Below are 57,671 nucleotides of genomic sequence, written 5' to 3' on the forward strand. Positions count from 1 at the left end.
TCAACCGTTGCCAAGTTGATTAGCAGCGTTAATGTTACTTTTATTTCAACCCTTGTTGCAGCTATTCCTTGGGTGGTTGCAGGTTTTGCAACTTATTATATTCCTCGTTATGCGGCGAAGCGATTTGCTGAAGCGCATTATGCCGCCTTGGTATTAACAATTGCAGGGATTGGGGTTATTGGTTCTGCGGTGTTGAGTGCTTCTCCGGTTGCCTCTATCTTTTGTTTGTCTTTGGCAGCTTCCGGCTTTATTGCGGTTCAGCCGATGTTTTGGACGATGCCAAGCGCGATACTTTCCGGTAGTGCTTTAGCAGCAGGGATCGGTTTTGTGAACATGTTCGGTGCCTTTGGTGGCGCTTTGGGGGCTCCGGTTCGCGAATTTGCGGAACCAATATTTGGCAACCCGATGGCCCCTCAGATAGTGATGGGAGTGACAGCGATATTGGGCGCAATTTTGATTTACAGTTTACGTCCGCAACAAGCAGGCTCACAGCAGCCTATAGCCGAAGAGGTGATCGCTAAATAATGAACATGTAAATAAGGCGGCTTTAAAGCCGCCTTATTTTAGTTGGGATATGACAGCTCCGAGTCGCTACAGTACCCACTTCCAAATGATGAATAAGGCTAAGAAGCCGAAAAGATAAATCAGGCCAAGGTAACTGACGACCCGTAATCCGAGTCCACCTTTCAGCTCCGTTTTAATGGCCGCTGTGTTGACTAACTTGTGGTTGAGCCAAGCAAACATGGGGGTGGTCATAAAGGCGAGTGTCATGGCAAAGCCTAACATCGCTAATAAAGCAGATTTAAAAAATAATATAATCCCAAAGCTCACCACCGATACCACCAGCAACCAGCGCACAAATTGGCTATTGGAAGCCTCTGGTTGGCCTTTCAATAAAGAAAAACCTTCGGCGAGGGCTCGCGAATAGCCATCGTATACGGTGATCGACGAGCCAAAAATACACAAGAAAGCAATCACTGCGATGAGGTAGCGTGACCACTCGCCAATGGTACTGGCATACAAGCTCACTAATTGGTGAGAAAAACCAATGCCTCCAGCAGCTAAGGTTTCACCGCTGCCATTGAGAACTAATGCACCTAAGGCTAAAAATACTAAGGCCAATAACATTGTCGTCATATAACCGAGATTAAAGTCAAATAAGGCTGACTTGGCGGTGACTTTTTCATTTTGACACTGCTGCTTTAACCACAGTGAGGTAATGCCTGAAATTTCGATGGGGGCGGGCATCCAACCCATAGTGACCACTAAAAATCCAATGGTGGCCATATTCCAAGGCGAGGGCGCCTGATAATCTGCCGGAGCGACCGGCCCTTGATACCAGGCCATGGCGGTTGCACTCAGCGTTGCCACCACCAATGCCGCCATGATTATTTTGGCAACGTTGTTCAGCGCCGAAAAGTGACCCGCAATTAAGATGACTAAGCTTGCGGCTAAAATGATGGCACATAACACCGGCATGGGTAAGGCTACCGGCACAAAATAACCTAATAGACTAGCGGCAAACATGAGTAAGGCTGCCGAGTTCACCACGGCGGCGATACAATTGAGTAAAAAGGCTGTCAGCAGGTAGCCTTTGCCCATGCTCATATAACCCTGTTGCAGGGTTTGCTGAGTACTGATGGTATAACTGACACTCGCTCGGAAGAAAGGGTATTTAAATACGTTCACCAGAAAGATTAACAAGGCCAACTGCCAGCCAAATTTGGCGCCCGCCTGGGTGGAGGCAACTAAATGGCTGCCGCCAATGGCGGCGGTAGCCATTAAGATCCCGGGTCCAAGTAGCTGAATGATTTTTTGTAAAGATTGCACGGGGGAAGTTGTTGTGTTGGGAATACTCTGTTCCACTGGGGCGTCCTGTTGCTAAGTGTTGTGTTTATGTTTGGGTGTTTAATAATTATTCGAACATTGTAAAGCAAATATTCCATTTACAAAAAGCTTAGTTTTTAGCAAATGTTAACTGCCTCCCGCTGGGTGGTGGCCTTCGAGATATATCATCGATAAAAATGCAGTACGAAAAAATAAAAAACCAGCTTCATGAGAAGCTGGTTTTTAATTCAAGCAGACGCTTTAAACGCGGTCGTTTATTGACAAGTATCTGGCGCTAATTTAATGATTTCAGCTGCGCTGAGAGCGTCGTTGGCAACATAAGGGCTTAAACCTCCTTTACCAGCGGTCGCATAAACATAGTCGGCCAGGTCTTGGCTAGTTGCCATCATGTTTACGTTAATGGTGCTTTGACTCGCGGCATCATATCTGGCAAGCATATCAGGGACGTTACCGATTAATACGGATGAGCCATCGAGGCTGCTACCAGAACCCTGGGCCTGACAATTTGCGTTTGATTCGTAAACCTTGGTGCCACTGACCTTAAGACTAGAACCATCGTCGTAGACTAGTTTTGTGCCGATGATACTTTTGATCCAATAGTCAATATCATCTTTTTTCGCGTTATTGGTGTTGTTTAAGAACATATTATTTTCAAATAAGATGCTACCTGCTTTACGAACACTCAATACATCTTTTCGATAACCATAAAACACGTTGTTAAACATGTGTGACTGACCCCAGCGTAACAGCGGTACTCGACGTCCGGTGTTAAACTCCGAAGCAGCGTAAGAAGCATCATCGGTTACAAATAAGTTATTGTGAATTGTGGTTCGAATATTGGCATTCACCGGACGGCTATCACTTGAACCATGTAAAGCCGCGCGTTTCACGTTTTTCAATTTGTTAAATGAAACGGTGATGTTATAAGCACCTTGCTTCACATCGAAGGCGGAATCGCCAGTGTGGTCAAAGGTGTTTTGATGCAGCCAAATATCGTGCGATTGACCAGTTGAACGGATCATATCCGGATCGGCTTCATGGTCTTCGGTGTGGCCACCGCCAACAAAATGCACGTTGCTAATGATTACGTTTTCGGACGGGGTATCGTCGCCATTACCAATTTCAAAACCGCTGTATTTAAAGTTGGCGTTCGCGCCACGTCCATCGATGGTAGTATTAGAGTGGATCATTGGAACTGCCAGCGCACTCTTCACATTGCTGTTATCAACGTTTAGTTTGATGTTGAAGAAGGTATTATCACAGTCGCTGCTGGAAACATCGTGATTGGTACACCATAATTCAGCGTCTAAACATTCGGCTTTGCTCGCATTGTCCAGAGCGCTGAGCACTGCAGGCTCCTCACAGGCTAAACGGTACATCGCAATGTTGGTATCGGCTTTAAAATCATCCTTATCAAATACAATCCAGTTGTAGGCATCGCTGCTAATTGCATTGAGTATTTGTTTTTCAACCAGCGAGCCATCTGTCGGCTTTTTGATGACAACCAAGTTACTATTACCACCTACATCATAACCGCCCACGGCTTTGCTACCGTAACCCACCGGCTTACCCAAGCTAGAGGATAAACACTCAACCTTCTCTTGTTCGCTTAATGAAGATTCGTCCCAATTCACATCAGCGTTTGTCACCAAGTCATGACAAGCGTTAATCGTGCTTGAATCTATGGTGGCGTGATACGCGGCACTGAGGTGCTCAGTCCCTGCCTTATCAGTGACACCTAACCAGTAGTAGTAGCTGCCGTCGGCGAGATTTTTATCGCTGTAACTGACGTTATCGATGTTGGATTGAATAGCGTTGCTACCCTCGAAGGTGGCGTCGGTATCACGGTAAACTTTCTGATTTGTAACCTCAATACTTCGAGCCGTCCAGTTTAAAGTGACTGAGGGACCAGCCGTTTTACCACTGAAAGTGAGAGTTGGTTCGGAGGAGGGCGTCGAGCCACTGCTGGAAACTTTGAAATCTGCAACCGTTGCAACTCCTGTCGAGCTGAGAATTTCGAAGGTGAGGCTATTGGTCTTGATGGTACTGATGTTGATGGTGCCCGCACCAGAACCCGACATGATCACCGAATCACTGCTTGCCTTGGCATTCACACCCACCGTAGTGTTTGAGCTATCTTGATTGATTAATTGCCACGCGCCGATGTGACCTTGATAATTAGCGGCTTCAGTGATGGTGACTGAGCTAATGTTTTGTTGCGCTGGCCAGGTAATAGAAACAGAACCAGTTGCGCCAGCTGGAGCCCAATAGCTGCTAAGGTCATTGTCAATAACGTTGTCGTAGCTGGTGCCATTGGCGAGGCTGCTACCAGTGGCGGTTGCACTTGGCGTGCTGTTTGGTGTGCCACCGTCAGAGGAACCCCCGCAGGAGGTGACAGCTAACAATAACAAGTAGCCCAGTGGCTTCATTGTTAGTGTTTTACCCTTGCTTATCATGATACTAGTCCTTATTTATCAAAACACTTTATCTGCGAGAACGATTACTTATTGTGAATAACCGTACTGTTTTTGGTTGATATTTTACTGAGGTTTAAAGAACCACATAATGTTCGATCTAAATTTATGTATAACTAAATAGTTAAATTTATCAAAAATAAAATAACGAGCGAATTTAAAAGAAACATCGGTTCAAAAAAATTAGCGTGTGATCATTATAACGACAAAGCCTTAAATATAGCCATGATGAAAATATTCAATATTTGCGGTAAGTCACTAAATTACTCGCGAAATTTTAATGATTGAGTCTTTGGGGTGCAGAATTGAATTTTTGAGGAGCGGTTATCAACTTGATATTTTTAATTATTTGTTTCGTCAATAAATTCATTCAAAATATGATCGATTTTTAGTGGCAGTGGGTGGATGAGACTCGCTTTATTAAGCGATAAGCCTCGGTGAAATGATAACTGCTAGCTCTTTGAATGGGTTGTCGCGATAGCTTCAGATGGTTATCGGAGAAAGAACTAGTATGAAAGATAAAAAGCCAGCCTCGCTAGAAGCTGGCAGTATTTAGTTTATTGAAGCATTATTGGCAAGAAGAGGGGGCCTGCGCAATCACTTGTTGGGTGGATAAAGCCGCAGGGGATAAATAGGGTGTTAAACCGCCTTTACCTGCTGTGGCAAAACTGTATTGCGCCAAATCGTCACCAGCACTGAAGCGATTACTATTAATTACGCTTTTACTGCTGCTGTCGTAGCTGGAAAACATATCTGGGGTCGTTCCATAAGACGCACTTAAATCGCCAGGATTGCCTTGAAGCTGGCAATTGGCATTGGCGTACCAAACATAGCTTCCACTGATCTCTAAGCCGCCTTCGCGATAGTCACGTAATAAAGTTTCAAGCCAGTAATCCATGTCATCACCCTTGCTGTTGTTGATATTATTCAGGAACATATTATCTTCAAAAGCAATTCGACCACCCACGCGTACACTCAGCAGGTCTTTACGATAGCCATAGAATACGTTGTTAAACATATGTGATTGGCCTCGACGCATTAGTGGCACTCGACGCAGGCCATTGTAGGCACTGTCACCAAAATGCTCATCGGTGGTAATGAACAAATTATTATGAATGGTGGTGGTGATTTGGTCGTTCACGGTTCGGCTATCGCTAGAACCATGTAAGGCAGCACGTTTTACATTGATCAATTTGTTAAAGGATACGCTAATATCGTAAGCGCCCACTTTCACATCAAAGGCTGAGTCACCCGTATGCTCGAAGGTATTTTGGTGGATCCAAATATTATGCGACTCTCCTGTAGAGCGCAGCATGTCGGGATCAAGATTGTGGTCTTCGGTGTGGCCAACACCAATGAATCGGTTGTTGGTGACAATTACATTTTCGGTGACATAGGTGCTACTACCACTGCTGTCTGCACCCATTTTGAAACCACTAAATTCAAAAGTAACTTTGCTGGTGCGTCCATCAAGGGTGGTATTGGAGTCGATCATCGGAATTTTGAGTGCATTTAGACTCTTATCGTTGAGCTTATCGTTAAAGAAGGTATCGTCACACTCATCACTTGCTACACCATGGTTCGAACACCAAAGTTGTGGGTTTAAACATTCCGCTTCGCTGGCACCATCTAAGGCATCGAGTACATCGCCATTGCTACAACCGAGGCGGTACATGGCAACGGTTGTGTCTGTGGCGAAGTCGTCTTTATCGAAGACTATCCAGTTATAGGCAGGAGAACTAATCGCGTTGAGGATTTGTTGTTCAACAGAAGTACTACTGTTTTTAGTAATCACAACAAGGTGACTGCCGCCATCAGGGTTGTAGCCCCCGGTGGTTTGACTACCGAAGCCGACAGGCTTACCTAACGATGTAGCTAGACACTCGACGATTTGTTGTTCTGTTTGTAAGGATGATTCCCACCAGTTGATTGAAGGGTCGTTGACTAGTTGATTACAATCGGCATCAAGATCTACATTGCCGGAGTCATCCGATACATTGACGGTCGCTGCAGTGGCGTCAGTATTGTAATTATTTCCTTCACTGTCGGTGAATTTAATCCAGTAGTAGTAAGTCCCATTTGCTAGGCCGCTATCGGTATAGGTGTTTGCGGTTATTCCCGAGGCTATTCTCACTCGTCCAGACGGATCGGCGTCGGTATCGCGATAAATTTGCTGACTCGCAAGATCAATGCCGCTGACACTCCAATTGAGTAATACGGAGTCGTTGCTGACCGAACTTGATAATGATGATTCAAAAGAGGGTTGTTCCGGTGTTGTGCTACCGCTACTACTATAGGTTTCAAATTCAGCCACGGTGGCTAAACCGGAAGCGCTGAGGATTTCGAAGTTAAGCTTTTTGGTGCTTATCGCGTTGAAATTTATGGTTCCAGCTCCAGAACCAGTGGCCAGTACCGTGCCGTCATCATTATTGACGAGCTGCCATGAACCGATATTTCCCTGATAGCTTGTGGCTTCAACAATGGCGACAGAGGCAACACTAACTTCGCTACTCCATTTGATTGAAATTCTGCCACTACTGCCGTTGGGTGCCCAATAACTGCTTAGATCACCGTCTCGAACATTTCCATAGCTGGTGCCACTGGCCTTGCTACTACCATCGGATCCGGCTCCGATACTTAGATTATCTGCGGCTAGCAATGCATTTGAGTTGAGTGTTAGCACCGATAACAGTAAGTATCCCAAGGGCTTGAGAGTGCCTACGTTGGTTTTACTAATCATTGATTTAGTCCTTTATCATGTAGTTTTAGTCAATTGATTCGTTCAATTTTTGTATAGGGTATTTTTGTTATATTTATTTATGATGGTTCGATGATGCCTCCGATCTGTATTTTCTAAATGATTACGTTTTTTTGATAATATTTTAGTAATAGCCATTTATTATCAAAATACTGGTTTATTAAAAGTAAATATTTGTTTCTTTTGTGAGCAGTTATTACATTTAGATAAGATGACAAAAATAGCAATAAGGTTTTTGACAAAAACATTAAATAGGTGTTGTGGATCACTTTCTATTGTTTAGTTGTGTGGACTTAGTCGCAGTATATTGAAGGGAGAAATATGCTTTTATAAAGAATAAAGTCAGCAATTTGATATGCTGACTTTAAGTGATTGATGGTTAGTTGGGTTGGCTTAGCTTGCCGATTTGGCAATCAGCAGGTCGCCATGTAAGGCGACAAATTTATCGTACAACTGCTCTTCGCTTTCGACATAAGCTGGGTTAACGCTGATGCAGTCGATAGGACAAACTGCGATGCAAGTTGGCTGTTCATAGTGGCCTTTGCATTCGGTACAACGCGCAGGATCAATGACTGTCATCCTGCCATCGTAGGAGATGGCCTGATTCGGGCATTCTGGCTCACACATGTCACAGTTGATGCATTTTTTGCTAATTTGTAGCGCCATGCTTAACCTTTGGCGCTTGCTGTTTGATGAGGGTTACGGGTATTTTGCCCTGATTGTAGATTGCGCATCAACAATGCATGCGCTAAGTCTACATTTTCGGGAACTGGCAAAAACACGGTATGTCCGCTGCCTTTTGCATCATCGATGAGCTCACCTTTTTTATTTTCAAGATGCTCCAGTTTGAAGCTCAGGTTCCCTTGAGGGGTCATCAACTCGAGCGTATCACCTAAGATGAATTTATTTTTTACGGTGACTTCGGCCAAGCCATTCGGATTGCGTCCGGCCACTTCGCCAACAAATTGTTGGCTATCACTGATTGAATAACCGTAGTCGTAATTTTGATACTCGTCGTGAGTATGACGACGCAAGAAGCCTTCGGTGTAACCACGATGGGCTAAGTTTTCTAAGGTGCCCATTAAATTTGGGTCGAATGGCTTACCAGCCACCGCATCATTGATCGCCTGACGATAGACTTGAGCGGTGCGAGCACAGTAGTAGAAAGATTTGGTTCGGCCTTCAATTTTAAGTGAGTGCACCCCCATTTTTGTTAAACGTTCGACGTGTTGAATCGCCCGTAAATCTTTCGAGTTCATAATGTAAGTGCCATGCTCGTCTTCAAAGGCGGGCATATACTCGTTGGGGCGCCCTTGCTCTTGGAGTAAGAAGACTTGGTCGCTGGGTGCGCCTGCACCTAAGGTCGGCTCTACGATTTGCGGCTGAGCGGCGATAATGTCACCCACTTCGTTTTCTTTGGCTTCGTGAGCGTTATATTTCCAACGGCAGGAGTTGGTGCACGTTCCTTGGTTGGGGTCGCGTTTGTTAATGTAGCCTGATAACAAGCAGCGGCCAGAGTAGGCCATGCAGAGGGCACCATGGACAAAAACTTCTAATTCCATCTCTGGAACTTTCATCCGAATTTCTTCGATTTCGTCTAAGGATAGCTCGCGGGACAAAATTACTCGTTCAACCCCTTGCTGTTGCCAGAACTTCACCGTTGCCCAGTTGATCGCATTCGCCTGAACTGAGAGATGGATGGTTTGTTCAGGAAAAGCTTCTCGCACCATCATGATCATACCAGGATCCGACATAATGAGAGCATCGGGTTGCATCGCGATGACGGGTTCAATGTCACGTAAATAGGTTTTTAGTTTGGCGTTATGCGGCGCGATGTTACTTACCACATAGAGCTTTTTAGCTTGCTGGTGTGCTTCGTTAATCGCCAGTTCAAGGTTCTCATGATTAAATTCGTTATTACGTACGCGTAATGAGTAACGAGGTTGGCCTGCATAAACAGCATCAGCGCCGTAGGCAAAAGCGTAACGCATATTTTTTAGGGTGCCAGCAGGTGACAGTAATTCTGGTTTGAACATCAAAGCTCCGGGTCTGAGTCGAATCATTGAGAATGGCTGCGAGCAGCACAATAAGGGCGCGCATTTTACGCTTTGCTAAAGGGGCTTGCAATGGCTTTGTATGAAAAATCACCAACCATTAAGTAACTACTTGAAAGTATGTTAATGGTTGGTGAAATAGGTAAGTTTAAATGAGGACTTAGCTGGTTAATTCGCCGCCTAGGGCTGCAATGAGATCAGGGATCATTTTACTGAGTTCGCCGCTGGTCAGGGCAAAGTCGGCATCGAAGCGTGCCGCTACATCGCTTTTGTCGATGTCTTCATTTTGTTCGGTGATGGTATCGGTGAACTTCACACCTTTGATACTCATATCTTCACTGAGGATAAAACGTATTGATTCAGCCCAAGTTAGTTCTAGTTTAGTTACAAATTTATCGGCATCTAAATGCACTTTAATTTCGTCACTGAATAAGTCTTGTTCTTTACAGCGAATAATACCACCACCTTCTAGGGCGCTACGTAACTCGGCTTCTTCGCCCAATTCAAAATTAGCCGGAACCAGCTTTTCGTTTAACCAGTCGGTCATGGTGACATCGGCTTGGTTTGCTAACTTAATTGGTGTCACAGGTAAGCTGCCTAAGGATTTTCGCAACAGCGAGACGACTTCTTCGGCTTTCTTTACGCTACCCGCATCAACCGCAATTAAGTCGTTTTCTGGACTAATCCAAGCGTAAGTTAAATTGGTTCTGGAAAAGGCTCGAGGTAATAAGCTCAGTATAATTTCTTCTTTCAACGCATCTTTTTCGGCTTTTTTAAGCGGGCGTTGTTGCTCTTGTTCAATAAGTTCAATTTTATCTTGTAAGGTATCGCGGATCACCGAAGCAGGGAGCATTTTCTCTTCTTTCTTGGCGCATACCAAGTATTCGTTCCCGACAACATGAATCAAACTTTGACCGAATTTACCCATGGGGGCTACCCAACCAAACTTGCTTAGGTCTTGGCTTCCGCAAGGGCTAAAGCTTAGCTCGTCTAAGGTAGCGTCTAGCTTTTCTGGTTCGAGTTCCAGTTCTTTGGTGATTCGAAACAACATTAGATTTTTAAACCACATAACGGATTGGCTCTTTGTCAAATAAGGGGCGCTATTCTAACAAAACTACCGTACTTGTCAGTGGCCATTTTCGTTTTTTTAGTTTGAGCTTTGACTTGCAAGACGCAATGATTGATTTTGTTGTCGTCGCGGATCCAGATTTGAACAGTTTGTTAATGATTTGTGATCTGAATCGAAATCTCGCACATGAAATAGGAGCTGACTCACATCGGCATGGCGCACGATTATCCATACTCAAAATCCACTTATTCAGTTGATGAATGCCTAAATGACATTTTCCAAGTTTGCTTCGACTTTAAGCTTACGCCAAGCCAAAACCTCCGACAGCGATGAAATTAGTGATATTTGGCTGGCGGCAAGTTTACGAGCGCATGACTTTTTGCCGAGTAGATATTGGTGGGAGCGGCAAGAGGCCTTACAACGTTTGTATCAATACGAATCGGAAGTGTGGGTGGCCGAAGTGTCTCAGCAGGTGTGTGGTTTTTTAGTTTTGGTACAGCATCAGTTGATTGCTTTGTTTGTCAGCCCATATTGGCAGGGCAAAGGAATTGGCTCTCAGTTACTGGCGTTGGCAAAACGTCTTCGTTCGCATCTTCAGTTACATTTGTTTGTCGACAACGTAGCGGCTTATCAGTTCTATTTACGGCATCGTTTTCAAGTATTGCGTTACCGGTCCGAGCGTTATACTGGCTATCCCTTGGTACATATGGGATTTGGAGCTTACCCTAAAATGAGCGCCAGGGCTTAAGTCCTGGCGCTTGATCGCATTTTGCCGAATTTACTTGCCGTAAAGATTTTCAAAGCAGTAGTTGGTTGCGTCAACGAAACCTTCGACACTGCCGCAATCAAAGCGTTTACCTTTAAATTTATAAGCCATGACACAGCCGTTTTGGGCTTGAGTTAACAGTGCGTCGGTTAACTGAATTTCGCCATTTTTACCGGCGGGAGTATCGCGTAATAAATGAAATATGTCTGGGGTGAGAATATAGCGACCGATCACCGCTAAATTGGATGGCTCCTCGCCCAATGGTGGTTTTTCGACCATCGACGTCACTCGAAATAAATCATCTCGTAAGGCTTCGCCTTCGATCACGCCATATTTATGGGCCTCTTCTTTTGGTACTTCCATAACGGCGATAATCGAACAGCGGAATTGTTGATATAGTTTTGCCATTTGCGCAAGAACACCACCGTCATCACCAAAACATAAATCATCGGCTAACACTACGGCGAAGGGTTCTTGACCAATTAAAGTCTCACCACATAACACGGCATGTCCCAGGCCCATCATTTTTTTCTGGCGGGTATAGGTACAATTAACATTGTCGACTAGGTGACGAATTTCTTTGAGGTAGGCTTCTTTACTGGTGCCGGCGATTTCATTTTCGAGCTCGTAACTGATGTCGAAATGATCGGCGATGGCACGCTTGCCTCGGCCTGTGATAAATGCCATATCACTCATACCCGCAGCAACGGCTTCTTCGACGCCATATTGAACCAGGGGTTTGTTAACGATGGGAAGCATTTCTTTAGGCATTGATTTAGTGGCCGGTAAAAAGCGGGTTCCATAGCCTGCTACCGGAAATAGACATTTCTTTATCATGGACATAGCAACTCCTTGTATCCTTTCAACGAGGCTCGTTTCAAGCCTAAGCTTAGTGTTATTGAATATCTAAGGTAAACGCAGCAAGAGCGATGCCAGTGTCGTTGCGCATGGTCGTTAAGCGTTTGTTTTAGAATTGTTTTATATGAATTCACTTGGTTTGGCCAGAGGCTTCCAACGATTCAATTGCACTGCTTTAGTGCATATTTATCGGCTGAACCAAAATAATGCATTAAAACGGGACAAAGGGCACTAAGTAAAGATAATTATTTTTTATGTTAATAGTCGTTGGTTGTTTATTGATTGTTTTTTATATATGAAACAACGTATTACATCGGTTTTAGTTAACCGGGATTGATTATTTACGATTGGCACGTTACTTGGAGAGTTATATTCCAATACGTACAATGTTGATCACTGAGGGCTGTCTATGCAAAAACTCGAACACCTATTACAGCAAATTTTTGGTGATTCTGTACCTGAGTCGCTGGGCCATGACATTGGCTTAAAGATAGAAGCGGCTAAATCCACCTTTCCTCGTTATCAATCATGGTCGGAACAAGATCTGATTTTGATCAGTTATGGGGACAGTGTGTTGACTGAAGGCCTATTACCCTTGTCAAGTTTGCATCGGTTTTTAGGTGATTATTTAGAAGGACTGATTAGCGCCGTTCATATATTGCCTTTCTTTCCGTTTAGCTCCGACGATGGATTTTCGGTGATTGATTATTATCAAGTCAACTATAGCCTGGGGGATTGGCAAGATGTTGCGGCGCTCAATCAGGACTTTGAGTTGATGTTTGATTTGGTGATGAATCACTGTTCCAGACAGAGCCTTTGGTTTAATGATTTTGTAAATGGTTCGGGGGAAGGGAAAGATTACTTTATCGAGTCTGATCCCTCGCTGGATTATAGTGAAGTGACTCGGCCGCGCACTAATCCTTTAATTGTTGATGTTTATACTAGAAAAGGCTTAAAGCATGTTTGGGCCACCTTTAGTGATGATCAAATTGATTTAGATTTTTCAAATCCAAAGGTGCTATTAGCTTTTATCGATATTTTTATTTACTACTTAAATAAAGGTGGGCGGTTTATCCGTTTGGATGCGGTGGCTTTTGTTTGGAAACTACTCGGTACTAATTGCATTCACCTCCCGCAGACCCACGCGATTGTTAAGTTGCTACGTTGGGTGATGCAACAACTCGATCCAAACTTAGTCTTAATCACCGAAACTAACGTCCCTCACCAAGAGAATATTAGTTATTTTGGTGCTGGAGATGAGGCTCATCTGGTCTATCAATTTGCTTTACCCCCTTTACTGTTACACGCTTTAAATCGTGGTAACGGACACTATTTAACGGCGTGGGCTCGTGATTTAGCGGCATTGCCAGAAGGCTGTAGTTATTTTAATTTTGTCGCCTCTCATGACGGTATCGGTGTTCGGGCGGTGGAACAGATTATTCCGAAACATGAAATTTCCGATTTGGCGGAGTCGGTGCACAACTTTGGTGGTTTTGTCAGCATGAAATCTAATGGTGATGGCACTCAAAATCCCTATGAACTAAATATTTCTTTATTTGATGCCTTGCAGGGAACACGAACGGGCTCCGATCAGTGGCAGGTTGAGCGGTTTTTATGTAGTCAGATGGTGCTGTTAAGTTTACAAGGGATCCCGGGGATTTATATTCATAGCTTAACGGCGACCGCTAACGATCATTTACTGGTGGAGCAGACTGGGCGCACTCGTTCGATTAATCGTCATCGTTGGCAGCGTCAAGAGTTTGAAGATTTATTAGCTCAAGGGCATAGTGCGCAAGCTCAGGTGTTTCATCGTTATCGCGATCTGTTGGCTTTGCGTAAGTCGATCGCAGCCTTTAACCCGCAAGCGGCTCAGCGCGTTTATGATTGTGGCGATGCTGTATTTGTGCTGCAACGAGGTTTAGCGCCAAATGGAGGTGTATCTTTGTCACACGAAGCGCTATTAGCAGTCTTTAACCTCACAAAATATCCGCAGCATCTTGATCACTGTGCTCAGTTGCCACAGGCCTACTTAGGGGAATGTGAAGACTTACTTAGTGAAGAGCGGCTTAACTTAGTGGACTATAAACTGAAGCCTTATCAAGTATTGTGGTTATGCCCAGTGACAGATTAAGTATATTGGTTTACGCCTTATAAAAAACTCGGCCTTGATGCCGAGTTTTTTTATTTCAGAATTGGATATTCGGCTTAGCAGTTGTCTGCTTCAACCGCTTCATAGAGGCGTTCTAAAAAGTCAGGCGCTGCGCTTTGTACACGGTTCCAACTTGGGATGAATGGTGTCGCAGAGGGATTATCGAGGAAGGTTTCTCCTGCTGCCATAATTGCCTTGGCAAACAGTTCTACAGCGTCTTCTTCAGCATGGCGGTCAAGGGTTAAACCGTTAATCAGTGCATCGCTGTGGTAATTTTCGATAAAGTCTAAGGCCATTCGATAATAAGTCGCTTTTAAAGTGCGTAGCTTACCAGGACTAAAAGTGTGCCCTTGGGTGGCGAGCTTTCTAATCACCGCTTTACTGATATCGGTGGCCATCTTAGCAAGACCCGTATCTAGGTTGTCGATGCTGAGTTCTTGGTGCTTATGGTCATAAACATCGGCAATATCCACCTGACAAATGCGATTGGTTGAATGATTACGGAAGACTTCCGATAATACGCCAATTTCTAAACCCCAGTCGGAGGGAATGCGAATGTCATTAATTACATCTGATTGCATGGAGAACTCTCCAGCCAGAGAGTAACGGAAGCTATCAAGATATTCTAAGTAGTCATCATAACCTTCTATTTTTTTGAGCGCTTTCAATAAAGGCGTGACCAATAAACGCGCAACGCGACCATTTAATTTTCCATCGGCATGACGCGCATAAAAACCTTTACAGAATTCGTAGTTAAATAGCGGGTTGGCAACCGGATACATGAGTCGTGCGAGCATGCTTCGATCGTAGGTAATAATGTCACAGTCGTGCAAACCAATCGCTTTACTCTTACCCGACGCTAGGGCGTAGCCAAAGCAATACCATACATTCCGTCCCTTTCCGGCCTCTTTTGGAGCTAAGTTGAGTTCGGCTAGTTGCGAGTCGAGGGCTCGCAGGCGCGGGCCGTCGTTCCAAAGGATACGTACATGTTGCGGCAGCTCAGCAAAGTAGTTCTTGGCAAAGGCAAATTGCTCTTCGGTGGCGCAGTCTAAGCCAATGATTATCTCGCTGAGGTAGGGTACTTTCGCTAGCTCTGCCACAATCGTGGCGAGGGCTGGTCGCTCTAATTCAGAAAACAAAGAGGGGAGTACCAGACTCATTGGCCGAACCTTGGAAAAAGCCATCAACTCTTGTTCTAGCTCTTCTAGTGGGCGGTCAGTTAAGTTGTGTAAGGTCGTTACAATACCGTTTTGATAAAAATCAGCCATGGTTATGCTCCAGTTAAAAAAGAATGTAAAACTTGTTGTATCATTTTGTGCCAACCATAGGGCCCTGGGTGTGGGGCTAAACTGCAGTTAGGATGCTCTATATAAAGGGCGGGGGCGTGTTTGCGTGGAATTATCACAGCCAAGTCGGCTTGTTCTAACATACTGCGATCGTTTTCGCTGTCACCGAGCGCGAGATTAAAGAAACGATGTTGGTAGTACTGTTGGTAATGTTGATTTAACCAGCGCATCGCGTCGGCTTTGTCTAGGCGAGCCTTGATATGTAAAAAGCGTCCTCCTTTGATCACCGCTAAATTGTGTGCTTCCAATTTTTTTATAAATAATTCAAGTTGCTCTGGGCTGTCATTCCATAATACCGGTTCAGAGGCCATGCGTTGCTTGGCCAGTTGCGCCTCGTATTTATTGAGACCAGTGTGTAGTTGTACCTCTTCTGCATTCATATCATTAAAGCCCTGAAAGCGAAATTGGCAACGTTGGCGAAGTACGCTTAAGTATTGGCAAATGTCGGGGTAGCTAGGGCCAAATATTTTAATATTCCATTGTTGCTTGCCTACATTGAGGGGACTTAAGTCATCAATTTGTAAAGGGCTGTGCGAAGGGATACAAATGGCAGAGCCATTTTCGACCACGAAGGGCTGTTCAATTCCCAGTTTCTTTTGAAGTTCTAAGGCTTCCATTAAGGTTTTACTGGTATTAAAAATCACTGGAATGTTCAGTAGCTTTAGTTGTTTCAAGCTGGGCTGCGCGGGTTCGAAGCTATAAGAATCGTGGTCGAGTAAGGTGCCATCTAAATCGGTAAACACGAGCAGGTTGCTTGCATTGATTTGCAACTCTGCTGGAGATAGTTGTTTGGCTAAATACGGCATATGGCCTCAATATCGATGAATGATACATTTATTTATTAGAAGCAGGAGCAATGCCACAGTCGCTAAGTGCTACCTTAGTCAATAGATAAAACCTCTAATTATCATAAATTTACCATGATTTATTATGCCCTTTAGTCACTGAAGCTTGAGATTTGTTTTGCATTATTTTGGTGCAAAGCTTTGCTAATATTTAGGTGAAGCCCTTTATTGGTGCGAATATATATTTGTTGGGTGGTTTGACTTACACTGACTGCTGTCATAAATCTGTCATTAATACGTCGCATAATTGCCACAGTTTCTTAGATCGAGATAAAAGTAATGCCAAGGAAGATACTTGTTGTAGAAGATGAAGCTCCAATTCGTGAAATGCTGTGTTTTGTATTAGAGCAACACGGTTATGAGCCTATTGAAGCTGCGGACTATGAGCAAGCGATAGCAAAGTTAACTGAACCTTATCCAGAGCTGGTATTACTGGACTGGATGTTACCCGGTGGTAGTGGGATTTCTATTATTAAACATATGCGTCGCCATGACTTAACGCGTCAGATCCCAGTGATTATGTTAACCGCGAAAGGTGAAGAAGAAGATAAGGTTCAAGGTTTAGAAGCAGGCGCTGATGACTATCTTACCAAGCCTTTTTCTCCCAAAGAATTGATGGCGAGAGTGAAGGCAGTGATCCGTCGTATTTCACCGACATCTTTAGAAGAAACCATTGAAGTTCAAGGTTTACGTTTAGATCCAGTTTCACATCGAGTGAGTGTCGAAAATGAACCCTTGGATATGGGGCCTACAGAGTTTAAGCTATTGCACTTCTTTATGACTCACCCCGAGCGTGTTTATAGCAGAGAACAACTGCTAAATAATGTGTGGGGAACTAACGTGTACGTAGAAGATCGGACGGTTGATGTGCATATTCGTCGCTTACGTAAGGCTATAGGCCTACAAGGCTATGATCGTTTGATTCAAACCGTTCGAGGTTCTGGGTATCGTTTTTCAACTAGAGTGAAATAATACGAATGTTTGTGCCTTTTTCTTGGCAACGAGTAGTGTGGCGGGTCGCGTTGGTGTACTCGCCTTTATTCGTTTTGGGGATACTCACCGGGTATATTCTAGAGCTGTGTTTGTTATCGGCGGTGATCCATATTATATGGATGTATAGTCAGCAGCATAAGTTGCTTGATTGGTTGTACAATCAGCGCAAGCTGTCCCCGCCTCATGGCTCTGGGAGCTGGGAGCCTGTTTTTCACGGCATTTATAATATGCTGAAGCGACGTTTAGGCCGCGAGCGGGAACTTGCTCAGTTGATGAAGTATTTTCGTCTCGGTGCCGAAGCTTTGCCGGATGCGATTGTCGTGATCAATCAAGATGGCGCCATCTTGTGGTGTAATCAATTAGCGCAAGGAATGTTAGGTCTAAAGTGGCCTGCCGATGCAGGCCAGCATTTAACGAATTTGGTGAGAACACCGAGTTTCGTGAATTACTTGCGTAAAGGTCGCTTTAAGCAACCCTTAGAAATCGTGAGCCCAGTGCAGGCTGGTGTATGGTTAGAGTTTCGGGCGATGCCCTATAGTCAGCAGCAGTTATTGCTGGTGGTTCGGGATGTTAGTCAACTGCGTCAATTAGAAAAAATGCGTAAGCGTTTTGTTTCTAACGTGAGCCATGAGTTGCGTACTCCGCTCACCGTGTTACGGGGTTACTTGGAAATGCTCGATCAAGAGCAGGTTGATCCCATGATATGGGGGAAAGCTCGTAATACGATGCTGGACCAAAGCGCTCGGATGGAAAATCTGGTCAATCAATTGCTGACTTTAGCTAAAATCGAATCGGCCTCGGTTGAGGATAGTCTTGAACCGATTAACTTTTCCGAAATGGTCCGTAATTTAGAAATGGATGCCAGTGGTCTCGCTAAGGATAAACAGCTGGATTTTGATTTTAATATTGAAGCTAATATTAAGATTAAAGGAGAACGCGAACAGTTACGTAGCGCCTGTGGTAATTTACTTGGTAATGCCATTAAGTACTGTACTGAACCGGGACGGGTAGAGGTAAGCTTGTCTTTGGTGCCTCAGGGGGCTTTGTTTTTAGTGAAGGATTCAGGGCCAGGTATTGCACCAAAACACCTGCAGCGTCTTACCGAACGATTTTATCGGGTAGATAAAGCTCGCTCCAGAGATACCGGCGGAGCAGGCCTTGGTTTATCTATCGTAAAGCATGCATTGCAACATCATGATAGCGAACTTAACATCAAGAGCCGATTAAATCAGGGGAGCTCTTTTAGTTTCATTATTCCGCGAAAACTCTTTATAAAGTCTTAGTTATTGATTCGGCCGAGCGGTATGTTTGGCCTTAGTAAGCCCCAAAAGCGACTGATGCTGTCGCAGCTTGCATCGATAACGAGGGCTAAGATATTTGTAATTTCCCCATTATTCTTTTCATCTCAGGCTTGTGTTTGGCGACTTGCTTAAGCCAAATTCGAAGTCATTCGTATCGTCAACTTATCCTTAGATAGATGGTCTGTTTAAATCTTGGGAGCCAAAATTGTTCAAACACCATTTCAGTGAGAGCTGTGAAAGATTAAATGACGCTATTAATGTACTTGAACGGCGCCATTTTGAGTTGAAGTTGGTAGAACAAAGTAAAAGAAAAGCGAGACGGGCGCGGTCGTTACGCAAGCATCCGGTATTTGAATCTCGGCCGCCTATGGTTCTTTCGCGAGTAATGGTTTAGCGAACAAGGTTTTCTGATGCTTCATCAAAAGTTCAATTTTAGAGGCAGCGCTGCAGTTGATGAACGTGGTATCAAAAACGGAAAACTCATTCCTGCTATTTGGTGACCAAAATATTGTAGCGTGTTGTTGTTCATTAGCGATAATAACAGCGTCTGTGTGTGTGGTGAGCTCCCTCTTTAGTTTAGCGAATGCTGATTTGATTGTGGGCAAGGCCGACCGTTGGTTAGTGTTTAAATTGCCTAATCGATCTCCATTATTGATGAATATTTGCCGATTTCAGTCCGCCGGAATGACGATTAAGACCCCGTTAAATATAGCTAAACAGGGGATTTTATAAAAAAATTGTTTTGACATATAAATGTCACATAGTCGAAATATAATCGTCATCGAATTCACCAATACTACATGACGAAAATAACTTAACGCGTCATTTATGGAGATAAAGATGACATTGAAAAAACTTGTAAGTGCAGTAGCTATTTCTGCTTCGTTGTTAACCACTAGCGTACTTGCAGCTGGCCTGGACGCCACGCTTCCGGAATACCATAAAACGACAGGTATTTCTGGTAACCTTTCATCTGTAGGTTCTGATACTTTAGCAAACATGATGACGCTATGGGCGGAAGAATTTAAGCGTGAATACCCAAATGTAAATGTACAAATTCAAGCGGCGGGTTCTTCTACTGCTCCTCCTGCGCTGACTGAAGGTACATCACAGTTTGGCCCGATGAGTCGCCAAATGAAGAGCAAAGAAGTTGAAGCGTTTGAGAAGAAATACGGTTATAAGCCAACTAAAGTACGTGTTGCAATCGATGCTCTCGCCGTATTTGTACATAAAGATAACCCGATTAAAGGTTTAAGTTTGGCGCAGGTTGATGCTATTTTTTCTTCAACCCTAAAATGTGGTGAAAATGGTGCTGCTGAGCGCTGGGGCGAAGTTGGTCTAGATGGCTCGTGGGCTGATAAAGACATTCAATTATTTGGTCGTAACTCAGTGTCGGGTACCTATGGTTACTTTAAGAAGAAAGCCTTATGTAAAGGTGACTTCAAAAACTCGGTGAACGAGCAACCTGGTTCTGCTTCTGTGGTTCAATCGGTATCTTCATCTTTGAATGCCATTGGTTATTCAGGTATCGGTTACAAGACTTCAGGTGTTAAAGCGGTCGCACTTGCTAAGAAAGGCACTGATTACATAGCCGCTAGCTTAGACAACGCAGCTACTGGTAAATACCCATTGTCTCGTTTCTTATACGTTTACGTGAACAAGCACCCTAACAAGCCTTTAGCCCCAATGGAGCGCGAGTTCCTTAAAATGATTCTGTCTAAAACTGGACAGCAGATTGTAGCTAAAGACGGTTATGTACCACTACCTTCTAAAGTTGTGTTATCTGATTTAGAAAAAGTTGGTATTAAGCTTTAATAATTAAAGCTTAAAGCGACCCTCGCTTCGGCGGGGGTTTTTACGTTTAGGGCCTTGAGACATTTTGATGACTAAGTTGAGCGGGGCAACTGACTCTCGTTCATGTATTTTGGCAAGGACAGATAGCCCTCAGTTCAATAGCTCTGTTAAGCGCTTGCTCTTTGGTTTACCACCGCACCAATCAACTTGCATGAGGAGCCATCAGCGTTAGCTGCAGGGTAAGCATCAAACTTTGTATTTAGCTCCGCCGCATCATATTTGAGACTCCTAGCAAAGTCAGGAGCAAATAACAGCATTTGTTAGCAAGAAAACCTAAGCTTCGAAAGAAACATAAGGCGCAAGCTGTATCTTGAGTTCAGATGGTCGCTATTCCTCATGATGCTTGACTATGAGTGATAGTTGGATCGGCGATGAACTGGCTCCAAAGCGTTTAAAATACTGAATGGCTAAGCTTGAAATCCTTCTCAGCCGAGGATCTTGGCGAATATACAGATTAACTAAATTGTCACTTGATGTGTGACCCAGATCACTATAGATTGTTATTGTGACTTGAGTCACAAATACGCTTAAATCACTAGGTATTTTAAATCCTGAGGAGAAAGACCATGTTTGATTATTTTGGTGTACTTTATTCATCGTATTACTTTACGAAAGCTGATGACTTTAACTACTATTGCGAAACTCGCAAGGACATTCACCGTTAAGCAATTTTGTAGGTAACGCTATGTACTATCGTCCGATTATTGGTTCAGCATTGTTAACTATTGTTTGTTTCGGATACCTTGGACAATTTAAACAACAGCAGAGATAAATGGAATGAGTCAAGCTAGCCCGAATGCCTAAATCACTTTGGTTTTTTAGGCATTTTTTATGCGTAATCCAAAATAATCGCTGATGCTTCTCCCCCAACATTTTTATTTCCAAAAATTCAAAATACTTCTTGCAATGTGATCTGTATCACATTATATTTTAACTGTGACTTGGGTCACACTTTATTAATATTTAGGAGAAAGATTATGTTTGATTATTTTGGTTCTTTATACGCAAATTACTACTTCACTAAAGTCCATGGTTTTAGCTCAACGGAAGAAAAAAATATTCACCGTTAATCCTCACATTTGAACATGTGGGCTTAGCACTTAACTTGTCGCCTGAGGCGATGAAGTGATAGTCAACTGAGCGAGACTGAATCATGGGTCAAATGTTTTAAAATGCCTGATAGCTTAAACGCATCGGGCATTTTCCATTTTTACTCCTAACCTGCTTATATTCCCTCTGTTTTATCTTCCTAGACCGCATATTTTTAAGCCGAATCAAACAACGTCATTGATAAATTATTTATACTATGCACTAATTTTTTATTAATGAGAGTATTCATTTTGTCTATTCAACCACAAATTCTCGAAGCAATTCCTAGTTATGCGAGTTGTTTGCGATTGAGCCTGGTCGACTCTCAGTCGCTGAAAGCCTGTCTGGGCAATATTGCCAAGGTATATTCGAAGGAAGATAGCCTTGTTGGTCTAGGTGCTCCTTTGTTAGCACTGCTAAATATAGATGTTCCCGGTTTGAAGTCAGTTGCTAGTATTCAGGGAATACGGCGTAGTAGTCCTGCGAATCAAGATGATTTGTGGCTGCGAGTGAGTGGCAAAGATCCAGGCCAAGTGATGTTACGAGTAAACCAGTGGCTGGCAGTGTTAACACCAACTTTTGCGGTTAATGAGCAGTTGGAGGGCTTTCGCCATGATGGAGGAAGAGACTTAAGCGGTTACGAAGACGGTACCGAAAACCCTGATCAAGAGCAGGCACCGAATGTTGTTGCCTTAGCAGGAGAGAAGGGGATCGCAGGCTCCTCGATGCTTGCAGTACAAAAATGGCAACATCAACTACAACACTTTCATCATCTACCGAGTGAGCATCAGGACAACATTATTGGCCGGCGTAAGCATGATAATGTCGAGTTTCCTGAGTCACCAAGCTATGCTCATGTTCGGCGTACAGCCCAAGAAAGCTTTACTCCAGAAGCATTTATGTTACGCCGCAGTCTCCCTTGGATACAGGGTCAGCAGTGTGGGCTTAATTTTATTTGCTTTGCCAATAGCTTTTATCCTTTTGAAGCACAACTTAAACGGATGTTGGGCTGCGAAGACGGTATCGAGGATGGCTTATTTCAGTTTAGTCGCCCACTCACTACCAGCTATTATTGGTGCCCACCGGTTGATGAACAAGTTCTCGACTTAAGGATCTTAAAGCTCTAACTTAGTGCTCTAGTATCGTCTGGTATAGGCTCATCCCACGCGCTTGATAATTTGCGAGAGCGCTGGGGTGGTCTAAATCACAAGTATGCACCCAGACTTTATTTGCCTGCCATTGCCAGGCAGTTTGCAGACAGCGGGTGAGTAAATCCCCGCCTAGCCCCTGTCCTAAATAATCTGCAGTTAAGCCAAAATATGCGATTTCAACACTGTTGTCTGAGTGTTTATGTAGTTCAAAATAACCTGCTAACAGTCCCTTAATATAAGCCCCAAAGGTGCGTAGCTGATTACTTTCGATGTAATCAAGCCATTGTTGTTCAGACCAAGCTAATTTGTCGTTCCATTGCCAGTTTTTACCCACGGCAATATAAAATTCTCGGCTTTTTTGTGCCTGTTGTTCGATGATTTCTTGTACCGATAAATGTTCGTTCATCGGCTTAGCTGATAATTGGCTGAGGCTGAGTTGTTGTAAATAGTATACTTTACTGCTCATTGTCATAAAAAATGAAGGAATGATGAATCCAGTCTAACATGATGTTTTCACTATCCGTAATCACACCATATTTAATAAGTGATTAATTTATAGGTTGATTTATCAGTGTAATGAATGCGATACATGGTGTCAGGTATTTTTACAGACGAAGCTATTGCATTTCGCTTTGTGTTATCAAGCTGTTGATTTTTCGGGTTGATTGTTACTGGCTTGGTTTATGCATTTACAACCCTAAGCAAGCATCATGTTGTTCACTGATTTAGCGGTGCACTATATAAGTGAGTAACTGATTTCATTATAGAGGGCATTATGTTGATCAAATTAATAAAATTAGCTTTTGTCATACTTATTGTTGGTTATTCCAGTTGGGGTTCGGCTGCGCCGGTGACCAGCTACGTTCCTTCCGGAACATGCAATACCAATAACGTGGTGCTTCGCTCCATGATGTTATCAGGGGGAAGCGAAGAACTGCTTTCAAGTGCTCATTCGGCGAGTTCATGCTTAGTGTTTGCTGGTAATGATGATGGTCATGCCAATGATCCTATAGTAAATATTGGTCAAAAAAATGATGGATTGTTGAATACTCGCTATGGTGCTTCTAACGACTTGTTCTTTATTGAGCCTGAGGATTTACAAAATCTAGATAATCAGCCTTTAGGTGTTGCCGATGACCCAGGTTGGATCCACTTAGCGAGCGTAAATGCTGATATGCAAGTTAATTATGATCAAGCGGGTCCCATCGTCCCTGGAGGCTTGTCTTTATCGATCGATGACTTATTGAATATGACTTTTAACTGCGTGGCTGGTCGTCGTGGAGAGTGTACCTCGGTAAATTGGGTTATCGAAACCGACCCTGGCATTATTGGTGATGTTAGCCAGTTGTTAGGTGCGGCAAGCTTTGATCACTTGGCTTTTTCGATCAAAGTAGCAAAAGGCTTTATTATTTATGATTTCGATTTTATTGATATTTTTAAACAAGAATTAGCTAATGACCCGGCTTCAAGTTTGAATTTCCAGACGCCTTACAAATTGTCAGGGTCTTTAGATACCGATGATTTTGAGAATCCTCAAGGTAACAGTACACAAGCTATTTCGCATCTGAATGTATGGGCTCGTGACCCCGCAGATCCAACACAAGTGATGGAGCCTAGTTCATTTGGTATTTTGGTTATTGCTCTACTGGGATTGATGATTGCGCGAATATCTCGTAAATCAATGTTGGTTCGTTGGTAAATGAAAGCTAATGATAAACGCTTTGCTTGATGCAGCTTGATCTTATGAAATTTTAGTTGAGCGAGATTTAAAATCTTATCAAGCCGTGCATACTTGGCGTGTAGTGCTGGTTCAGCTTCTGCGCGGTTAAACAAGCCTGATAAATGTATGTTCAAGCTTCAGATGGGTCTGCTGGTGTGGCTGATTGATTGTAGTGAGGTAGCCGTTTTATCGATATTAATGATTACCGTGGTTGCCTTTATTCAAGTGGTCATGCTTGAGCGATAAAGCGAGCGTTTATTCATCAAATTGAATGCTTGGTGCGTTTGTTAGCTGCCCCGAACTACTTATCGATGTGGACTGATTGGTTCTGCTCGGTTTGATTCAGCGGTGCGACGAGGCGGTAACGCTGCAGTTGATGAGGTTTTTTGTATGGCATGCCATCATGTGTTGGTTCATTTTGTCAGGTATTGAGGCAGTTGTTGGTGAACAGAGGCTGGTGATGACTTGCCCGCCGATAACTCAGGCAGGCAAGTTGGTTTTGAACCAGTTAAGTGATGGTCTCATTATCCTCATCAATTATCCGACGAAGCGGCCTCGATTCAATCGCTTTGAAGTAATCGAGAGTCCATAATTGAGAACGAATTTTACGACGATTTCCTCTGGGAACATAACTATTGAGCTGTTGAGCGTCGATGATGCGCGCTTTGGTGGTGTCAGCAAATTGTAGTTCTAATAAGTCGATGACTCGTTGTTTGAGTGTTTCATCATAAATAGGGACGCCGACCTCGACTCGTTCTTCGATGTTGCGAGTCATCCAGTCGAAGGAGGCAATGAAGACTTGATTTTCCCCGCCATGGTAGAAATTAAATACCCGAGGATGTTCTAGGAAACGATCGACGATACTAATGATGTGAATGTTTTCACTCACGCCTTCTAATCCCGGAACCAGAGAGCACATGCCCCGAATAATCATCTTTATTTTAACCCCAGCCTTACTTGCCGCATAGAGCCGGGTAATGATTCCTTTGTCCACGAGGTTGTTCACCTTAATCGTAATTGCGGCGGGGTTTCCTGCATTGGCTTGGTTGATCTCATAGTCAATAAGGCTAAATAGCCGACGCCGAGTATCGTTGGGCGATACGATTAAATGCTGAAACTTAAAACGTCGATAAGGCTGTTGAATAAACCGAAAAACATTATCGATTTCTTGGCCAATCTCTTGGTTTTTGGTGAAAAGAGCGAAATCGGTATATATTTTGGCAGTTTTTTCATGAAAATTACCGGTACCAATATGGCTATAATAGACTCGTTGGTCGCCTTCTTTGCGTGTAATGAGCAACAGTTTGGAATGTACTTTCAGAGAAGGAACTCCGAAAACCACCTTAACCCCGGCATCGGTCAGTAGCTGAGCCCATTCAATGTTTGCTCCCTCATCGAAACGAGCCCGTAGCTCAATGACAACGGTGACGCGTTTACCATTGTTGGCTGCGTCAATGATTGAGTTCATCAAGTGCGACTTTTTGGCGACTCGATAAATATTAATCTTGATACTACTCACTTTAGGATCAAAAGATGCCTGGCGGACAAATTCTGAAATGTAACGAAACTTGTGGTAGGGGTAATAGAGTAAAATATCACGCGCTGTAATTGCGTCGAATACCGTATCAAATTGGTCGAAATCGCGACAATTTAACGCGGACATCTTTTTGTTTTCTAGGTACTTACGCCCCACGTTAGGAAAGCCGATGAAGTCTTTAAAATTGTGGTAACGACCGCCGCCGACACTGTGGTCTAGCTTAGAAATATGTAGCATATTACTTAAGCGTTTAATCATGCTGCTCGGCATATCCCGATCATAGACAAAGCGCACCGGCTCTGCGGTTAGGCGCTGTTTGATCCCTTCCGACATTTTTTCGAGTAGACTCTGGTCCACTTCATCATTTAAGTCATACTCGGCATCACGGGTCATCTTAATCGAGTAGGCGGCGGCACTATCGTATTCGTAAAACCCACGTAATAAATCGTCGAGACAAAAACGAATAATATTATCCAAAATAATCATTGTTTTACGGGTTCTTCCTCCATCGGGAGGAAGTACCACAAAGCGTGGTAAATTATCTGTAGGAATTTCAATAAGTAAATGGTTTTCCTGCTTAGCATTTTTCACTTCGACGGCTAAATAGGTATATTCATCTTTCAGGAAGCGAACCAAATCGGTCCTTTTGGTCAATACGATTGGCGTAATGTGGCGTAACACCTTATCTTTAAAGTATTTTCTGACCCAATTTTGATGGTTTTCACTGAGTTGGTCTTCGTTGATCAAGAAAATATTTCGTCGCGCTAAGGTAAGAATGATTTCTCGGTAAGTATCATCAAAATCTTGTTGAAGTTCTGCCAACTTAGTTTGAACGTCGTTAAGAAGCTGGATTGAACCGTCATCTTTTTGCTTTAGTTCATTTAAGATAATACGGCGTTTTAGCGCGGCCACCCGCACCTTGAAAAATTCATCCTGATTGTTTGAAAAAATCCCTAAAAATCGCACTCGTTCAATGATTGGAACGGAATTATCTTGTGCTTCTTGCAATACTCGTTGGTTAAACGAAAGCCAGCTTAACTCTTTCTCTATATATAGACTGTCGCTCATTTTATACCTTTGTTACTTATTGCTCGTCGGAGAAATCAACCATTAAATCATCAGCTAACGATTCTAAAGATTGTTGGATAGCGATACGTTGCTGTTCATCTGCGCAGGGGACTTGTAACTGCGCGGTAAAAATCAATCCGCCCCAATTCGGCGCACTGCTAACACTGGTGGTGATTTTACTTAAACTCACGCCGAGTTGGTTTAGCGCTTGAGTAACTTCTTGAACAATGCCAACACGATCATTGGCTGTCACATTGATGCTAATTTGTGTCTGTTCGGCATGGTCGTTATGGTCGCCTTCAGCGATATTGACCAATAATCCATGCTGATTATTTAGGTCATCACACAGTGCGGACAAATGTGCATCATCGACTTCAATATGTAAAATTCCTGTAAATTGCCCCGCCAGTTCGGTAAGACGACTGGCTAGCCAATTGCCATGGTGTTTGACCACTAGCGTTGATAATTGATCGACAATACCCGGTCGGTCTTTTCCAATGACGCTGACAACCAGTTGTTTCATGAATTGACTCCTACAAAGTGCTTCGCTGGGAAAATAGGTTCCCTTGTTTAAGATGCTAAGCATTGCCCTAAAGTATGCATAGCTTTTATGGATTAGGGAAGGTCTTATCCTCTTGAAATAGAGAACAAATTAGCCAAACCTACAATATAATTTTTCGGTAACAATAAACACGTATTATTGTCATAATCTCTTGCTAAAGATAGCTGAGCGGTCACTATTCGCCCATTGATTTGATATTTTTTTTAACTCTTGCATCCTGTAACAATACTGTCATAAAACTGCCATATACTTTCGCCAGACCTATTAGATTGTGAGGGAAACATGACGCAGTCAGTGTCATTTAATAGCAGTGCTCAACGGCTGATTAAGGACCGATTAACCCGCTACGGTGTAAGTGCTGGCGGGATAGTGGTGTTGTTAGCATTAATTTTAATCTTCTTTTATTTATTGTATGTGGTTGCACCGATTTTTTATGGGGCCAGTCTCGATAAACTGAAGACCATTCCATTGCATGATAGCAGTGCTACGGTCGCCATTGGTGTCGAAGAACAAAATGAAATTGCTTATCGTTTTAATATGGACGGTAGTTTGCAATTTTTTGATCTTACTAAAAATAATACCGAATACCCTAGTTATCAGCTTGACGCTGATATTACTTCAGCTGACCGTACCGTGCCGAATCAAGGTTTAGTCGCTTACGGTACTGCTCAAGGTGAAGTATTGGTCGTGACGCCTAAGTTTAGTGTTAGCTACCCTAACGATAAGCGTTTAATTACGCCAAGTCTAAGCTATCCCATGGGTGAGCAGGCCTTGTCAATTGATGAACAGGGTAAGGCTATCGTTAAATTGGCTTTCGAGCGACAAGAAGAGTCGGCGATGGTGGCTGCGATTACCGAAGATGGTCGAGGTTTGTTAGTGGCTTTGGACGCAGAGGAAAACATGTTCAGTGATTCCTTGGAGTGGACCGCTTCTCGAGCCGATATTCCTAGTTTGCCTCAAAATATTGACCAAATGTTGGTAACACCTGATTTACGCCGCTTGTATATTCGTAGTGGCAATCAACTAGCTAATTATAATATCTCCGATATCGATGATATCCGTCTGAATTCAGTGGATTTCATCAATAGTAAAGGCGCGAATGTAACTCGCTTAGCCTTGCTTTCGGGGGCCAGCTCGTTGATTGTTGCCAATGATAACGGAATTGTTACGCAGTGGTTTGATGTTGCTAAAGATGGTGTGCGTAAACTCACGCAGATCCGAGAGTTTGATGCTGGCGCAAACATTAATGACATTGGGGTTGAGTATTTCCGTAAAGGCTTTGCAGTTGGCGCAGATGATGGCTCCATTTCTTTGTTTCATACCACTGGTGGTGGTCGTTTGGTTCGAGAGGATACTAAACTTGGCACCAGCTTGAACTTGGCATTTTCTCCTCGGGCGAGTGGTTTACTGACCGAAAATGAGCAAAGCCTAACCTTCTATCATGTCGAAAATGAACACCCTGAAGTCACCTGGCAGGCGCTATGGCATAAAGTATGGTACGAAGGTTATCCGGAGCCACAGTATGTGTGGCAGTCAACTTCCGCAAGTGATGATTTTGAGCCTAAGTTAAGTCTGGTACCTATCTCATTTGGTACGATTAAGGCAGCTTTGTATGCCATGTTATTTGCAACGCCAATTGCCTTGGCGGGCGCGATTTATACCGCCTACTTTATGTCTTCTTCGTTACGTAAGGTGGTTAAACCGACGGTCGAAATTATGGAGGCCTTACCCACGGTTATTTTAGGCTTTTTAGCCGGTCTTTGGTTAGCACCGCTGATCGAGGATAACTTGCCTGGGGTGATTGCCATTATGATATTGCTGCCGATCGGATTTTTGGTGACCGCTTTTGCCTGGAGCAAAATGCCTAAACAATTGCGTCAACTGCTACCAGAGGGCTACGACGTGATGGTGTTGATCCCGGTGGTGATATTTATTGGCTGGGGTTGCATTGAAGTGAGTCCGTTGTTGGAGCTATGGTTGTTTGACGGTGATGCTCGCTTATTCTTAACCAACGAATTGGGGATCAGTTTTGACCAGCGTAACTCTATGGTGGTGGGCCTTGCCATGGGATTTGCGGTCATCCCCACTATCTTCTCGATTGCCGAAGACGCCATTTTTTCAGTGCCGAAGCACTTAAGTAATGGTTCATTAGCGCTCGGTGCAACACCTTGGCAAACCTTGGTTAAAGTGGTTATTTTAACCGCAAGTCCGGGGATTTTTTCTGCTGTGATGATGGGCCTAGGTCGCGCGGTGGGTGAAACAATGATTGTCTTAATGGCCACCGGTAATACTCCGGTTATGGATTGGAGTATTTTCCAGGGGATGCGTACCTTAGCGGCGAATATTGCGGTAGAAATGCCTGAGTCAGAAGTGGGAAGTTCACACTATCGGGTGTTGTTCTTAGCGGCCTTTGTCTTGTTTGTATTCACCTTTGCATTTAACACCATTGCTGAATTTGTGCGCCAACGTCTGCGCGACAAATATAGCTCGCTGTAATAGGGAAGTGGGAAATAACCGATGAATAAGTGGTTTAAATCAGGTAACCCGTGGATTTGGATGACCGCCGGGGCTGTTAGCATTAGTTTGGTTGCAGTTGTCGGCTTGTTGTTACTGATTGCGGCTCGAGGTTTGGTTTATTTTTGGCCGAGTCCGGTAATGGAAATGGAAGTTCACCAGTTTGGTAAAAACCAAACGGTCATTGGTGAGCTATATGAAACCGAGTTAGTTCCAATTGAGCGTTTACAAGCTTCCGGTGCGAATACCGAAGGCTTGGATGGTGCATTTGTGGAGCGCTTTTTGATCAAAACGGGTAATCGTGAATATGTGAATTTAGATTTTCGTTGGTTAAGCGAAAACGAAATCGTGTCCAAGCGCACACCTAAAAACATCGCGGTCGTCGAGCGTAGAACTAACGGTAACTTTTATGGTTATGTAGAAGGGATCATTAAAAATGGCGTGCATATTGAGGCAGCAAAAGATAATCAACATACTCAATTATTCGAGTTGTTAGATCGCTCAAATGGGATCATTAAACAAGCTGATGCTTTACAGCGGCACAAAATTGGTGGGGTGAACTATCAACTTGAGCGCTTACGTTTGAAACAGCGTCGATATGAATTGGATGATGCATTGACTGCCGAACATCTAGCGGATATTGAGGCGCAGACTAAGCAGCTACATGAAGAGTATCAAGTTTTAGAGAAGCAGTTATTTGCTTATCGAGATGAGGCTAAACGAGACCAATTAATCATTCGTGATATGCGTGGTGAATTGGTCACCATCCCGATGAACAATGTACTAGATGTGTTTTTCCCGAATGAAATGAACGGCTTTCAGAAGCTCGGACATTGGCTGCATCAGGCTGGTAAATTTGTGGTTGATGAACCGCGTGAAGCGAATACCGAAGGCGGGGTATTCCCGGCTATCTTTGGTACGGTATTCATGGTGATGTTGATGGCAGTGATTGTGACGCCGTTAGGGGTGGTTGCGGCTATTTACCTGCACGAGTATGCCGCAAATAATGGCTTCACCCGCTTGATCCGGATTGCTGTGATTAACCTGGCGGGAGTTCCCTCGATTGTTTATGGGGTATTTGGCTTAGGTTTCTTTGTTTATATGTTAGGCGGCAGTATTGATTCCTTGTTTTATACGGAATCCTTACCGACACCAACCTTTGGTTCGCCGGGCGTTATTTGGTCAGCTTTAACTTTAGCTATTTTAACTTTGCCAGTGGTGATTGTTTCTACAGAAGAAGGTTTATCGCGCATTCCTAGCGCAGTACGCCAAGGGTCGCTGGCCTTAGGGGCAACCAAAGCTGAAACCTTATGGCGGATTGTGATCCCCATGGCAAGCCCGGCAATTATGACTGGTCTGATTTTGGCGGTTGCTCGTGCTGCGGGTGAGGTTGCGCCACTGATGTTAGTGGGGGTGGTGAAACTTGCGCCAACTTTACCTGTAGACGGCAATTTCCCCTTTGTTCATTTAGAACGTAAATTTATGCACTTAGGTTTCCATATTTATGATGTTGGCTTCCAAAGCCCCAATGTCGAGGCGGCACGACCTTTGGTATATGCCACCGCATTTTTATTGGTCACGGTAATCATTGGCTTAAACTTAGCTGCGATTCAAATCCGTAACCGTTTACGTGAAAAGTTTAAAACGTTAGACCAATAAGCTAACGGCAAATTTGTAGGAAAAAAAATGATTTCTTTGAATACAGAACTTCGTCGAGATACAAAATTAGATTTGGCTAACTTAAGTGCTGAACAAACCGCATTAGAGGTTAAAAATTTAGACCTCTATTATGGGGATAAACAGGCTTTGTTTGATGTATCGATGAAGATCCCTAAGGGACAAGTTACCGCCTTTATTGGTCCATCCGGTTGTGGTAAATCAACCTTATTACGTTGTATTAACCGGATGAACGATTTAGTCGATATTTGTAAGATCAGTGGTGAAATATTGCTGCATGGCCAGAACATTTACGATAAGAGTGTCGATGTTGCTGCGCTGCGTCGCAATGTAGGGATGGTTTTTCAACGCCCCAATCCATTTCCAAAGTCTATCTACGAGAATGTCGTTTATGGCTTACGTTTACAAGGGATGAAGGATCGTCGAGTATTAGATGAAGCGGTCGAACGCTCATTGCGTGGCGCGGCAATTTGGGAAGAGGTGAAAGACCGTTTGCACGATAATGCCTTTGGTCTATCGGGTGGTCAGCAGCAACGTTTAGTGATTGCGCGAGCGATTGCCATCGAGCCTGAAGTGTTGTTACTGGATGAACCAACTTCGGCCTTGGATCCTATCTCGACTTTAACCATTGAAGAATTGATTAATGATTTAAAGAGTCGTTATACGGTGGTTATTGTGACTCACAACATGCAGCAGGCGGCCCGAGTCTCCGACCAAACGGCCTTTATGTATATGGGGGACATGGTGGAATATGCGGATACTAATACCTTATTTACCACGCCAGCGAAAAAACAAACCGAAGATTACATTACAGGCCGTTACGGTTAAGTCCCCGTGACTGAGGAATTATTATGGATAAGTTGAATATGAACAAACACATCTCTGGCCAGTTTAACGCTGAGTTAGATCATGTGCGTAATCAAATTATGGCGATGGGAGGTTTGGTTGAGCAGCAGCTTAAAGATGCCTTAAGTTTATTAAATCGCCCCAACGCTGAGTTAGTGATAAAGGTCATCAATACCGATAGTAAGGTTAATTCTTACGAAGTTGCTATTGACGAAGAGTGCACTCGTATCATCGCTAAACGTCAACCAGCCGCGAGTGATTTGCGGGTCGTAATGGCCATTATTAAAACTATCGCGGATTTAGAACGAATAGGTGATGCTGCGGCGAGCATCGGTCGTATGGTTGAGCGGAATATGGATAAGCCTTTAAAGGCTTCATTGATTAGCTTAGAGCACCTAGGGCAACACACCGCGAAGATGTTGCATGACGTGTTAGATGGTTTCGCTAGAATGGATGTGGATATTGCTTGGCAAGTCCATCAAGAAGATAAAAAAGTGGATAAAGAATATGAACGACTCATCCGCGAATTGATGACGTACATGATGGAAGATCCTCGCTCGATCCCACAGGTGCTCGATGCATTAAATGCTGCTCGCGCCATCGAACGGGTAGGAGATCGTTGCCAAAATATCGCTGAGTACATCATTTACTTTGTGAGAGGTAAAGATATTCGCCATTTGGCAGGAGACGAAGTCGAAAAACTACTTTAATCTGAGTTTTTCTATTAAAAAGCTGGCAATAAGCCAGCTTTTTTATTTGCTATTTCTCAACAATAACGCTGCGACTGCAGTTGATGCTGATTATTTTTGAGCAATTATTACATTTTTCACAGCTTGCTGGTCTGAGCTGTTATGACCGCAAGGTTTGTTTTATAACAAGCTATTATACGTATTCCTACCGATAGAAAAATCTCCGTTTTAAACATTTGAATCGCACAGCAAAAGCTAAACGTTTAAAAAACAATCTAAGATTATGTTTTTTAAAACCTTATATTATGTATTTTGTTTTCATTGTTTACCTTTTTGCAACGTTAACCTTTACGTAAACGTAAATCAATCAATCTCATCTCGTATCTTAAAAAACAAAAATAATTAAATTACGTAATTAAGTTTCATAATTAGACCTTGGTGGTAAGTTTTATCTCGCTGATAAATTCATTTTATAGAGTGATAACTTTAAATAATGCTTTGCTTTTAATTTATCCGGTGATATAAAAAACAGGATCTTGAGGATTAATTAAAACGGTCGTTTTAATTAATCAGTGGCTTTATACTTTAGTTTTAAGGGGCTATTCGGTGATAGGTTTTTGATGTAAGTTGAATTACAGATACGTAATAATTACATTGCTATCTTTGGTTTAAAGCCTATCGATAACTTGAGGTTTGTTGCTTTATTGTTAACTGAAGTGTTTGGCTAACTTGATGATTGCTGATTAAGTTGAATGTTCACTTGGTATGCGGTTATGCGTATATAAAGATTGCGAACATAGTAACAATATACTTAATAATGCATCCTCGTCGTCAAATAAAGGGTTTTAGGTGATAACGATAACAAATCAAGACGCAGCATTATTTGGGTCGATTGACCGATTGCCGAGAGGCTAATCGCAAGTATAAGCGGTGTTAAACAAACTAGGTGAATACGCAGTACAGTTCGCTGTACTCAGGAATGAAAGTCGAAGAGGGATTGAATATGACATTAACAAGAGAACAGCAAATTCAAGCATTAGAAAAAGATTGGGCCGAAAATCCTCGTTGGAAAGGGGTGAAGCGTCCTTATAGCGCTGCAGAAGTGGTTAAGTTGCGAGGTTCGGTCATCCCTGAGAATACGATTGCTCGTCGTGGCGCAGAAAAATTATGGTCTTTGGTGAATGGCCAAGCTAAAAAAGGTTACGTGAATTGCTTGGGGGCTCTCACGGGTGGTCAAGCGGTACAGCAAGCTAAAGCAGGGATTGAGGCGATTTACTTGTCGGGTTGGCAGGTAGCGGCTGATAATAACTCTGCATCAAGTATGTATCCTGATCAGTCGCTATATCCAGTCGATTCGGTGCCTAAAGTGGTAGAGCGGATCAATAATTCTTTCCAGCGAGCTGACCAAATTCAATGGGCAAGTGGACTTTCTCCCGCAAATGGCGGTTTAGATTACTTTTTACCCATTGTGGCTGACGCTGAAGCTGGATTTGGTGGGGTTTTGAATGCTTTTGAACTGATGAAAAGTATGATTAAAGCAGGCGCTGCAGGTGTGCACTTTGAAGACCAACTCGCTTCGGTGAAAAAGTGTGGTCATATGGGAGGGAAGGTGCTGGTTCCCACTCAAGAAGCGGTACAAAAGTTGATCGCAGCCCGTTTTGCGGCCGATGTTGCCGATGTTCCAACTCTGGTGATTGCTCGTACCGATGCAAATGCAGCCGATCTATTAACTTCTGATGTTGACCCTTACGATGCAGAGTTTTTGGAGGGTGAACGTACCAGCGAAGGTTTTTACAAGGTTAGAGCGGGTATCGATCAGGCCATTAGTCGTGGTTTAGCTTATGCAGAATATGCCGACTTAATTTGGTGTGAAACTGCAACGCCTTGTTTAGAAGAAGCACGTAAATTTGCCGAAGCAATTCATGAAAAATACCCAGAGCAATTGCTTGCTTATAATTGTTCGCCTTCGTTTAATTGGCGTAAAAATCTAGATGACGAAACGATCGCTAAATTCCAACAGGAATTGAGTGATATGGGATATAAATACCAGTTTATCACCTTAGCTGGGATCCATAATATGTGGTACAACATGTTCGATTTGGCTCATAACTACGCTCAGGGCGAGGGGATGAAACACTACGTTAATATGGTGCAAGAAAAGGAATTTCAAGCTGCTGATCGTGGTTATACCTTTGTCGCCCACCAGCAAGAAGTAGGGACAGGCTATTTTGACCAAGTGACTAACGTCATTCAAGGCGGTAAGTCCTCGGTGACTGCTTTAACAGGATCTACTGAAGAAGAACAATTTAGTTAGTAATCGAACGATTGACTAAATTTGTACAGAATAAGATCAGTTTAACTGACGTTGTTCGTTAATTTGGCAGCCTTTTGGCTGCCTTTTCTGATTGAAGCGCTGTGAGGTTCAAGTTGAGTATCACTAACTCGCGTTAGTCATTTGGCGCCGAGTATATGTGAGTTTGATTTATGTCGATTGTAAATAGTGGTTAGCTTGAACTAATACTTGGCGATATAAATCCAAACAGACAGCGTCAATATCAGTGGCGTGTTGTTCTAAATCATGGGCCATGAGCACGAGTGGTGCCGGGCGGCGTAGGCGTTGGCTAATAGCTTCAAGTGTTCGGCCCAAGCTGGCCCGATGATGGTATTGATGTAACCAATCGTATTGTTGCATCCGCTGTGCGGTAAGCTTTGCCTGGGCTGGCAAGGGGAAGTTAGCGAGTTGCTGATAGCAGTGCTGAATAAAATCGCTGCGGTTTAGTATCGAGAAATCTTGCCAATGTTGACTGAGTAAATGGTCGAAATATACGTCGAGAGCGATCCCAGCATAGCGGCGTAGCTTGGGTCGAAAACAATGCTGTAAACCGGTTTTGATCACCATCTGGTCAATGAAGCTGTCGATATGTCGATGCAGTAAAATACCTTGTTGCTCAAACAGTGGATAATTTTTCCAGGCCTTACCTTTGACAAAGTCACCTAAAAATGCACCGGGAATCGAACTCTTCGTTTGTTGAGCAATGTGGAAATGCGCGAGATAGTTCATTTTGTGAAACTGATGTCTGTGGTGTTATTCATTAATGATACGCACCGATAGCACCATAGATCCCTTCAATGAGCATTTGGCAACCAATAACCGCTAAGATCAGACCCATTAATCGAGTAATAATATTGATCCCTGATTTTCCGAGCAAGGCTTCTAGCTTTTGTCCAAAAATGAAGAACACGAAGGTGATCAAGCACAATAGAGCAAATGCGCTTACGGTTATCGCAATATCTTGCCAAGCATTTGAAGCTGAAAAACTCATTGCGGTGGCAATTGTTCCTGGGCCAGCCAAAATAGGTACTGCTAAAGGCGATATTGCAATATCTGTATCGCTTTCCTCTGAGGTTTTATGCATTTCGGAATGTTCTCCATGGAGCATATTGTAGCCGATGAGAAAAACTAAGATGCCACCAGTAATCCTGAGTGCTGGGAGGGTAATTCCAAACATGTGGAAAATGGTTTTACCTAATAATGCGAAGGCTAAGATGATAAAAAATGAGACCATTAATGCTTTAATTGCGATGGCTTTTTGCTGTCTTTCAGCTAACTGACCGCTTAATCCGATAAATACTGTGGTATTTGCAATAGGATTCATAATGGCAAAGAAGCCGAGGAATACCGTAATGGCGTGTTGGGTCAATTCATTCATCTGAAATCCTTATCGCTGAAGAAGATAGCGTTTACGGTCAAGGTGGTTCGCGACCGAAGTTTTTGATTTGTGGCGAGAGAGGTCGGCGATTGGTGAAGTCAGTTCATGTTTCTCAATTGCTAGCCTTTCTTACAGAGTTGCCAAAATATCGTAAGGTGAAATAAGACAGATTAACAGAGCTTTAGGCCTTTCTCGAGCTAAAAAAAATCCAGCACTAGGCTGGAAAAAAACATAAGGAATGGCTAATACGGGCTATTGCTGGAGGCTAAATAGCAGGGGCGATTAGCGGCCCCATAAATCGACTTATTCGAAACGACTGAATACGACGCTAAAGGATGGAAGCACCTCGCGATTTATGTGATGAAGAATACCGTGATATAGATCACAAAACAACTTTTATTGTAATTTTTTTACTTAATTTTTATTCTTTTTTAGTCATTTTTGTGAAAATCCAAAGTAATACAATGAACTATGTAGTAATTATACTTAATCTTCGGTGTTTTGCGGTTCTTGTTCCGCTAACATTTCTAGCAAGGATATGGCTACACCAACAAAATCTGTATCAGTAATTATGCCTAATAACCGTTTACCTTCTACGACGGGGAGGCAGCCGATACGATGTCGTTCAATGTGTTTAGCGGCTTGCTCAACACTCGCTTCGGCGGATACGGTGTGTAACTTGGTAATCATGATATGTTTTAGCATGATTTGTTGTTCATGGGCACGTCTTTGTTCTGGAGTGGTTTTTGTTAATGATGATTCTTGCGCGGCGAGTAAGGTTCGTTCACTGACTAAACCGACCAGTTGCTGTTGCTTGTCGAGGATGGGTAGGTGGCGAATTTTGAATTCCTTACACAGACTAATCGCTTCTTCTAAGGTAGTTTGTTCAGTGCAAGTGTGTGGCGTAGTAGTCATGATGTCTGCAATTTTAATCATAACGAGCACCTCTGGTTGTCATCTCTTCTTTAAATCTAGAGGTTCTCGGTGAATTTGGGTTGATAAAAATCAACGAATTTTGTGCTTTTTCAAGGTGCGGTACAGACTTGTGGTGTTGCTTATAAAAGCGATGAAAATATCGTGAATTATCTTGCTAAATTGATGAATATCTACTGCTCATTCCCTTCGTTTTACTTCTGATCTTTGTTGCTGGTTCGAGCTTTGGTGATGGTTTTTGGGGCTGCTTGTTATTGGCTTTAGTGAGGTCGATGGTAGGAAGGGGTGAGCAAGCCGAAGGGCTTGGTTGAGTATTGTTTACTTGCTCCCTATGAAACAGGGCTTAACGGTAGGCTATGAAGTCTGCCTACCGTGAGTCGTGATAAAACCGCCAATGAACACTCGATTTGCGCGAGTGTTCTCGTTTATTTCTGCTGAATGATGGCTAAAACAGTTTGTGATAGAGACGATTGGCATAGTCATCAGTCATGCCCGCAATATAATCAGCAATCACGCGTGCTTGATTACTTCCATTTTCGCCTGCTTGTAGCCAACGGGTTCGGGTATTTAGTGGCAACAAGCGCTCAGGGTCGCTGGCAAAGGCTTGAAATAGCTCCATGACGACTTGTTGGCCTTTGAAACGGGTCATTTCTATCTCAGGGGTTTGAATGACATAATGTAAGACGAAACGCTTAAGTACGTCTAAGGCTTGCGCCATGGGGGGCTCCATGGCGGCTTGTAAGTCCAATAATGGATCGTCGAACAGTTGTTGATGACGAAGCCTGATAGAGGTGATAAAGGCATTTACTAAGCTGCCTATCGCATCTTTTTGATCATAGTGATGTTGGCTAAATAGTTTTACGGATAACTCGCCAATTTCATCGGCTAACCAGCAATCTTTGATATCGGCAATCGCCGAGGCGACTTGTTCTTGCCAATCGTGGCGGCTGACAATACCCATGACAATGGCGTCTTCAAGGTCGTGCACACCATAGGCGATGTCGTCGGCTAGTTCCATAATGGAGCAGTCTAAAGACTTAAAGCTGCTCTTACGATGTTGCTGGCTACTCACCTCGCGACTTTGTACGAAACGTTGGCGATCGTTTAAGCTAAAGCTGGCAAGGACCCAGTTATATAATTCACGGTCGTCATCATAGATCCCTTTCGCAGGGGTCCAATCTGCAACCTTTAACTGACGGAAGCTTTTGGCTTCTTGAGGCAGTGGTTGGCGCTGTAAGTGACTTAATAAACATGGGTATTTGATAATACCTAACAGAGTTCGTCGCGTCAGGTTCATGCCATTCGACTTGGTATACGGCTCTAATTTAGTTAAGATCCTAAAGGTTTGGGCATTGCCTTCGAATCCCCCGTGATGACGCATCATATAGTGCAGCGCGACTTCTCCACCATGGCCAAAGGGAGGGTGGCCGATATCATGAGCGAGACATAAACTCTCAATGAGATTTAATTCGGGTAAAAAGTGATGTGGTAGGTCCTTTAAGGAGTGAATGTGGCCGATAATGCCTGTACCAATCTGCGATACTTCCAGCGAATGAGTTAAGCGGGTTCGGTGAAAGTCATTACTGCCGATGCTGAGCACCTGAGTCTTGTTTTGTAAACGACGAAACGCTGCAGAATGAAGGATCCTCGCTCGATCTCGTTGCCAAGGAGTGCGATGATCATTGCGTCGTTGATTTTGTTCTTCAACAAATCTTGCTGTGCCATCTTGTTCGAACAGTCCATTCATTTGGTGGGCTCCCACTACTACACATTCACTACCTTACACTACCTTTAGTAAAAATAGTATGTGCTTAATTTTAAGCAAAAAAAAGGCACCAAAAGTGCCTTACTATTTTCAGCCGAGAGCTTTAATCGACTTGCCGATAGCCATCTAAAAAATTTGCAATTCTTCCTATTGCTTCCCTTAGCTCTTCTTCTCGAGGTAAAAAAACAATCCGAAAATGGTCAGGTTTGGACCAGTTAAAGCCAGTACCTTGTACAATTAATATCTTTTCCTGCTGCAACAAATCTAGGGCAAATTGTTGGTCGTCCTTAATGTTGAATTTTTCCACATCAAGTTTTGGAAATAGATACATTGCGCCTTTGGGTTTTACGCAGCTAATTCCTGGGATATCGTTCAGCAGTTGCCAAGCAAGGTTGCGTTGTTCATATAAACGCCCCCCGGGAACAATTAATTCATTGATACTCTGATAGCCGCCGAGTGCTGTTTGAATTGCATGTTGCACGGGCACATTGGCACATAAGCGCATCGATGCCAGCATGTCTAAACCGTCGATGTAGTCCGTCGCGCGATGTTTCGGACCACTAACGAGTAACCAACCAGAACGGAAGCCACATACGCGATAAGCTTTGGATAAGCCGTTAAAGGTTAAGGTGAGCACGTCGTCAGATAATGTCGACATTGGGATGTGTAAGGCATCATCATAAATAACTTTAGAATAGATCTCGTCGGCAAATAGAATCAAATTATGTTCACGCGCCAATTCAACCAGCTCGAGAAGAATTTCTTTGCTATATACCGCTCCTGTTGGGTTATTTGGGTTGATCACCACCAAGCCTTTGGTACGAGGTGTAATTTTACTGCGGATATCGTCTATATCGGGAAACCAACCTGCTTGTTCATCACATTCGTAGTGAACTGGATTACCGCCAGATAAGGTTACGGCAGCTGTCCATAGCGGGTAATCGGGTGATGGGACTAACATTTCGTCGCCGTTATTTAGCAGTGCCTGCATCGCCATCACGATGAGTTCACTAACGCCATTACCGAGATAAATATCTTCGAGGGTGGTGCTACGTAGTCCTTGTAACTGGTAGTGGTGCATTACCGCTTTACGGGCCGAAAATAAACCTTTGGAGTCGCAGTAACCCTGAGCTGTCGGCAGGTTATGGATCACATCGACTAGAATTTCTTCGGGCGCTTCAAAATTAAACTCTGCAGTATTGCCAATATTTAACTTCAGTACACGGTGACCTTCTTCTTCAAGGCGTTTGGCTTGCTTTAATACAGGACCTCGTATGTCATAACAGACATTGTCGAGTTTATGGGATTTCGCTATTTGATACATGATAGTTACAGCCTTAGATGGATATGCTTATTAACTTATTTTTTGAGCTTGCTTGCAAGCCTTTGCGATGAGTATTTATACTTTTTTAGAATTTTTTATGGCTGATGCGATTTTGTGCGATGAGTTGATGATAAACTGCTACTTATAGTAGATTTTTCATTGTGAGACTATGTTAGAACTCAAGCATTTAAAAACCTTACAAGCGCTTCGAGAAAGTGGCTCCTTGGTGGTTGCCGCTCAGCGTTTATGTTTAACTCAGTCCGCTTTATCTCATCAACTCAAAGATCTTGAATCACGTATTGGCGCTAAACTATTTGTCCGAAAGACCAAACCATTACGCTTTACCATGGCGGGTTTAAGAGTATTAGACTTGGCCGATAATGTTATAGAACAGGTACAGCATACAGAGCGTGAATTGAGCCGTCTAGTTGGCGGTCAGGCTGGGCGGCTGCATCTCGCGATTGAGTGTCATAGTTGTTTTAATTGGTTGATGCCCGCTATCGATCATTATCGTGGCTTGTGGCCAGATGTGGAATTGGACTTTAGCAGCGGATTTAGTTTTGAACCCTTACCCGAACTTGCGTTGGGGCAGTTGGACTTAGTGATTACTTCTGATCCCCAAGTGTGGGAAGGGATTAGTTATTGGCCATTGTTCTCCTATCAACCGACATTAGCGTTAAGTCCTAATCATCCCTTGGTGAATAAACCGATCATCGAAGCGGAAGATTTTTCCAAGCAAGTGCTAATTTCCTATCCTGTGGATAGTCATCGTTTAGACCTCTTTAATTTGTTTTTGGACCCCGCTGGTGTGGAGCCCTTGGCGATCCGTAAAGTTGATATGACCATCATGATGATGCAGTTGGTTGCCAGTGGCCGGGGAGTTGCGGTATTGCCCAATTGGGCATTAACTGAATATGTTAATAAAGGTTATATCGTGACCCGCCCCTTAGGGGATGGAACATTGTGGCAAAACCTTTACGCAGCCCGAGCTCAAAGTCATCAAGATAGTGCCTACATTGAAGCCTTTCTAGACATTGCCCGCGAGCATTGCTTTAGCCATTTAGAGGGGATCAAACCGATAGTCTAAAACGGCTTTTATTGAGTTATTAGATGGGGTCGATGGCAATCAATTGATTATCGAACATATTCTTGATAAGGCCCACAAATTCATCGATAAACTGTTGCTGCTGCTGGGTTGGACTGCTCATCCAAACACCAGATAAGACTTGTTCTAAGTCATTCATCACCGCGTCCATTTCGCGAATAACGGTGAAGCGATGTTCACTATCGAGGTGCTCGTGTTGGCGACACACTAACATCACGTTGTCAGATAACTTTTCAGTGACATAATCGCATATTGTTAACGGATTCTGTTGTGCCTGCGTATGTTCAAATAACGCAAGATTGTCACTTAAGAAGCCAATTAGCTGAACGTAGCCTTCACTATCAGTTACCATCGTTCTGTTTCCCTCTTCAACTTTATCTTTATCTGTTTAGTGTATAACGAAATATGACTTAAAAAAAATGTCAGTGAACAAATATGTTAGCTCTATAAGGTCTGAGTTAACTCAGCAGACTGAATATAGGCTTGATTACAAGAATTGGGTAGATAAAGTCTCGGATTCGCCCGTTTTAGATCGCTTAAATGATATTCTAACAAACGCTTGTCTATGGGAGCTGTGCTTTCAGTTTGTTGTAGCCAATTGACTAAGGATTTCGTGTTCTGTGCAAATGCCTGTTCTAAGTCGACGATTTGTTGTTTAGTTTTTTGTATTTGCTCCACATTTAGGGGGGAACGCTGTACTAAATTAATCAGGTAAGGCGTCAGCTTGTGGGCTTGTTTAAAATAACTATCACGAATAGGGACAGGAGACAGCTTCAATTGCTGCTGGCGTTCCAGTTGACCGCAGATATGATTCGCTTTAAGTAAGCCTACGGTTTGTTGGATCACTTGGTTGATATCAAAACCTTCGCCGTACATTTCATGGATCCCAGTGGCTAAGTCATGTTTAGCCAGCCGTAATTTGGGAAAGTTGAATTGTTCTCGAGTAAACACTCTTACTCGGTTAGGGGCCGCATGCCGGGGGACGATAATCGCCAGTTGATCGCGCTTTTGCTCAAAATATAGGTTGGCAATCGCGTGCTGTTGTTCACTTAAGCTAATCAGCCGACCACTAATTTGGCAATCCACGGACTTAGGTTTATCACCGATCTGGTTGGCACTAACATATTGTTGAGGATAATCGGGTAATGCCTGAACTTGTCCCAGTTGGCGTTGCAAATAGTGAGTTGCAATGGCGGCACGACAAATGGCGGTTTCACCTAATGGCTCGATGTTAAATACCTTCCAGGCAATTAATGCAACCATGAGTATTAACATACTGCTACTCATAACAATCAATGGTTGCCGTCGAATGATCATAACTGCCTCGTAAACTAGAAAATAATAGCCATAGTGTGTTTATCTGTTGTTTTTCAAAAAACTAAAGGACTATTTAGAATTATAGCGTCTTACTTGGCAGCGCTTGATCTTCTTTTCTCGGTGAATTTTCTAGCTAGCTTAAACTCGGCACATACGTCGTGTTAGCACGCCAACAAGCTACCTAGCAGAATTGCCAATTTAAAGTTCTTTACAGGACAAATTTTATAGCTTTGTGGTGTGAACTTATGGCCGACTAAGGCCGCGTGCGTTTGGTGATTATTTAAACTTGCTGTTTAATTATTTAAGGCAAAGCAGCGTTTGAGAAAACTAGTGCTGGCATGAATCATTGCGCGTCGCGTCGAGTGGCGATTGATTCGGTTCTCATTTTAAAGTCATCGTTTCGTCGTTAACAATTAGCTGACTGCTTGGGGCGAATGCCCCAACTTTAAATATTATGCTCGTTATTTTAGGCGGTTTTTTGTTTGACCGGAGGTCGCGTCGCTAATTCGATCCTTCCTTTGGGTTTACTACAACAGGTGAGGACTTGGCCTTGGGGAATATTGGCTAAAGGGGGCGTGGAATATTCAACTTCCCCCTTTAATAGGGTGTTTCTACAAGCGCCGCAGACACCTTCTCGACAATGATATTCAGGATTAAATCCTGCCTGCTCAAAGGCTTCTAGAATACTGCGATGGTGGCTATCAACCACCACCTCAATACCATCAGCGATCACTCGGCCTTCTTGATGCGGCATTACAGCTCAAAATCCTCAAAGTCATCGACTGCAATGGTTGAGTCAATTTGTCCGACGAGGTAGGAACTGATTTCAGCTTCTTGTGGTGCGACCTGTACATTGTCTGAAACTAGCCAAGAATTTATCCAAGGGATCGGGTTACTGCGGTCTTCAAAGCAAGGGTGTAAACCCACGGCTTGCATTCGGTTATTGGTTATATATTCAACGTATTGACAGAGGATCTCTTCATTCAAACCTATCATTGAACCGTCTTTAAATAGGTACTTGGCCCATTGTTTTTCTTGTTCTGCTGCATCGGTAAACATCCGCCAAGCGTCTACCTCACATTCGGCCGCTATTTCGGCCATCTCAGGATCGTCTTTCCCTTCGCGCATTAAATTAATCATGTGCTGAGTGCCTGTGAGATGAAGAGCTTCGTCACGGGCAATGAGCTTAATGATTTTGGCATTGCCTTCCATGAGTTCACGTTCAGCAAAGGCAAAAGAACATGCAAAGCTTACATAGAAGCGAATTGCTTCAAGTACATTAACCGACATTAAACAAAGGTAGAGTTTCTTTTTCAACTCACGAAGTGAGACGGTGTAAGGCTTGCCATCGAGCAGATGCTCTCCTTCGCCATAGAGGTGATACATTGAAGAGGCTCGAATTAAATCGTCGTAATATAGTGCAATGTCATTGGCTCGCTTGATGATTTCTTCGTTTTCCATGATGTCATCAAAGACTTCACCGGGATTTCCCATCACATTACGAATAATATGGGTATACGACCGCGAGTGGATGGTTTCACTGAAAGCCCATGTTTCTATCCAAGTTTCGAGTTCAGGTAGGCTCACCAAAGGCAATAGAGCGACATTGGGAGAGCGTCCTTGAATACTATCCAGCAAGGTTTGGTATTTTAAATTACTAATGAAAATATGCTGCTCATGTGCGGGCAATTTTGCATAATCGATGCGGTCTCTGCTGACATCCACTTCTTCTGGACGCCAGAAAAATGATAATTGCTTTTCAATTAATTTTTCAAAGATAGGATGACGTTGTTGGTCATAACGAGCCACGTTTACCGGCTGACCAAAGAACATGGGTTCTTTGGTGGCATCGTTGGCTGTTTGGGTGAAAATTGAGTAGTTCATCTACATTATTCCTAACAATTCTTTGCGCCTAAGCGCGTAAACTTGGCTTAAATTTTACATGCACCGCCGGCGCAATCATCATCTTCTGGCTCGGGTTTCATATTATCGTGCTGGTCGCTAGCTCCATCACGAGTATTATGATAATACAGAGTTTTTACGCCATATTTATAGGCGGTTAGCAGGTCGGCAATCAAGATTTTCATGGGGACTCGATTACCCACAAAGCGTGATGGATCGTAGTTAGTATTAGCCGAAATACTTTGGTCAACAAACTTTTGCATTAAACCCACTAATTGCAAATAACCGTCATTATTTGGAATATCCCAAAGTAACTCGTAGCTATTTTTGAGGTTTCCAAAGTCAGGCACCACTTGTTTTAGAATGCCGTCTTTACTGGCTTTTACACTGACGTAACCGCGTGGCGGTTCAATGCCATTGGTCGCGTTGGAAATTTGGCTGGAGGTTTCCGATGGCATCAAGGCCGATAAGGTTGAGTTACGTAAGCCGTAAGTGGTGATTTCTTGGCGCAATTCTTCCCAATCGTAATGCAGCGGCTCGTTGCTTAATTGATCCAACGATTTTTTATAGGTATCGATGGGTAGAATACCTTGCGCATAGGTGGTCTCATTGAACATCGGACAGGCACCTTGCTCCTTGGCAAGACGCATCGAAGCTTTTAACAGCCAGTACTGGATTGCCTCAAATGTGCGGTGGGTTAAATTGTTGGCACTACCGTCACTGTATTTGGAACCATTCTTAGCCAAATAATAGGCATAGTTAATGACCCCAATCCCTAGGGTGCGACGGCCAAATGACCCTTTTTTCGCTGCTAGTATGGGGTAGTCTTGGTAATCGAGTAAGCTATCTAAGGCTCGAACTGCAAGATCTGACAAGTCTTCCAATTCGTTGAGATCTTCAATTGCACCTAAATTGAAAGCCGATAGAGTACATAGGGCGATTTCACCATTTTCATCATGCACATGCTGTAACGGTTTGGTGGGCAGTGCAATCTCTAAACAAAGGTTTGATTGACGAACTGGTGCTTGAGCCGGATCAAATGGGCTATGGGTATTACAGTGGTCGACGTTTTGAATATAAATACGTCCGGTAGAAGCACGTTCCTGCATCAATAAAGAGAACAAATCAACGGCTTTAATCGCCTGTTTACGGATACTAGCGTCTTGCTCGTATTTTAGATAAAGCTGCTCGAAGGTATCTTGATCTTCGAAAAATGCATCATATAAACCCGGTACATCGCTGGGCGAAAATAAAGTGATGTTTTCACCCTTCACCAAACGTTGGTACATTAACCGATTCAGTTGCACCCCGTAGTCCATATGACGAACTCGGTTATCATCAACGCCTCGGTTGTTCTTGAGTACTAATAGTGACTCGACTTCGAGATGCCAGAATGGATAGAAGATAGTTGCAGCGCCACCACGCACACCACCTTGTGAACAGCATTTAACCGCCGTTTGAAAATACTTATAGAAAGGGATACATCCAGTATGGAAGGCTTCTCCCCCACGGATCTCACTACCCAAGGCGCGGATCCGTCCAGCGTTGATGCCAATGCCCGCACGCTGTGATACGTAAGTTACAATCGATGATGCGGTGGCGTTGATGGACTCTAAGCTATCACCACACTCAATCAATACACAGGAGCTGAATTGACGGGTTGGGGTGCGTACTCCCGACATAATCGGTGTTGGCAAGGAAATCTTAAATAAAGAAGTCGCATCGTAAAAACGGCGAATGTAATCCAAGCGAACTGATTTGTCATAATGGGCAAATAAACAGGCTGCTACTAGGATATACAAAAATTGGGCACTTTCGTAGATCGTGCCAGTGACGCGGTTTTGTACTAGATATTTACCTTCCAGTTGTTTTACTGCTGCATAGGAAAAGTTCATATCGCGCCAGTGATCGATAAACTCATCCATTTGGGCAAATTCTTCCACGGTGTAGTCTTTCAGCAAATGCATGTCATAAAGACCAGCTTCACATTGTTTGACCACATGTTCGTAAAGCTTCGGTGGTTCAAACTGACCGTAGGCTTTTTTTCGTAAGTGGAAAACCGCTAAACGAGCGGCTAAAAATTGGTAATCGGGCGTTTCTTGAGAAATTAGATCTGCAGCCGCCTTGATAATCGTTTCATGGATATCTTTGGTGGCCATACCATCGTAGAATTGAATATGTGATTTTAGTTCGACCTGTGAAACGGATACATTTTTAAGGCCCTCGGCGGCCCATGTAATCACTCGGTGAATTTTATCCAAATTAATGGCTTCTTGTTTACCGCTACGTTTGGTTATCAGTAGATCTGTATTCATGAATGGAGGGCCTATATCCTAATTTTGTGCTACTGGCTGTCTAGTATGGCAAATATTGCCTGACTACTAGATATAGTGTTTATAAATTTATTTGATACAAGATAATGAGGTTTTGTCGATTTCGCAAGACTTGGAAAAATGAAGAACTTGTGCATAACATGCGGATAATTGCTATATGTTAGTGCTTACTAACTAGCTATCCATATGACTTTGTTAGCGTGGCGTTAATGCAAGTTCTTTTTGCTATAAAAATAGAAAATTATTTATTTTTATGAAAACTTGAAGCGGTTTATAATTTAGCCAAATGTTTGGCGATTAGCTGTTCAAGTTGCTCACTTTTTTGACAGTGTAAATCGGCTTGCCAAGTGTGGATATTGTCATTTTCCGAAATATAGCCCCATTCGGCTAAAATAGTCGTCATCTGGGTGTTGTTTCCAGCTTCGATGTCACGCAGAGCGTCGCCAACATACAAACAATGCTGCGCTGCTACTTTGAGTTGTTGGCAGGCATGTAACATGGGTTCCGGATGCGGTTTCCGCTGGCTAACCGTATCGCCTCCGACTAGCGTTGCACAGCTCGCAAACTCAGTAAAGTAAGCAAGTAATTGCCGACTTAAACTTTCAGGTTTGTTTGTCACGATCCCCCAAGGTGTAGATGTTGCATCTAAGTAGGCTAAGGTTTGCTGAATGCCAGGGAATAAATTAGTGTCGATGCAGATGTTCGACTGATAAAAGTCGAGTAATTGTTGACGCAGTTTGGTTTGCTCTTGTTGATGCCAACTTTCGCCAAAACCAAAACCCAGTAGCCCCATGGCACCATGGGAGCTTAAAGTTCGAGCATCACTTAAACTAATGAGTGGTTGCTGGTGCTGCGCTAGTACATGATTTGCGGCCGCTGCAAGATCAGGCGCGGTGTCTAATAAAGTACCATCTAAATCAAATAGTACCGCAAGTTTATTGTTCATCCTGATCCTGCTTGGCAAGTTGTAACATGTAATTCACATCGACATTAGGGCTTAAGCGAAAGTGCTCAATCACTGGGTAAAATTGTACCCCGGTAATGGCCTGACTTTGTAGGCCGTGCTCATCAGCCCAGCTGAGCAACTCTGAAGGACGGATAAATTTATCATGCTGATGGGTTCCGTTGGGAACCAGCTTGAGCAGTTTTTCTGCCGCCAGAATCATAAACAGGTAGGCTTTTGGGGTACGATTGATGGTTGATACAAAGAGGTAACCGCCGGGCTTGACCAATTTGGCGCATGCTGCAATTACCGAGCTTGGATCGGGCACATGCTCAAGCATTTCCATGCATGTCACCACATCGTATTGGGCAGGCTGTTGTTCGGCGTGCTGTTCGGCGGTAGTCTGCAGATAAGTTAATTGTGCCCCGGTTTCTAAGGCGTGCAATTTGGCGACTTCAATTTGCTCTTGCCCCATATCGATCGCAGTCACATCAGCCCCTCGCAGGGCCATACTCTCGGCTAATATTCCGCCACCACAACCGATGTCGAGGACTTGCTTGCCAAATAGTCCCTTGGCTCCCCGCTCAATATAGTCGAGACGTAATGGATTGATCTGGTGCAGGGTTTTAAAATCCCCTTGTTCATCCCACCAACGGGAGGCTAAGCCTGCAAAATGTGCTATTTCTTGGTGGTCAACATTTTGGCTGTTATTTGGCTGTTCCATTGGTCTCTTTATCCAAGTCATTATTTATAAGTATTATAAGAACTTGTTCATCCTAGCCACAAGCTTTTGTTGAATTCCGGTAGTTTTTCATTTTTCTAAAAGAAAAGAGCGACATCAGGCCTGTTAAGGCGTCGGTTTTATGGTAAAGTTCTCGATTACGCTGAGTAATTGTAACAAGCAATAAAAACGAAGGATTTTGTCGTCTATGAGCGATCTTGCAAAAGAGATCATGCCTGTCAATATTGAGGATGAGCTGAAAAGTTCCTACCTTGATTATGCCATGAGCGTGATTGTTGGACGCGCCTTACCAGATGTACGTGATGGTTTAAAACCTGTGCATCGCCGGGTGTTGTTCGCAATGAATGTACTAGGTAACGATTGGAATAAGCCTTACAAAAAATCTGCCCGTGTGGTCGGTGATGTTATTGGTAAATATCACCCCCATGGTGATAGTGCCGTTTACGATACAATTGTGCGGATGGCACAGCCGTTCTCCTTACGTTATATGTTGGTAGACGGGCAAGGTAACTTTGGTTCGGTTGATGGTGATTCAGCTGCAGCAATGCGTTATACCGAAATCCGTATGGATAAGTTGGCGCACTCTTTACTGGCTGACTTAGAAAAAGAAACCGTTGATTACGTCCCCAACTACGATGGTACCGAGCAAATTCCTGCGGTGTTGCCGACTCGGATCCCGAACCTGTTAGTGAACGGAGCTTCGGGCATTGCGGTGGGCATGGCCACCAACATTCCACCACATAACCTCACCGAAGTGGTGAATGGTTGTTTGGCAATGATCGAAAATCCTGAGATCACCATCGACGAATTGATGGAATATATCCCTGCGCCGGATTTCCCTACCGCGGGTATTATTAATGGCCGCGCAGGCATTATTCAAGGCTATCGAACTGGTCGCGGTAAAGTGTCGATCCGAGCGAAAGCGGAAGTCGTCACCGACAAGGCCGGCAAAGAAACGATTATTGTTCATGAGATCCCTTATCAGGTGAACAAGGCTCGACTGATCGAGAAGATGGCCGAGTTAGTAAAAGATAAAAAACTGGAAGGTATATCTGCATTACGTGATGAATCCGATAAGGATGGTATGCGTATTGTGGTTGAATTGAAACGCGATGCAGTGGGCGAAGTTGTATTAAACAACTTATATTCACAAACCCAGATGCAAGTGTCCTTCGGCATGAACATGGTTGCCTTGGATAATGGTCAACCGAAGATTTTTAATCTTCAAGAGATGATCGAATGCTTCATTCGTCACCGCCGCGAGGTGGTGACACGCCGTACGGTATTCGAATTACGTAAAGCCCGTGATCGTGCGCATATCCTCGAAGGTCTAGCGATCGCGCTAGCCAATATCGATGAGATTATCGAGCTGATTAAAACCTCTCCGACTCCAGCCGAAGCAAAAACGGCTTTACTTGCTAAAGGTTGGGACTTAGGTGGTGTTGCGGCGATGCTCGAGCGTGCAGGCGATGATGCGGCTCGTCCTGATTGGCTAGAGCCCGAGTTTGGTATTCGTGATGGAAAATATTTCATCACACCGACTCAGGCACAAGCTATTCTCGAATTACGTTTGCATCGTTTGACCGGTCTTGAGCATGAGAAGATCATTGCAGAATACAAAGACTTACTAGATCTGATTGCTGAACTGTTGTATATCTTGAATACCCCGACTCGTTTGATGGAAGTGATCCGCGACGAGTTGATTGAAGTGCGCGAGCAATTTGGTGATGAGCGTCGCACCGAAATTTCAGCGAATAGCTCCGATCTGTCGATTGAAGATCTGATCAATGAAGAAGACGTGGTGGTGACGCTTTCCCATGAAGGCTATGTCAAATACCAACCATTGAGCGAATATGAGTCACAGCGTCGTGGTGGTAAAGGCAAAGCCGCCACCAAGATGAAAGACGAAGACTTCATTGAGAAGTTGCTGGTGGCAAATACCCACGATACGGTCTTGTGTTTCTCAACCGTCGGTAAAGTGTACTGGATTAAAGTTTATCAATTGCCGCTGGCGAGTCGTCAAGCGCGTGGTAAACCGATTGTCAACTTACTGCCATTGGGTGATGATGAGCGAATTACCGCGATTTTGCCCGTTCGTGAATATCAAGAAGACAAATTCATCTTGTTTGCAACGGCGAATGGCACCGTTAAGAAAACCCCGTTAACCGCCTTTAAGCGGCCATTATCCAGCGGTATCCGCGCGATTAACTTGCATGATGACGATAAGCTGATTGGCGTTGATATCACCAATGGTGACAATGAAATCATGTTGTTCTCTGATGCGGGTAAAGTGGTGCGCTTTAACGAGAAGCAACGGGATAGTGAGACGGGTGCGGTGAAACTCGATCCTGAAACCGGTGAAGAGCTGTTGGCCTTACGTCCAATGGGCCGTACCGCTGCCGGGGTTCGCGGGATTTCGCTTGACGCAGGTCAGAAAGTAGTCTCGTTGATTGTGCCAAATGGAGACGGAGACATTCTAACCGCCACCGAAAATGGCTATGGTAAACGAACTCGTTTAGATGAATATCCGGCGAAGAGCCGCGCGACCAAAGGTGTGGTATCGATTAAGGTGAGTGAGCGGAATGGCTTAGTGGTGGGGGCCGTGCAGGTGACCGAACTACAAGAAATGATGCTGATTACCGACGGTGGTACCTTGGTTCGTACTCGGGTCCATGAAGTTTCGTTGGTTGGCCGCAATACCCAGGGGGTAACGTTAATTCGTACTACCGAAGGTGAAAAGGTGGTTGGTCTACAACGGATTGACGAAATCGAAGAGGCAGAGTTTGAAGACTTAGCCGATGGTGAAGTAGCGGAGCAAAACGCTGAGGCTTCCCTCGACAACGATAACTCAGCCGCTGCCGAAGATGATTCGGCGGCCAGTGAGACTGATGCCGAATAGTCATCGGCTATAACATAAACGGGCGGCTTCGGTCGCTCGTTTTTGTTTGAGAGACCCGCCAAACCATTGGTATAGCCTATTACAGGCGGTATAAAATGAACCACTGCAGTGGTCGAACACAACATAACAAAGAGATAGGCATGAGAAAAATCTACAATTTTTGTGCAGGCCCGGCGATGTTGCCAGAGGCTGTGATGCAACAAGCCCAAGCTGAGTTTTGCGATTGGCAAGGTTTAGGGGTATCGGTCATGGAAGTGAGTCATCGAGGTAAAGAATATATCGCGATGGCTGCTGAGGCCGAACAAGATCTCCGCGATTTACTGGCGATTCCCGATAATTATAAAGTTCTATTCTGCCAGGGAGGGGGGCGTGGACAATTTGCTGCTGCCCCTCTGAACCTGCTTGGGGATAAAACCAGTATTAGTTATATTACCACCGGACAGTGGTCGAAAAGTGCCGTTGTCGAAGGTGAGAAACACGCGGCAGCCAAGGTGTTTGATGCACTGGCTGTGGATGAGCATGGTCAGGTTTCAGTGCAAGACAGCTCTCAATGGCAATACGATAAAGATTCTGCCTATGTTCACTACTGCCCCAACGAAACCATTGAAGGGATCGCCATCGAAGAGACCCCAGATGTGGGAGATATGATTTTAGTGGGGGATTTTTCTTCTACCATTTTGTCTCAGCCCATCGATGTTAGCCGCTATGGACTGATCTATGCTGGCGCACAAAAAAATATCGGGCCTTCGGGCTTGGCAATTGCCATCGTGCGCGAAGATCTGTTGGATAAAGCTCATTCACTCACCCCTGGTATCATGAATTACAGCGTATTAGCGGCCAGTGATTCGATGTTTAATACGCCACCGACTTACTCCTGGTACTTGGCTGGCTTGGTGTTTAAGTGGTTGAAGCAGCAAGGTGGCTTAAGCGCTATGGCAGAAAAAAATGCCGCTAAAGCCGAGTTATTATACCGATTTATTGATGCGAGTGACTTTTACCACAACTCGGTCGCGCCAGCGAATCGTTCAAAGATGAATATTCCCTTTCAACTGGATAATCCCGAGTTGGATGCACTGTTTTTGAGTGAAGCGGCACAAGCCGGTTTGGTGACTCTGAAAGGACATCGCATTGTGGGTGGCATGCGCGCCAGTATTTATAACGCGATGCCCATTGAAGGGGTGCAAGCGCTGGTGGCCTTTATGGCCGATTTTGCACAGCGTCATCCGCAAGGCTAGCCAAACACTGGCAATTTTATCAAGCAATTAAGCCAGTCTATTGGCACTAAAGAAGTAGAGATAATAGATAAATGGAACAATTAACCCTACAGCCAATTTCACAAGTTGACGGTGAAATTAACCTTCCAGGCTCCAAGAGTGTGTCGAACCGAGCATTGCTGTTAGCTGCTCTCGCCGAAGGTGAAACGGTTCTTAACAACTTACTCGATAGCGATGATATTCGGCATATGTTAAACGCGCTGAAAACCCTGGGAGTGTCTTATCAGCTTTCTGACGATCGACGTCGTTGCACGGTGACGGGTTTAGGACGTGCCTTTAAGACGGAGCAGGCTGAGCAGTTGTTCCTTGGGAATGCCGGCACAGCCATGCGCCCACTGTGTGCCGCTTTATGTCTCAGTGAGGGGGAATTTAGCTTGACTGGCGAGCCTCGCATGGAAGAGCGACCGATTGGCGCCTTAGTCGATGCTTTACGCCAAGTGGGTGCCAACATCGATTACTTGAAGAGTGAAGGTTACCCGCCGCTGAAGATCAATGGTACCGGTTTGCAGGGTGGCAAAGTGAGCATCGATGGCTCGGTTTCCAGCCAGTTTCTAACCGCATTCCTGATGGCCGCCCCCTATGCTCAAGCTGACGTTGAAATTACCATTATTGGCGATTTGGTGTCCAAGCCTTATATTGATATCACCTTGAAGATGATGGCCGCTTTTGGGGTCGATGTAGCAAATGATAACTATCAGCGTTTTGTGGTCAAAGGTCAGCAGGTGTATCGTGCTGCTGGCGAGTTTCTGGTTGAAGGCGATGCCTCTTCTGCCTCCTATTTCTTAGCGGCCGGCGCGATTAAAGGTGGTCAGGTAAAAGTCACAGGGGTAGGCAAGAAATCGATGCAGGGTGATGTGTTATTTGCCGATGTATTGTCGGCCATGGGCGCAGATATTGAATGGGGCGATGATTATATTATCGCGCGCCCGGGTGAGCTAATGGCGGTGGATCTGGATATGAATCATATTCCCGATGCTGCCATGACGATCGCTACGACGGCGTTATTTGCTCGCGGTACCACTTGTATTCGCAATGTATACAACTGGCGTGTTAAAGAAACAGACCGCTTAAGTGCAATGGCGACTGAGTTGCGTAAAGTGGGTGCCACGGTTGTCGAAGGTGAAGACTTTATTGAAGTGACGCCACCGGCAAAAATCAAGCATGCAGCAATCGATACCTACGATGACCACCGTATGGCGATGTGTTTCTCTCTGGTGGCTCTGAGTGACAGCGCGGTGACGATTAACGATCCGAAATGCACTTCTAAAACTTTCCCTGACTATTTTGAACGTTTGCAACAGCTTAGCTCGTAAAAAAGGTCGCTAAATTGTTACAACTTAGTTAGTCTAAAGGGGTCACTTTTTTGTGACTCTTTTTTTATATCTGCATTTTGACTCACCTTGGTGGGTTTAATAATTAAATAGGCAAAAAGCCAACACTAAAATGCAGCAAAAACGGTAATGGATACTATGAATGTATATACAGCTAGACAGGCGATCTTAGATCGTCGTCAGCGAGTGGCTGCCTATGAATTGTTATTTCGTGATGGGCCAGAGAATGTATTTCCCAATATAGACCCCCATGAAGCCACTTCTAGGTTGATTATTCGTACCCAGTTAAATCAGGGTTTACAGGAAATCACTCAAGGAAGACCAGCCTTAATTAACTTTTCAGAAGATAGCCTTTATTCAGATATTGTCTGTTTGCTGCCTAAACAGCAGGTTGTGATTGAAATTCTGGAATCAGCAAAACCCAGTAAAAGGCTATACAAGCGTTGTCAATACTTGGTTCGCAGTGGTTATCGTTTAGCTTTAGATGATTTTATTTATCATCCTGAGTGGGAACCATTTTTTAAACTGGTCTGTTTAATAAAGATAGATATAAGAAAAACACCCTTGAATCAACTAGGGTCTTTTTTTGCTGTTATCAATAACTATAAAAGTATCAATTTATTAGCGGAGAAGATCGAAACTCAGCAAGAATATCAGCAGGCGAGAGCTTTAGGTTTCAGCCTCTTCCAAGGTTTTTATTTTTGTCGGCCCGAAATGCGCCAATCTAAGGAGCTGGATGCCAGTTATCAGGTGATCTCTCGACTATTTCATGCAACCAGCAAAGACGAGGTTAATGTGAATGAAGTGGTCGGTTATTTCGAGCGAGACACTAGTTTAGCTTACAAGTTATTGCGTTATGTGAATTCGAGTCACCAGCCAATTGTGCGAAATATCGTATCGATCAAACAAGCGGTCGTATACGTTGGAAATGCTCAATTACGTAAGTTAGTTGCGATACTGGCTAACGCAATGACCGTTAGTCATAAGCCCAGAGAGTTGATGAGAATGTCATTACATCGGGCTCGTTTTTGTGAGTTGGTTGCAAACCGTCTATCACAGGTCAATAGAGACAGTGCTTTTTTATGCGGCTTATTTTCTTTATTAGATGCGATATTAGATAAGCCATTGAGTGAAATTCTTGGTGCTTTACCATTGGATCAAGACATTAAGGCTGCACTATGTAGTGGGCAGTCATCTGTGTTAGGTATCATGTTGCTCACGATAAAATCCTACGAACAGGGCAATTGGGCCTTGAGCGAAAGTTTGGCTCAGCAGTTAGAGATCGATTATCTGGATATTGAACAATTTAACTTGCAAGCGCTGCTATGGAGCGAAGAGTTTCAATCTTTGTTAAGTCCAACAGCATGAAATGAAGTTTAGGTCTTGATGAAAAAACAGCTTCATTTTTATAAAAGAATACCTTGAAACGATGATCGGTAATGATCGATTCTACTTTCGATTTCTATCACCATTGATGGTGGTTCGAACGAGGATCTCCAATCGGCGAATAGTGAAAAGAAACCTCACGATAGTCCTAGTCATAGTTGTGTGAAGTTTTGGCTCGCTTATTGAATTTGTGAGTTAGCAAACATTAATAGGGTTTTTACTTGGTTTTTATTGCATATAAATCAAATAATATTTGATTTATTTTGGTAAGCTGCATAGAGAATATTTGTACTTGGCGCATAGAATGCCGAGACAGCGGGAATTTTTAGGAGCTAAATAGTTTGCAGTGGTGCCTCGTTAAATCTTTAACGTTGCTAGTGGTAGCTTGTTGTTGGTCGTTGGGTGCTCATGCCTATATAGTCAATGCCAGTGAATATCAATGGCTCGAAGATCATCCAAAGGTGAAAGTTGCGGTGGTTGCTGAGCGACTTCCTTTGGAATTTTCGGACCCTCAGGGACAAGCTCAGGGCTATGCGGTTGATATGTTGGCCCAGTTAGCTTCACAAACCCATTTAGTTTTTGATTATCATGTGTTCTCTAGCATCTCCTCTGCAGTGCTTGCTTTGCAGCAAGGTCAGGTAGATATGCTTAGTAGCGCACCTCGTCATCATCGGCTAAGTCCTTTTGTTCATTATACCCAAGCCACCGAGCTGCAAACTCTGGTTGCCTACCAAAACTTAAATCATGCCCGTTTTAGTTCTGTTGAACAGTTATCTGGCCAGAAGGTGGCGGTGGTGATGGGCAGTAGTGCTCATGAAATTGTCGCGAAACAGTTTCCCAATCTAAGTCTTCAGCCATTTACTCGCTTGTTCGATGCGATGCAGGCATTAGCACAACAACAAGTGGTGGCGATCGTCGCAGGAAATGACGAGGTCGCCGCACAACTTCGAGCAATGCCACAATGGCATATGCAACAAGCCTTTCAGTTTGAGCAAGATCTAGAACATCGATTCGCCGTTCGTGATGACTGGCCAATGTTGGTGAGTTTGCTTAACCGCGGTCTGAACTCCCTCGACCCAAACTTTAGCCAGCAGAGTTACCACCGATGGCAATCGATTGTCGCAACGACCCAGCCAAGTAACACCGTATCTTATTGGTGGGGACTCGGGTTATTGCTACTGTTTATCGTGATTGGTGCTGGTTTCTTATTCATCCAGCAAAAATTTCATCGCCTAAAATACAAAGCCACCCTGTTACGTGAGCAATTAGACTATTGGAAAAATCATGATGAGGTAACGGGCCTGCCAAATCGAAGACATATGACCCGCTTAATTGCCGATTGGTTAGATGATGCTTTACCTATGTCGGTGCTGATGTTCGATTTTCCGCGGCAAAACGAAGTATTTGAGAACTTTGGCCAACATCTCGGAGAAGTAACTAGAGAAGCATATGCTAAGCGCGTACAGAAGAGTTTGCGTCGGCATTATCCGGAGGCTCAGCTCGGTTATTGGTATCATCATTATTTTGTGGTGGCGATAC

At 43.8% G+C, this 57,671-nt stretch carries 43 protein-coding genes (2 of these 43 cut by a window edge); 19 read left to right on the forward strand and 24 right to left on the reverse strand.

The genetic code is table 11. From position 1 onward, the window contains the following. Positions 1–525: the final stretch of an MFS transporter gene (locus ACRRS1_RS08155; RefSeq protein ID WP_432453667.1), read on the forward strand. The gene continues 792 nt to the left of window position 1, outside the view; only the last 525 of its 1,317 coding nucleotides appear in the window; its start codon lies beyond the left edge, outside the window; the stop codon is at positions 523–525. A 66-nt stretch (positions 526–591) separates the two neighbouring features. On the opposite strand, the gene ACRRS1_RS08160 is transcribed toward ACRRS1_RS08155, so the two are convergent. From ACRRS1_RS08160 to rdgC, 6 genes are all read right to left on the reverse strand, one after another. Then, a complete protein-coding gene (locus ACRRS1_RS08160) occupies positions 592–1,782 on the reverse strand; it encodes an NRAMP family divalent metal transporter (protein ID WP_432456191.1) in 1,191 nt (396 codons plus the stop codon). A gap of 320 nt (positions 1,783–2,102) precedes the next feature. Further along, on the reverse strand, positions 2,103–4,304 hold the full coding sequence (locus ACRRS1_RS08165; RefSeq protein WP_432468039.1) for a pectate lyase family protein: 2,202 nt from the start codon (positions 4,302–4,304) through the stop codon (positions 2,103–2,105). Between the two features lie 586 nt (positions 4,305–4,890). Continuing rightward, positions 4,891–7,062 (reverse strand): pectate lyase family protein, encoded by a 2,172-nt coding sequence (locus ACRRS1_RS08170; RefSeq protein WP_432468038.1) that lies wholly within the window; start codon positions 7,060–7,062, stop codon positions 4,891–4,893. Positions 7,063–7,473: 411 nt separating this feature from the next. Beyond that, the gene (locus ACRRS1_RS08175) at positions 7,474–7,746 is read right to left on the reverse strand and encodes a YfhL family 4Fe-4S dicluster ferredoxin (RefSeq protein ID WP_432453664.1); all 273 of its coding nucleotides are present in this window, start codon (positions 7,744–7,746) and stop codon (positions 7,474–7,476) included. Positions 7,747–7,748: 2 nt separating this feature from the next. Beyond that, the gene (gene trhP / locus ACRRS1_RS08180) at positions 7,749–9,116 is read right to left on the reverse strand and encodes a prephenate-dependent tRNA uridine(34) hydroxylase TrhP (protein ID WP_432453663.1); all 1,368 of its coding nucleotides are present in this window, start codon (positions 9,114–9,116) and stop codon (positions 7,749–7,751) included. 178 nt (positions 9,117–9,294) lie between these two features. Next, positions 9,295–10,203: a recombination-associated protein RdgC gene (gene rdgC / locus ACRRS1_RS08185; RefSeq protein ID WP_432453662.1), complete on the reverse strand. Its 909-nt coding sequence runs from the start codon at positions 10,201–10,203 to the stop codon at positions 9,295–9,297. 268 nt (positions 10,204–10,471) lie between these two features. On the opposite strand from rdgC, the gene ACRRS1_RS08190 reads away from it, so the two are divergent. Next, positions 10,472–10,951: a GNAT family N-acetyltransferase gene (locus ACRRS1_RS08190; protein WP_432468037.1), complete on the forward strand. Its 480-nt coding sequence runs from the start codon at positions 10,472–10,474 to the stop codon at positions 10,949–10,951. A gap of 30 nt (positions 10,952–10,981) precedes the next feature. On the opposite strand, the gene galU is transcribed toward ACRRS1_RS08190, so the two are convergent. Continuing rightward, on the reverse strand, positions 10,982–11,806 hold the full coding sequence (galU, locus tag ACRRS1_RS08195) for a UTP--glucose-1-phosphate uridylyltransferase GalU (RefSeq protein ID WP_432453660.1): 825 nt from the start codon (positions 11,804–11,806) through the stop codon (positions 10,982–10,984). A gap of 430 nt (positions 11,807–12,236) precedes the next feature. Between galU and ACRRS1_RS08200 the strand changes: the two genes are divergently transcribed. Beyond that, positions 12,237–13,958: a sugar phosphorylase gene (locus ACRRS1_RS08200; RefSeq protein WP_432468036.1), complete on the forward strand. Its 1,722-nt coding sequence runs from the start codon at positions 12,237–12,239 to the stop codon at positions 13,956–13,958. 74 nt (positions 13,959–14,032) lie between these two features. Here ACRRS1_RS08200 and ACRRS1_RS08205 read toward each other — a convergent pair whose 3' ends face one another. Continuing rightward, positions 14,033–15,244, reverse strand: a complete 1,212-nt coding sequence (locus ACRRS1_RS08205) for a glycosyl transferase (protein WP_432453658.1) — start codon at positions 15,242–15,244, stop codon at positions 14,033–14,035. A 2-nt stretch (positions 15,245–15,246) separates the two neighbouring features. After that, the gene (locus ACRRS1_RS08210) at positions 15,247–16,128 is read right to left on the reverse strand and encodes an HAD-IIB family hydrolase (RefSeq protein ID WP_432468035.1); all 882 of its coding nucleotides are present in this window, start codon (positions 16,126–16,128) and stop codon (positions 15,247–15,249) included. Positions 16,129–16,446: 318 nt separating this feature from the next. Here ACRRS1_RS08210 and phoB point away from each other — a divergent pair, with 318 nt between their 5' ends. The 4 genes from phoB to ACRRS1_RS08230 all read left to right on the forward strand — a co-directional run bounded on the left by phoB (position 16,447) and on the right by ACRRS1_RS08230 (position 22,531). Beyond that, entirely contained in the window at positions 16,447–17,139 is a 693-nt protein-coding gene (gene phoB, locus ACRRS1_RS08215; RefSeq protein ID WP_432459098.1) for a phosphate regulon transcriptional regulator PhoB, read from the forward strand. Between the two features lie 5 nt (positions 17,140–17,144). Then, entirely contained in the window at positions 17,145–18,443 is a 1,299-nt protein-coding gene (gene phoR / locus ACRRS1_RS08220) for a phosphate regulon sensor histidine kinase PhoR (RefSeq protein ID WP_432462934.1), read from the forward strand. Positions 18,444–19,301: 858 nt separating this feature from the next. After that, positions 19,302–20,276, forward strand: a complete 975-nt coding sequence (locus ACRRS1_RS08225) for a PstS family phosphate ABC transporter substrate-binding protein (RefSeq protein WP_432453654.1) — start codon at positions 19,302–19,304, stop codon at positions 20,274–20,276. A gap of 1,379 nt (positions 20,277–21,655) precedes the next feature. Continuing rightward, positions 21,656–22,531 carry a Dyp-type peroxidase gene (locus tag ACRRS1_RS08230; protein WP_432453653.1) on the forward strand — a complete coding sequence of 292 codons (876 nt, stop codon included), beginning with the start codon at positions 21,656–21,658 and terminating at the stop codon, positions 22,529–22,531. Position 22,532: 1 nt separating this feature from the next. On the opposite strand, the gene ACRRS1_RS08235 is transcribed toward ACRRS1_RS08230, so the two are convergent. Next, positions 22,533–23,021 carry a GNAT family N-acetyltransferase gene (locus ACRRS1_RS08235; protein ID WP_432468034.1) on the reverse strand — a complete coding sequence of 163 codons (489 nt, stop codon included), beginning with the start codon at positions 23,019–23,021 and terminating at the stop codon, positions 22,533–22,535. Between the two features lie 309 nt (positions 23,022–23,330). On the opposite strand from ACRRS1_RS08235, the gene ACRRS1_RS08240 reads away from it, so the two are divergent. Then, positions 23,331–24,254 carry a hypothetical protein gene (locus tag ACRRS1_RS08240; RefSeq protein ID WP_432468033.1) on the forward strand — a complete coding sequence of 308 codons (924 nt, stop codon included), beginning with the start codon at positions 23,331–23,333 and terminating at the stop codon, positions 24,252–24,254. Positions 24,255–24,783: 529 nt separating this feature from the next. Here the strand turns inward: ACRRS1_RS08240 and ppk1 are convergent. Next, on the reverse strand, positions 24,784–26,880 hold the full coding sequence (gene ppk1 / locus ACRRS1_RS08245) for a polyphosphate kinase 1 (RefSeq protein ID WP_432459102.1): 2,097 nt from the start codon (positions 26,878–26,880) through the stop codon (positions 24,784–24,786). A 16-nt stretch (positions 26,881–26,896) separates the two neighbouring features. Further along, complete coding sequence (locus ACRRS1_RS08250; RefSeq protein ID WP_432453649.1) at positions 26,897–27,403, reverse strand: glycine cleavage system protein R; 507 nt, start codon at positions 27,401–27,403, stop codon at positions 26,897–26,899. Between the two features lie 321 nt (positions 27,404–27,724). On the opposite strand from ACRRS1_RS08250, the gene ACRRS1_RS08255 reads away from it, so the two are divergent. From ACRRS1_RS08255 to aceA, 5 genes are all read left to right on the forward strand, one after another. Further along, positions 27,725–29,938: an ABC transporter permease subunit gene (locus ACRRS1_RS08255; protein ID WP_432468032.1), complete on the forward strand. Its 2,214-nt coding sequence runs from the start codon at positions 27,725–27,727 to the stop codon at positions 29,936–29,938. Between the two features lie 21 nt (positions 29,939–29,959). Beyond that, a complete protein-coding gene (pstA, locus tag ACRRS1_RS08260; protein ID WP_432453647.1) occupies positions 29,960–31,615 on the forward strand; it encodes a phosphate ABC transporter permease PstA in 1,656 nt (551 codons plus the stop codon). Between the two features lie 27 nt (positions 31,616–31,642). Beyond that, positions 31,643–32,461 carry a phosphate ABC transporter ATP-binding protein PstB gene (pstB, locus tag ACRRS1_RS08265; RefSeq protein ID WP_432453646.1) on the forward strand — a complete coding sequence of 273 codons (819 nt, stop codon included), beginning with the start codon at positions 31,643–31,645 and terminating at the stop codon, positions 32,459–32,461. A 23-nt stretch (positions 32,462–32,484) separates the two neighbouring features. Next, positions 32,485–33,189 (forward strand): phosphate signaling complex protein PhoU, encoded by a 705-nt coding sequence (phoU, locus tag ACRRS1_RS08270; RefSeq protein WP_432453645.1) that lies wholly within the window; start codon positions 32,485–32,487, stop codon positions 33,187–33,189. A 982-nt stretch (positions 33,190–34,171) separates the two neighbouring features. Then, positions 34,172–35,482 carry an isocitrate lyase gene (aceA, locus tag ACRRS1_RS08275; RefSeq protein WP_432453644.1) on the forward strand — a complete coding sequence of 437 codons (1,311 nt, stop codon included), beginning with the start codon at positions 34,172–34,174 and terminating at the stop codon, positions 35,480–35,482. A 168-nt stretch (positions 35,483–35,650) separates the two neighbouring features. Here aceA and ACRRS1_RS08280 read toward each other — a convergent pair whose 3' ends face one another. The 5 genes from ACRRS1_RS08280 to ACRRS1_RS08300 all read right to left on the reverse strand — a co-directional run bounded on the left by ACRRS1_RS08280 (position 35,651) and on the right by ACRRS1_RS08300 (position 40,900). After that, on the reverse strand, positions 35,651–36,229 hold the full coding sequence (locus ACRRS1_RS08280; RefSeq protein WP_432468030.1) for an ACP phosphodiesterase: 579 nt from the start codon (positions 36,227–36,229) through the stop codon (positions 35,651–35,653). Positions 36,230–36,260: 31 nt separating this feature from the next. Beyond that, positions 36,261–36,878 carry a MarC family protein gene (locus ACRRS1_RS08285; RefSeq protein WP_432453642.1) on the reverse strand — a complete coding sequence of 206 codons (618 nt, stop codon included), beginning with the start codon at positions 36,876–36,878 and terminating at the stop codon, positions 36,261–36,263. Between the two features lie 486 nt (positions 36,879–37,364). Beyond that, positions 37,365–37,814: a CBS domain-containing protein gene (locus ACRRS1_RS08290; protein ID WP_432453641.1), complete on the reverse strand. Its 450-nt coding sequence runs from the start codon at positions 37,812–37,814 to the stop codon at positions 37,365–37,367. A 442-nt stretch (positions 37,815–38,256) separates the two neighbouring features. Next, the gene (locus ACRRS1_RS08295) at positions 38,257–39,558 is read right to left on the reverse strand and encodes an anti-phage deoxyguanosine triphosphatase (protein WP_432462939.1); all 1,302 of its coding nucleotides are present in this window, start codon (positions 39,556–39,558) and stop codon (positions 38,257–38,259) included. 121 nt (positions 39,559–39,679) lie between these two features. Beyond that, complete coding sequence (locus ACRRS1_RS08300; protein WP_432453639.1) at positions 39,680–40,900, reverse strand: pyridoxal phosphate-dependent aminotransferase; 1,221 nt, start codon at positions 40,898–40,900, stop codon at positions 39,680–39,682. 169 nt (positions 40,901–41,069) lie between these two features. Between ACRRS1_RS08300 and ACRRS1_RS08305 the strand changes: the two genes are divergently transcribed. Beyond that, positions 41,070–41,987, forward strand: a complete 918-nt coding sequence (locus ACRRS1_RS08305) for a LysR family transcriptional regulator (protein WP_432468029.1) — start codon at positions 41,070–41,072, stop codon at positions 41,985–41,987. 19 nt (positions 41,988–42,006) lie between these two features. On the opposite strand, the gene ACRRS1_RS08310 is transcribed toward ACRRS1_RS08305, so the two are convergent. The 7 genes from ACRRS1_RS08310 to ubiG all read right to left on the reverse strand — a co-directional run bounded on the left by ACRRS1_RS08310 (position 42,007) and on the right by ubiG (position 49,224). Further along, positions 42,007–42,357: a DUF3802 family protein gene (locus ACRRS1_RS08310; protein WP_432453637.1), complete on the reverse strand. Its 351-nt coding sequence runs from the start codon at positions 42,355–42,357 to the stop codon at positions 42,007–42,009. Between the two features lie 92 nt (positions 42,358–42,449). Then, a complete protein-coding gene (locus tag ACRRS1_RS08315) occupies positions 42,450–43,280 on the reverse strand; it encodes a hypothetical protein (RefSeq protein WP_432459107.1) in 831 nt (276 codons plus the stop codon). 508 nt (positions 43,281–43,788) lie between these two features. After that, positions 43,789–44,076, reverse strand: coding sequence for a class I ribonucleotide reductase maintenance protein YfaE (gene yfaE / locus ACRRS1_RS08320; protein WP_432453635.1), 288 nt, complete (start codon positions 44,074–44,076; stop codon positions 43,789–43,791). Next, complete coding sequence (gene nrdB, locus ACRRS1_RS08325; protein WP_432453634.1) at positions 44,076–45,206, reverse strand: class Ia ribonucleoside-diphosphate reductase subunit beta; 1,131 nt, start codon at positions 45,204–45,206, stop codon at positions 44,076–44,078. The genes yfaE and nrdB overlap by 1 nt, the downstream gene beginning before the upstream one ends. 47 nt (positions 45,207–45,253) lie before the next feature. Further along, the gene (gene nrdA / locus ACRRS1_RS08330) at positions 45,254–47,539 is read right to left on the reverse strand and encodes a class 1a ribonucleoside-diphosphate reductase subunit alpha (protein WP_432453633.1); all 2,286 of its coding nucleotides are present in this window, start codon (positions 47,537–47,539) and stop codon (positions 45,254–45,256) included. 289 nt (positions 47,540–47,828) lie between these two features. After that, the gene (locus ACRRS1_RS08335) at positions 47,829–48,503 is read right to left on the reverse strand and encodes an HAD family hydrolase (protein ID WP_432453632.1); all 675 of its coding nucleotides are present in this window, start codon (positions 48,501–48,503) and stop codon (positions 47,829–47,831) included. Then, positions 48,493–49,224, reverse strand: coding sequence for a bifunctional 2-polyprenyl-6-hydroxyphenol methylase/3-demethylubiquinol 3-O-methyltransferase UbiG (gene ubiG, locus ACRRS1_RS08340; RefSeq protein WP_432462942.1), 732 nt, complete (start codon positions 49,222–49,224; stop codon positions 48,493–48,495). The genes ACRRS1_RS08335 and ubiG overlap by 11 nt, the downstream gene beginning before the upstream one ends. Positions 49,225–49,429: 205 nt before the next feature. Between ubiG and gyrA the strand changes: the two genes are divergently transcribed. The 5 genes from gyrA to ACRRS1_RS08365 all read left to right on the forward strand — a co-directional run. Next, positions 49,430–52,141, forward strand: coding sequence for a DNA topoisomerase (ATP-hydrolyzing) subunit A (gyrA, locus tag ACRRS1_RS08345; protein ID WP_432468028.1), 2,712 nt, complete (start codon positions 49,430–49,432; stop codon positions 52,139–52,141). A 140-nt stretch (positions 52,142–52,281) separates the two neighbouring features. Next, positions 52,282–53,376 (forward strand): 3-phosphoserine/phosphohydroxythreonine transaminase, encoded by a 1,095-nt coding sequence (gene serC / locus ACRRS1_RS08350; protein ID WP_432468027.1) that lies wholly within the window; start codon positions 52,282–52,284, stop codon positions 53,374–53,376. Between the two features lie 71 nt (positions 53,377–53,447). Further along, complete coding sequence (gene aroA / locus ACRRS1_RS08355; RefSeq protein WP_432459111.1) at positions 53,448–54,728, forward strand: 3-phosphoshikimate 1-carboxyvinyltransferase; 1,281 nt, start codon at positions 53,448–53,450, stop codon at positions 54,726–54,728. A 156-nt stretch (positions 54,729–54,884) separates the two neighbouring features. Continuing rightward, a complete protein-coding gene (locus ACRRS1_RS08360) occupies positions 54,885–56,114 on the forward strand; it encodes an EAL and HDOD domain-containing protein (RefSeq protein WP_432453627.1) in 1,230 nt (409 codons plus the stop codon). Between the two features lie 359 nt (positions 56,115–56,473). After that, positions 56,474–57,671 carry the 5' portion of a putative bifunctional diguanylate cyclase/phosphodiesterase gene (locus ACRRS1_RS08365; RefSeq protein WP_432468026.1) on the forward strand. It continues 1,052 nt past the right edge of the window, so only the first 1,198 of its 2,250 coding nucleotides appear in the window; it begins with the start codon at positions 56,474–56,476; the stop codon falls past the right edge of the window.

This window comes from Agarivorans sp. Z349TD_8 (assembly GCF_050870825.2).
GTDB lineage: Bacteria > Pseudomonadota > Gammaproteobacteria > Enterobacterales > Celerinatantimonadaceae > Agarivorans.

Excerpts from the sequence above, each read along its gene's own strand:
- ACRRS1_RS08310 (WP_432453637.1), bottom strand. The coding sequence starts at position 42,357 with ATGGTAACTGATAGTGAAGGCTACGTTCAGCTAATTGGCTTCTTAAGT.
- ACRRS1_RS08300 (WP_432453639.1), bottom strand. The coding sequence starts at position 40,900 with ATGTATCAAATAGCGAAATCCCATAAACTCGACAATGTCTGTTATGAC.
- ACRRS1_RS08175 (WP_432453664.1), bottom strand. The coding sequence starts at position 7,746 with ATGGCGCTACAAATTAGCAAAAAATGCATCAACTGTGACATGTGTGAG.
- ACRRS1_RS08190 (WP_432468037.1), top strand. The coding sequence starts at position 10,472 with ATGACATTTTCCAAGTTTGCTTCGACTTTAAGCTTACGCCAAGCCAAA.
- ACRRS1_RS08290 (WP_432453641.1), bottom strand. The coding sequence starts at position 37,814 with ATGATTAAAATTGCAGACATCATGACTACTACGCCACACACTTGCACT.
- ACRRS1_RS08235 (WP_432468034.1), bottom strand. The coding sequence starts at position 23,021 with ATGAGCAGTAAAGTATACTATTTACAACAACTCAGCCTCAGCCAATTA.
- phoU (WP_432453645.1), top strand. The coding sequence starts at position 32,485 with ATGGATAAGTTGAATATGAACAAACACATCTCTGGCCAGTTTAACGCT.
- ACRRS1_RS08200 (WP_432468036.1), top strand. The coding sequence starts at position 12,237 with ATGCAAAAACTCGAACACCTATTACAGCAAATTTTTGGTGATTCTGTA.
- rdgC (WP_432453662.1), bottom strand. The coding sequence starts at position 10,203 with ATGTGGTTTAAAAATCTAATGTTGTTTCGAATCACCAAAGAACTGGAA.
- phoR (WP_432462934.1), top strand. The coding sequence starts at position 17,145 with ATGTTTGTGCCTTTTTCTTGGCAACGAGTAGTGTGGCGGGTCGCGTTG.
- pstA (WP_432453647.1), top strand. The coding sequence starts at position 29,960 with ATGAATAAGTGGTTTAAATCAGGTAACCCGTGGATTTGGATGACCGCC.
- ACRRS1_RS08170 (WP_432468038.1), bottom strand. The coding sequence starts at position 7,062 with ATGATTAGTAAAACCAACGTAGGCACTCTCAAGCCCTTGGGATACTTA.
- serC (WP_432468027.1), top strand. The coding sequence starts at position 52,282 with ATGAGAAAAATCTACAATTTTTGTGCAGGCCCGGCGATGTTGCCAGAG.
- gyrA (WP_432468028.1), top strand. The coding sequence starts at position 49,430 with ATGAGCGATCTTGCAAAAGAGATCATGCCTGTCAATATTGAGGATGAG.
- aroA (WP_432459111.1), top strand. The coding sequence starts at position 53,448 with ATGGAACAATTAACCCTACAGCCAATTTCACAAGTTGACGGTGAAATT.
- ACRRS1_RS08255 (WP_432468032.1), top strand. The coding sequence starts at position 27,725 with ATGACGCAGTCAGTGTCATTTAATAGCAGTGCTCAACGGCTGATTAAG.
- yfaE (WP_432453635.1), bottom strand. The coding sequence starts at position 44,076 with ATGCCGCATCAAGAAGGCCGAGTGATCGCTGATGGTATTGAGGTGGTG.
- ACRRS1_RS08315 (WP_432459107.1), bottom strand. The coding sequence starts at position 43,280 with ATGTTAATACTCATGGTTGCATTAATTGCCTGGAAGGTATTTAACATC.
- ACRRS1_RS08205 (WP_432453658.1), bottom strand. The coding sequence starts at position 15,244 with ATGGCTGATTTTTATCAAAACGGTATTGTAACGACCTTACACAACTTA.
- trhP (WP_432453663.1), bottom strand. The coding sequence starts at position 9,116 with ATGTTCAAACCAGAATTACTGTCACCTGCTGGCACCCTAAAAAATATG.
- ACRRS1_RS08285 (WP_432453642.1), bottom strand. The coding sequence starts at position 36,878 with ATGAATGAATTGACCCAACACGCCATTACGGTATTCCTCGGCTTCTTT.
- aceA (WP_432453644.1), top strand. The coding sequence starts at position 34,172 with ATGACATTAACAAGAGAACAGCAAATTCAAGCATTAGAAAAAGATTGG.
- ACRRS1_RS08250 (WP_432453649.1), bottom strand. The coding sequence starts at position 27,403 with ATGAAACAACTGGTTGTCAGCGTCATTGGAAAAGACCGACCGGGTATT.
- ACRRS1_RS08305 (WP_432468029.1), top strand. The coding sequence starts at position 41,070 with ATGTTAGAACTCAAGCATTTAAAAACCTTACAAGCGCTTCGAGAAAGT.
- ppk1 (WP_432459102.1), bottom strand. The coding sequence starts at position 26,880 with ATGAGCGACAGTCTATATATAGAGAAAGAGTTAAGCTGGCTTTCGTTT.
- ACRRS1_RS08210 (WP_432468035.1), bottom strand. The coding sequence starts at position 16,128 with ATGCCGTATTTAGCCAAACAACTATCTCCAGCAGAGTTGCAAATCAAT.
- ACRRS1_RS08225 (WP_432453654.1), top strand. The coding sequence starts at position 19,302 with ATGACATTGAAAAAACTTGTAAGTGCAGTAGCTATTTCTGCTTCGTTG.
- ubiG (WP_432462942.1), bottom strand. The coding sequence starts at position 49,224 with ATGGAACAGCCAAATAACAGCCAAAATGTTGACCACCAAGAAATAGCA.
- pstB (WP_432453646.1), top strand. The coding sequence starts at position 31,643 with ATGATTTCTTTGAATACAGAACTTCGTCGAGATACAAAATTAGATTTG.
- ACRRS1_RS08160 (WP_432456191.1), bottom strand. The coding sequence starts at position 1,782 with ATGGCTACCGCCGCCATTGGCGGCAGCCATTTAGTTGCCTCCACCCAG.
- nrdB (WP_432453634.1), bottom strand. The coding sequence starts at position 45,206 with ATGAACTACTCAATTTTCACCCAAACAGCCAACGATGCCACCAAAGAA.
- galU (WP_432453660.1), bottom strand. The coding sequence starts at position 11,806 with ATGATAAAGAAATGTCTATTTCCGGTAGCAGGCTATGGAACCCGCTTT.
- ACRRS1_RS08240 (WP_432468033.1), top strand. The coding sequence starts at position 23,331 with ATGTTGATCAAATTAATAAAATTAGCTTTTGTCATACTTATTGTTGGT.
- ACRRS1_RS08335 (WP_432453632.1), bottom strand. The coding sequence starts at position 48,503 with ATGAACAATAAACTTGCGGTACTATTTGATTTAGATGGTACTTTATTA.
- ACRRS1_RS08295 (WP_432462939.1), bottom strand. The coding sequence starts at position 39,558 with ATGAATGGACTGTTCGAACAAGATGGCACAGCAAGATTTGTTGAAGAA.
- nrdA (WP_432453633.1), bottom strand. The coding sequence starts at position 47,539 with ATGAATACAGATCTACTGATAACCAAACGTAGCGGTAAACAAGAAGCC.
- phoB (WP_432459098.1), top strand. The coding sequence starts at position 16,447 with ATGCCAAGGAAGATACTTGTTGTAGAAGATGAAGCTCCAATTCGTGAA.
- ACRRS1_RS08165 (WP_432468039.1), bottom strand. The coding sequence starts at position 4,304 with ATGATAAGCAAGGGTAAAACACTAACAATGAAGCCACTGGGCTACTTG.
- ACRRS1_RS08360 (WP_432453627.1), top strand. The coding sequence starts at position 54,885 with ATGAATGTATATACAGCTAGACAGGCGATCTTAGATCGTCGTCAGCGA.
- ACRRS1_RS08280 (WP_432468030.1), bottom strand. The coding sequence starts at position 36,229 with ATGAACTATCTCGCGCATTTCCACATTGCTCAACAAACGAAGAGTTCG.